The sequence below is a fragment of the Arthrobacter celericrescens genome (assembly GCF_003614925.1).
GTDB lineage: Bacteria > Actinomycetota > Actinomycetes > Actinomycetales > Micrococcaceae > Arthrobacter > Arthrobacter celericrescens.
The window spans coordinates 1-55767 of the sequence record NZ_QYLP01000010.1 but is presented as its reverse complement, the minus strand read 5'-3'; the positions used below and the strand labels follow the sequence as shown (position 1 = coordinate 55767).

The 55767-nt window shown below is 66.7% G+C and carries 57 protein-coding genes, 3 tRNA genes, 1 other RNA gene, 1 pseudogene and 1 riboswitch (1 of these 63 only partly in view); of the genes and pseudogenes, 41 read left to right on the top strand and 21 right to left on the bottom strand.

Features of this window, described 5'->3' with window-relative positions:
* Positions 1–1547, bottom strand: partial view of a phosphomethylpyrimidine synthase ThiC gene (gene thiC / locus D3654_RS00775; protein ID WP_120519634.1) — the 5' portion only. Its footprint begins 265 nt before the window's first position; 1547 of the gene's 1812 nt are visible here — the first part of the coding sequence; the start codon lies at positions 1545–1547; the stop codon falls past the left edge of the window.
* Positions 1543–1650, bottom strand: a riboswitch (TPP riboswitch). (Overlaps the previous gene by 5 nt.)
* 68 nt (positions 1651–1718) lie before the next feature.
* Here thiC and D3654_RS00770 point away from each other — a divergent pair.
* The 18 genes and pseudogenes from D3654_RS00770 (at position 1719) to D3654_RS00690 (ending at position 15270) form a co-directional block, all read left to right on the top strand.
* The gene (locus tag D3654_RS00770; RefSeq protein WP_120519633.1) at positions 1719–2801 is read left to right on the top strand and encodes an amidohydrolase family protein; all 1083 of its coding nucleotides are present in this window, start codon (positions 1719–1721) and stop codon (positions 2799–2801) included.
* A gap of 85 nt (positions 2802–2886) precedes the next feature.
* The gene (locus tag D3654_RS00765; protein ID WP_120519632.1) at positions 2887–3759 is read left to right on the top strand and encodes a VOC family protein; all 873 of its coding nucleotides are present in this window, start codon (positions 2887–2889) and stop codon (positions 3757–3759) included.
* A 114-nt stretch (positions 3760–3873) separates the two neighbouring features.
* Positions 3874–4311, top strand: coding sequence for a hypothetical protein (locus tag D3654_RS00760; protein WP_205571693.1), 438 nt, complete (start codon positions 3874–3876; stop codon positions 4309–4311).
* Positions 4312–4533: 222 nt separating this feature from the next.
* Positions 4534–4956, top strand: coding sequence for a 30S ribosomal protein S16 (rpsP, locus tag D3654_RS00755; protein ID WP_120519630.1), 423 nt, complete (start codon positions 4534–4536; stop codon positions 4954–4956).
* Position 4957: 1 nt separating this feature from the next.
* The gene (locus D3654_RS00750; RefSeq protein WP_120519629.1) at positions 4958–5200 is read left to right on the top strand and encodes an RNA-binding protein; all 243 of its coding nucleotides are present in this window, start codon (positions 4958–4960) and stop codon (positions 5198–5200) included.
* 144 nt (positions 5201–5344) lie between these two features.
* On the top strand, positions 5345–5902 hold the full coding sequence (gene rimM / locus D3654_RS00745; RefSeq protein WP_120519628.1) for a ribosome maturation factor RimM: 558 nt from the start codon (positions 5345–5347) through the stop codon (positions 5900–5902).
* The gene (gene trmD / locus D3654_RS00740; RefSeq protein ID WP_120519627.1) at positions 5899–6714 is read left to right on the top strand and encodes a tRNA (guanosine(37)-N1)-methyltransferase TrmD; all 816 of its coding nucleotides are present in this window, start codon (positions 5899–5901) and stop codon (positions 6712–6714) included. Before rimM ends, trmD begins: the two co-directional genes overlap by 4 nt.
* A 276-nt stretch (positions 6715–6990) precedes the next feature.
* Positions 6991–7344 carry a 50S ribosomal protein L19 gene (rplS, locus tag D3654_RS00735; RefSeq protein ID WP_115788748.1) on the top strand — a complete coding sequence of 118 codons (354 nt, stop codon included), beginning with the start codon at positions 6991–6993 and terminating at the stop codon, positions 7342–7344.
* A 73-nt stretch (positions 7345–7417) separates the two neighbouring features.
* Complete coding sequence (lepB, locus tag D3654_RS00730) at positions 7418–8095, top strand: signal peptidase I (RefSeq protein WP_120519626.1); 678 nt, start codon at positions 7418–7420, stop codon at positions 8093–8095.
* Entirely contained in the window at positions 8096–8857 is a 762-nt protein-coding gene (lepB, locus tag D3654_RS00725) for a signal peptidase I (RefSeq protein WP_120519625.1), read from the top strand.
* A pseudogene (locus D3654_RS20985) lies at positions 8854–9075 on the top strand (ribonuclease HII); the annotation flags it as partial. The gene lepB (D3654_RS00725) and the pseudogene D3654_RS20985, both read left to right, overlap by 4 nt.
* Positions 9056–9748, top strand: a complete 693-nt coding sequence (locus tag D3654_RS00720; protein ID WP_205571696.1) for a ribonuclease HII — start codon at positions 9056–9058, stop codon at positions 9746–9748. The pseudogene D3654_RS20985 and the gene D3654_RS00720, both read left to right, overlap by 20 nt.
* A 68-nt stretch (positions 9749–9816) precedes the next feature.
* Positions 9817–10149, top strand: a complete 333-nt coding sequence (locus tag D3654_RS00715) for a DUF2469 domain-containing protein (RefSeq protein WP_120519623.1) — start codon at positions 9817–9819, stop codon at positions 10147–10149.
* 135 nt (positions 10150–10284) lie between these two features.
* Entirely contained in the window at positions 10285–10641 is a 357-nt protein-coding gene (locus D3654_RS00710; RefSeq protein ID WP_120519622.1) for a YraN family protein, read from the top strand.
* A gap of 1 nt (position 10642) precedes the next feature.
* A complete protein-coding gene (locus tag D3654_RS00705) occupies positions 10643–12184 on the top strand; it encodes a YifB family Mg chelatase-like AAA ATPase (protein ID WP_120519621.1) in 1542 nt (513 codons plus the stop codon).
* A gap of 11 nt (positions 12185–12195) precedes the next feature.
* On the top strand, positions 12196–13425 hold the full coding sequence (dprA, locus tag D3654_RS00700; protein WP_120519620.1) for a DNA-processing protein DprA: 1230 nt from the start codon (positions 12196–12198) through the stop codon (positions 13423–13425).
* Positions 13426–13618: 193 nt separating this feature from the next.
* Positions 13619–14506: a tyrosine recombinase XerC gene (locus D3654_RS00695; RefSeq protein ID WP_120519619.1), complete on the top strand. Its 888-nt coding sequence runs from the start codon at positions 13619–13621 to the stop codon at positions 14504–14506.
* Between the two features lie 260 nt (positions 14507–14766).
* Positions 14767–15270 carry a DUF3145 domain-containing protein gene (locus tag D3654_RS00690; RefSeq protein ID WP_120519618.1) on the top strand — a complete coding sequence of 168 codons (504 nt, stop codon included), beginning with the start codon at positions 14767–14769 and terminating at the stop codon, positions 15268–15270.
* 101 nt (positions 15271–15371) lie between these two features.
* Here D3654_RS00690 and D3654_RS00685 read toward each other — a convergent pair whose 3' ends face one another.
* The 6 genes from D3654_RS00685 to aceE form a co-directional block, all read right to left on the bottom strand.
* Positions 15372–16607 carry a beta-ketoacyl-[acyl-carrier-protein] synthase family protein gene (locus D3654_RS00685; protein ID WP_120519617.1) on the bottom strand — a complete coding sequence of 412 codons (1236 nt, stop codon included), beginning with the start codon at positions 16605–16607 and terminating at the stop codon, positions 15372–15374.
* A gap of 129 nt (positions 16608–16736) precedes the next feature.
* Positions 16737–16982 (bottom strand): acyl carrier protein, encoded by a 246-nt coding sequence (locus D3654_RS00680; RefSeq protein ID WP_120519616.1) that lies wholly within the window; start codon positions 16980–16982, stop codon positions 16737–16739.
* Between the two features lie 106 nt (positions 16983–17088).
* The gene (locus D3654_RS00675; RefSeq protein WP_120519615.1) at positions 17089–18150 is read right to left on the bottom strand and encodes a beta-ketoacyl-ACP synthase III; all 1062 of its coding nucleotides are present in this window, start codon (positions 18148–18150) and stop codon (positions 17089–17091) included.
* Entirely contained in the window at positions 18147–19076 is a 930-nt protein-coding gene (locus tag D3654_RS00670; RefSeq protein WP_205571692.1) for an ACP S-malonyltransferase, read from the bottom strand. Before D3654_RS00670 ends, D3654_RS00675 begins: the two co-directional genes overlap by 4 nt.
* An 88-nt stretch (positions 19077–19164) precedes the next feature.
* Complete coding sequence (locus tag D3654_RS00665) at positions 19165–20409, bottom strand: PucR family transcriptional regulator (RefSeq protein WP_120519613.1); 1245 nt, start codon at positions 20407–20409, stop codon at positions 19165–19167.
* 164 nt (positions 20410–20573) lie between these two features.
* Positions 20574–23324, bottom strand: a complete 2751-nt coding sequence (gene aceE / locus D3654_RS00660) for a pyruvate dehydrogenase (acetyl-transferring), homodimeric type (RefSeq protein WP_120519652.1) — start codon at positions 23322–23324, stop codon at positions 20574–20576.
* Between the two features lie 374 nt (positions 23325–23698).
* Between aceE and D3654_RS00655 the strand changes: the two genes are divergently transcribed.
* The 6 genes from D3654_RS00655 (at position 23699) to D3654_RS00630 (ending at position 28327) form a co-directional block, all read left to right on the top strand.
* A complete protein-coding gene (locus D3654_RS00655) occupies positions 23699–24121 on the top strand; it encodes a DUF3052 domain-containing protein (RefSeq protein WP_120519612.1) in 423 nt (140 codons plus the stop codon).
* Complete coding sequence (locus D3654_RS00650) at positions 24118–24618, top strand: peroxiredoxin (protein WP_245413019.1); 501 nt, start codon at positions 24118–24120, stop codon at positions 24616–24618. Before D3654_RS00655 ends, D3654_RS00650 begins: the two co-directional genes overlap by 4 nt.
* 19 nt (positions 24619–24637) lie before the next feature.
* Positions 24638–25561 (top strand): NAD-dependent protein deacetylase, encoded by a 924-nt coding sequence (locus D3654_RS00645; protein ID WP_120519611.1) that lies wholly within the window; start codon positions 24638–24640, stop codon positions 25559–25561.
* A 115-nt stretch (positions 25562–25676) separates the two neighbouring features.
* Positions 25677–25749, top strand: a tRNA-Val gene (locus D3654_RS00640).
* Positions 25750–26045: 296 nt separating this feature from the next.
* Entirely contained in the window at positions 26046–26843 is a 798-nt protein-coding gene (locus tag D3654_RS00635) for an IclR family transcriptional regulator (protein ID WP_120519610.1), read from the top strand.
* Between the two features lie 134 nt (positions 26844–26977).
* Positions 26978–28327, top strand: a complete 1350-nt coding sequence (locus D3654_RS00630) for an MFS transporter (protein ID WP_120519609.1) — start codon at positions 26978–26980, stop codon at positions 28325–28327.
* A 137-nt stretch (positions 28328–28464) separates the two neighbouring features.
* Here the strand turns inward: D3654_RS00630 and D3654_RS00625 are convergent, their stop codons facing one another.
* Entirely contained in the window at positions 28465–29532 is a 1068-nt protein-coding gene (locus D3654_RS00625; RefSeq protein WP_120519608.1) for an NAD(P)-dependent oxidoreductase, read from the bottom strand.
* Between the two features lie 81 nt (positions 29533–29613).
* Here D3654_RS00625 and D3654_RS00620 point away from each other — a divergent pair, with 81 nt between their 5' ends.
* The 3 genes from D3654_RS00620 to D3654_RS00610 are packed head-to-tail and all read left to right on the top strand — an operon-like array spanning position 29614 to position 32410.
* Entirely contained in the window at positions 29614–30570 is a 957-nt protein-coding gene (locus D3654_RS00620; protein ID WP_120519607.1) for an NAD(P)-dependent oxidoreductase, read from the top strand.
* Positions 30567–31337, top strand: a complete 771-nt coding sequence (locus D3654_RS00615) for an SDR family oxidoreductase (RefSeq protein ID WP_120519606.1) — start codon at positions 30567–30569, stop codon at positions 31335–31337. The genes D3654_RS00620 and D3654_RS00615 overlap by 4 nt, the downstream gene beginning before the upstream one ends.
* Positions 31337–32410 (top strand): L-idonate 5-dehydrogenase, encoded by a 1074-nt coding sequence (locus D3654_RS00610; protein WP_120519605.1) that lies wholly within the window; start codon positions 31337–31339, stop codon positions 32408–32410. The genes D3654_RS00615 and D3654_RS00610 overlap by 1 nt, the downstream gene beginning before the upstream one ends.
* A gap of 21 nt (positions 32411–32431) precedes the next feature.
* Here the strand turns inward: D3654_RS00610 and D3654_RS00605 are convergent, their stop codons facing one another.
* Positions 32432–33160, bottom strand: coding sequence for a FadR/GntR family transcriptional regulator (locus D3654_RS00605; RefSeq protein WP_120519604.1), 729 nt, complete (start codon positions 33158–33160; stop codon positions 32432–32434).
* 217 nt (positions 33161–33377) lie between these two features.
* Between D3654_RS00605 and gndA the strand changes: the two genes are divergently transcribed.
* Both gndA and D3654_RS00595 read left to right on the top strand, forming a co-directional pair.
* Positions 33378–34814, top strand: a complete 1437-nt coding sequence (gndA, locus tag D3654_RS00600) for an NADP-dependent phosphogluconate dehydrogenase (protein ID WP_120519603.1) — start codon at positions 33378–33380, stop codon at positions 34812–34814.
* Positions 34815–34924: 110 nt separating this feature from the next.
* Positions 34925–35758, top strand: coding sequence for an oxidoreductase (locus tag D3654_RS00595; RefSeq protein WP_120519602.1), 834 nt, complete (start codon positions 34925–34927; stop codon positions 35756–35758).
* On the opposite strand, the gene epsC is transcribed toward D3654_RS00595, so the two are convergent.
* The 3 genes from epsC to msrA form a co-directional block, all read right to left on the bottom strand.
* Entirely contained in the window at positions 35755–36339 is a 585-nt protein-coding gene (gene epsC, locus D3654_RS00590; RefSeq protein WP_120519601.1) for a serine O-acetyltransferase EpsC, read from the bottom strand. The two genes, D3654_RS00595 and epsC, sit on opposite strands and share 4 nt — an antisense overlap.
* A gap of 29 nt (positions 36340–36368) precedes the next feature.
* Positions 36369–37304, bottom strand: coding sequence for a cysteine synthase A (gene cysK, locus D3654_RS00585; protein WP_120519600.1), 936 nt, complete (start codon positions 37302–37304; stop codon positions 36369–36371).
* A 66-nt stretch (positions 37305–37370) separates the two neighbouring features.
* On the bottom strand, positions 37371–37895 hold the full coding sequence (msrA, locus tag D3654_RS00580; protein WP_120519599.1) for a peptide-methionine (S)-S-oxide reductase MsrA: 525 nt from the start codon (positions 37893–37895) through the stop codon (positions 37371–37373).
* 87 nt (positions 37896–37982) lie between these two features.
* On the opposite strand from msrA, the gene D3654_RS00575 reads away from it, so the two are divergent.
* Positions 37983–38885, top strand: coding sequence for a Nif3-like dinuclear metal center hexameric protein (locus tag D3654_RS00575; RefSeq protein WP_120519598.1), 903 nt, complete (start codon positions 37983–37985; stop codon positions 38883–38885).
* A gap of 124 nt (positions 38886–39009) precedes the next feature.
* Entirely contained in the window at positions 39010–39747 is a 738-nt protein-coding gene (locus tag D3654_RS00570; RefSeq protein ID WP_120519650.1) for a zinc ribbon domain-containing protein, read from the top strand.
* Between the two features lie 29 nt (positions 39748–39776).
* On the opposite strand, the gene D3654_RS00565 is transcribed toward D3654_RS00570, so the two are convergent.
* Positions 39777–40541 carry a YaaA family protein gene (locus D3654_RS00565; RefSeq protein WP_120519597.1) on the bottom strand — a complete coding sequence of 255 codons (765 nt, stop codon included), beginning with the start codon at positions 40539–40541 and terminating at the stop codon, positions 39777–39779.
* 57 nt (positions 40542–40598) lie between these two features.
* Between D3654_RS00565 and rnpB the strand changes: the two genes are divergently transcribed.
* An RNA gene (gene rnpB, locus D3654_RS00560) (RNase P RNA component class A) lies at positions 40599–40983 on the top strand.
* Positions 40984–41014: 31 nt separating this feature from the next.
* Here rnpB and D3654_RS00555 read toward each other — a convergent pair.
* Together D3654_RS00555 and D3654_RS00550 are read right to left on the bottom strand one after the other, a co-directional pair.
* On the bottom strand, positions 41015–42262 hold the full coding sequence (locus D3654_RS00555) for a TIR domain-containing protein (protein ID WP_120519596.1): 1248 nt from the start codon (positions 42260–42262) through the stop codon (positions 41015–41017).
* A gap of 75 nt (positions 42263–42337) precedes the next feature.
* Positions 42338–43204, bottom strand: coding sequence for a DUF4231 domain-containing protein (locus D3654_RS00550; protein WP_162943579.1), 867 nt, complete (start codon positions 43202–43204; stop codon positions 42338–42340).
* 349 nt (positions 43205–43553) lie between these two features.
* Here D3654_RS00550 and D3654_RS00545 point away from each other — a divergent pair, with 349 nt between their 5' ends.
* The 3 genes from D3654_RS00545 to D3654_RS00535 all read left to right on the top strand — a co-directional run bounded on the left by D3654_RS00545 (position 43554) and on the right by D3654_RS00535 (position 46252).
* The gene (locus D3654_RS00545) at positions 43554–45044 is read left to right on the top strand and encodes a glyceraldehyde-3-phosphate dehydrogenase (protein WP_120519594.1); all 1491 of its coding nucleotides are present in this window, start codon (positions 43554–43556) and stop codon (positions 45042–45044) included.
* 76 nt (positions 45045–45120) lie between these two features.
* Positions 45121–45330 carry a hypothetical protein gene (locus D3654_RS00540; RefSeq protein ID WP_120519649.1) on the top strand — a complete coding sequence of 70 codons (210 nt, stop codon included), beginning with the start codon at positions 45121–45123 and terminating at the stop codon, positions 45328–45330.
* A gap of 127 nt (positions 45331–45457) precedes the next feature.
* A complete protein-coding gene (locus D3654_RS00535) occupies positions 45458–46252 on the top strand; it encodes an HNH endonuclease family protein (protein ID WP_120519593.1) in 795 nt (264 codons plus the stop codon).
* 105 nt (positions 46253–46357) lie between these two features.
* Here D3654_RS00535 and D3654_RS00530 read toward each other — a convergent pair whose 3' ends face one another.
* The 4 genes from D3654_RS00530 to orn all read right to left on the bottom strand — a co-directional run bounded on the left by D3654_RS00530 (position 46358) and on the right by orn (position 48725).
* Positions 46358–47188 carry an acyltransferase domain-containing protein gene (locus D3654_RS00530; RefSeq protein ID WP_245413017.1) on the bottom strand — a complete coding sequence of 277 codons (831 nt, stop codon included), beginning with the start codon at positions 47186–47188 and terminating at the stop codon, positions 46358–46360.
* A 30-nt stretch (positions 47189–47218) separates the two neighbouring features.
* Positions 47219–47791, bottom strand: coding sequence for a peptide deformylase (def, locus tag D3654_RS00525; RefSeq protein WP_205571691.1), 573 nt, complete (start codon positions 47789–47791; stop codon positions 47219–47221).
* A gap of 105 nt (positions 47792–47896) precedes the next feature.
* A tRNA-His gene (locus tag D3654_RS00520) sits at positions 47897–47969 on the bottom strand.
* A gap of 129 nt (positions 47970–48098) precedes the next feature.
* Positions 48099–48725, bottom strand: coding sequence for an oligoribonuclease (gene orn, locus D3654_RS00515; protein ID WP_120519590.1), 627 nt, complete (start codon positions 48723–48725; stop codon positions 48099–48101).
* 152 nt (positions 48726–48877) lie between these two features.
* Between orn and mptB the strand changes: the two genes are divergently transcribed.
* Positions 48878–50431 carry a polyprenol phosphomannose-dependent alpha 1,6 mannosyltransferase MptB gene (gene mptB / locus D3654_RS00510; protein ID WP_205571690.1) on the top strand — a complete coding sequence of 518 codons (1554 nt, stop codon included), beginning with the start codon at positions 48878–48880 and terminating at the stop codon, positions 50429–50431.
* On the opposite strand, the gene D3654_RS00505 is transcribed toward mptB, so the two are convergent.
* Together D3654_RS00505 and D3654_RS00500 are read right to left on the bottom strand one after the other, a co-directional pair.
* Positions 50424–51122 carry a DNA alkylation repair protein gene (locus D3654_RS00505; RefSeq protein WP_120519588.1) on the bottom strand — a complete coding sequence of 233 codons (699 nt, stop codon included), beginning with the start codon at positions 51120–51122 and terminating at the stop codon, positions 50424–50426. The genes mptB and D3654_RS00505 overlap by 8 nt on opposite strands.
* Positions 51123–51148: 26 nt before the next feature.
* On the bottom strand, positions 51149–51754 hold the full coding sequence (locus D3654_RS00500; RefSeq protein ID WP_120519587.1) for a GNAT family N-acetyltransferase: 606 nt from the start codon (positions 51752–51754) through the stop codon (positions 51149–51151).
* A 116-nt stretch (positions 51755–51870) separates the two neighbouring features.
* Between D3654_RS00500 and D3654_RS00495 the strand changes: the two genes are divergently transcribed.
* The 5 genes from D3654_RS00495 (at position 51871) to ettA (ending at position 55727) form a co-directional block, all read left to right on the top strand.
* Positions 51871–52371 (top strand): SRPBCC family protein, encoded by a 501-nt coding sequence (locus D3654_RS00495; protein WP_120519586.1) that lies wholly within the window; start codon positions 51871–51873, stop codon positions 52369–52371.
* Between the two features lie 103 nt (positions 52372–52474).
* Positions 52475–52547, top strand: a tRNA-Arg gene (locus D3654_RS00490).
* Positions 52548–52761: 214 nt separating this feature from the next.
* Complete coding sequence (locus D3654_RS00485) at positions 52762–53343, top strand: single-stranded DNA-binding protein (RefSeq protein WP_120519585.1); 582 nt, start codon at positions 52762–52764, stop codon at positions 53341–53343.
* 378 nt (positions 53344–53721) lie between these two features.
* Complete coding sequence (locus D3654_RS00480; protein ID WP_120519584.1) at positions 53722–53985, top strand: DUF6993 domain-containing protein; 264 nt, start codon at positions 53722–53724, stop codon at positions 53983–53985.
* Positions 53986–54044: 59 nt separating this feature from the next.
* The gene (gene ettA, locus D3654_RS00475) at positions 54045–55727 is read left to right on the top strand and encodes an energy-dependent translational throttle protein EttA (protein WP_120519583.1); all 1683 of its coding nucleotides are present in this window, start codon (positions 54045–54047) and stop codon (positions 55725–55727) included.
* The last annotated feature ends 40 nt before the right edge of the window (positions 55728–55767 follow it).

The following is a 55767-nucleotide window of genomic DNA, read 5'->3' as shown; positions in this document are numbered from 1 at the left end:
GGGTCCAGCGACAGCGCGAACTGGTCCCGCCAGCGGAACTCGAAACGTGCCTTGGACAGGGCGTCGTCACGTTCGTTGGCGCCGGGGTGCCCCTTGGCGAGGTCGGCGGCGTGGGCGGCGATCTTGTAGGTGATCACGCCGGTCTTCACGTCGTCCTTGTTCGGCAGGCCCAGGTGCTCCTTCGGGGTGACGTAGCAGAGCATCGCCGTGCCGTAGCGGGCGATTTCCGTGGCGCCGATGGCCGAGGTGATGTGGTCGTAGCCGGGCGCGACGTCGGTGACCAGCGGGCCGAGGGTGTAGAACGGTGCGCCCTTGCAGAGTTCCTGCTGCCGTTCGACGTTCTCGCGGACCATGTGGAACGGAATGTGGCCGGGCCCCTCGACCATCACCTGCACGTCGTACTCCCAGGCGCGCTGCGTCAGCTCGGCCAGTGTATCCAGTTCGGCGAACTGGGCGGCGTCGTTGGCGTCCGCCGTCGCACCCGGGCGCAGGCCGTCGCCGAGCGAGAACGCGACGTCGTACTTGGCGAAGATCTCGCACAGCTCGTCGAAGTGGGTGTAGAGGAAGTTTTCCTCGTGGTGTGCCAGGCACCAGCCGGCCATGATGGAGCCGCCGCGGGACACGATGCCCGTGACGCGGTTGGCGGTCAGCGGCACGTAGCGCAGCAGCACGCCGGCGTGGATGGTCATGTAGTCCACGCCCTGCTCGCACTGTTCGATCACGGTGTCGCGGAAGATCTCCCACGTCAGGGCGTTGGCTTCGCCGTTGACCTTTTCCAGCGCCTGGTAGATCGGCACGGTGCCGATCGGGACGGGGGAGTTACGGATGATCCACTCGCGGGTGGTGTGGATGTCGTCGCCAGTGGAGAGGTCCATGACCGTGTCCGCACCCCACTGGGTGGCCCACTGCAGCTTGTCGACCTCTTCGGCGATCGAGCTGGTCACGGCCGAGTTGCCGATGTTGGCGTTGATCTTCACCAGGAAGGCCTTGCCGATGATCATCGGCTCGGACTCGGGGTGGTTGATGTTGTTGGGGATGATGGCCCGTCCGGCAGCCACTTCGCTGCGGACCAGTTCCACATCGCAGTTCTCGCGCAGCGCCACGAAGCGCATTTCCGGGGTGATGATGCCCTGCTTGGCGTAGTGCATCTGGGTCACCGTCTTGCCTTCGACGGCGCGGCGCGGCACCGGCTGCGCTCCCTTCCACTCAGCGGAGGCCGCACCGCGGCGCAGGGCCGACTTGCCGTCGTCGAGCAGGTTCCGCTCGCGGCCGCTGTAGGTCTCGGTGTCGCCGCGCTCTTCGATCCAGGCCGCACGGAACGGCTCCAGGCCCACCACCGGATCGCTGCCCGGCCCGGCGGTCCGGTAGACCTGCAGGGGCGCGTTCGCTTCGCCGTTGGGGGAGGGCTCCAGCGCAATTTCCGTGACCGGCACGCGGATGCCGGAACCGGCGTCCTCGATGTAGGCCAGGGAGTGCGACTTCAGCGACTGCGTCACCTCGGCGGAGCCGTTCTGGGCAGGGCTGTGCTGTGCATTTGAGGTACTCAAAGGATTACTCACTTCCTTCGCCGGCATTACCCGGACAGGTTCAACGGTCGCAGGCTGCGCCAGCCTGATCTCAGCCCATGCATGGGCCCCCGTGTGGTCGTAGACGAAGCTACCACAGCCCGCGGCCGGCGCCCCAGTCATCGCCGAACATGTCCCGCGTAGGCTTTTTCCATGCAGAACATCATCGAATTCAGCGGCACCGTGCTGTGTGGTCCTTCGGAAGAACGCCACGGGCTGTGGTCGGTGGACGGCCGCCTCACGTTTGTCCAGCCGGAGCGAATGCCGGACGTGGTCCTGGACGGCTGGGTGCTTCCCGGGTTCGTTGATGCGCATTGCCACATCGGCCTGGGTCCCGGTGGAGCCGTGGACGAGGACACTGCCCGGGCGCAGGCCGCCGCGGACCGCGACGCCGGGACGCTGCTGGTGCGCGACGCCGGCGTCCCGGCAGATACCCGCTGGCTGCAGGGCAGCCCGGACGTGCCCCGGATCATCCGTTCCGGCCGGCATATCGCCCGCAGCCGGCGCTACCTTCCGGGCTTGGCGGTGGAAGTCGAGCCGGAGCATCTCGTGGAAGAGGCCCGGAAGCAGGCCCGGGCCGGCGACGGGTGGGTGAAACTGGTGGGCGATTGGATTGACCGCTCGGCGGGCGACCTCGGGCCCTCGTTTCCCGCAGCGGTGGTCAAGGACGCCGTCGCCGCCGCCCACGACGAAGGGGCCCGCGTCACCGCCCACTGCTTCGCCGAAGACACCATCGATGACATGCTCGACGCCGGCATCGACTGCATCGAGCACGCCACCGGCCTGCTGCCCCGCCACATCCCGCGCCTGGTGGAGCAGGACGTGCCGATCTTGCCCACCTTGGTCAACATCGCCACCTTCCCGCACATCGCCGCGCGGGCCGAAGCAAAGTTCCCCCGCTACGCCGCGCACATGCTCGCACTGTGGGAGCGCCGCTACGAACGGATCGGCGAAGCGCACCACGCCGGTGTCCGGGTTTTCGCGGGAACGGACGCCGGAAGCGTCATCAAACACGGCCGCATCGCCGAGGAAATCCTTGAACTGCACCGCGCCGGACTTCCCGCTGCCGCGGCCCTCGACGCCGCGTGCTGGTCCGCGCGTAAGTGGCTGGGAGCCGAGGCGATCAGCGAAGGCGCCCCGGCCGACGTCGTGCTCTGCACGGAAGATCCGCGTACCGTGCCGGACACCGTCACCCGGCTGCGGCACGTGGTGCTCGGCGGGAAAGTTGTCGGATAGCCCTTGGAATAAATTGAAGCTTCAAGTAATTTAGTAAGAGTAGAAGCGCCGATCGGCGGCGCCGAACACTTTTCCGGGAGTTTCAATGACCGCAGCATCCAGCCAGGACCTGCTTCCTGCCGAACTGACCATGGGCACCGTCATGCTCAAGGTCGGCGACATGAAGCTGATGAGCGACTACTACCAGAGCGCCCTGGGCCTGGACGTCGTGGCCGAGCAGGACGGCGGCCTGTACTACGGGCGCCTTGGAAAGCCCTTGGTGCACCTTGCCCCGGGCGGCGGCCTGCAGATTCCGGGGCGCGGCGAGGCGGGCCTCTTCCACACCGCCCTGCTGTTCGAAGACCGTGCCGCGCTCGCGGCCACCATTGCGACCGCCGCGCAGTACGAGCCGCGCGCCTTCGTCGGAAGTGCGGACCACCTGGTGAGCGAGGCCTTCTACTTCACCGACCCCGAGGGCAACGGCATCGAGCTCTATTACGACAAGCCCCGCGAAGGCTGGGAATGGAACGGCAGCTCCGTGGTCATGGACAGCCTTCCGCTGCCGCCGCAGCGCTACCTCCAGGAACACCTGAGCGAGGAGGCGGTGAGCGGCCAGCGCGCGGCAGGTGCCGGCGTCGGGCATGTCCACCTGCAGGTGGGCGACGTGCAGACCGCGCAGGACTTCTACGTCGACACCCTCGGCTTCGAGCGGACGGCCGGCTGGCACGGCCAGGCGCTCTTCGTCTCCGCCGGGGGCTACCACCACCACATGGCCATGAACGTCTGGAACAGCCGCGGCGCCGGCCCGCGCCGCGACACGCTGGGCCTGGGCGAAGTGGTGATCGAGGTGCCGTCCGGTGACGACGTCGGCGCGCTGGCAGACCGCCTCAAGGTCGCCGGAATCGAATCGCACCACACCGGGCTGGAACTGCGCTTCGAAGATCCGTGGCGCAACCGGCTCCGCGTGGCCGTCCGTTAGGCGGCTCGGTCCGTTAAGCAGCTCTGTCCGTTACGCTGATCGGGACGGCGCGGTTCCGGATTCTTCCGGCCGCCGCCACGCCTGCATTGGAACGGATGAATGAGAGTGTTTTCCATGGGTTTTGCCGAAATTTTTGTTGCCACCCACGATGAAGCGCTCAAGCGGGCGGCTGCCCTCGAAAGCGGCGGCGACGTGGCCGGGGCGGCCGTCCGCATCCCCGGCATCAGCGATTTCGAAGTGGAGCAGCTGGGGGACCTGGCCGGCACCGCCGTGCACGCCGCAGGAGCGGACTACGAGCTGGCCATGGTCGACGTCACCAGCGACGCGCTCCTGGGCGTTCCGGCTGCCATGGTGCGCGCCCTCTCCGAGCTGCTCAGCTACGAAAGCGAAGGCGAGGGCAACGTCCTGGATGACGTCGCCGCAAGCTGGGCCGCACAGGACGACATGCCCTTCGGCGTCGAGGAATCCCGCGGCTACGTCCAGCAGTTGGCGGTGCTGGCCGCCGACGTCGAAAAGTCCGAACGGGCCGGGCTCTACGTCTGGTCCGTCTAGGCAGCTGGGTGGGCGTCTTCCGGCCGGCTCCGGCATGCGCGACACCCCGGACGCTCCGGTTCGAATTCCCGTCCGCCATCTGGCACAATGGACAGGTACTCGATCCGTGCGGCCCCTCTCTCCGTGCGCGCATCCTGTCCTTAGAACCCTCAAGTACGGCCCGCCCCACGGGTGCAGAACGATCGGTTCGCCCTCGTTTCAGAAACAGGAGTGACCACAAAAGTGGCCGTTAAGATTCGCCTCAAGCGCTTCGGTAAGATGCGCGCACCGTACTACCGCATCGTTGTCATGGACGCCCGCGCCAAGCGCGATGGCCGTGCCATCGAAGAAATCGGCAAGTACCACCCCACCGAGGAGCCCTCGTACATCGAGGTTGCTTCCGAGCGTGCCCAGTACTGGCTGTCCGTCGGCGCCCAGCCGACCGAGCAGGTTGCCGCCATCCTGAAGATCACCGGTGACTGGCAGAAGTTCAAGGGCCTGCCGGGCCAGGAAGGCACCCTGAAGACCAAGGCTCCGAAGGAAGCCTTCGTCGCCCCGGAAAAGGGTTCCGTGATCATCCCCGAAGCCATCACCAAGAAGGCCAAGAAGGAAGAGGCCGCTGAGGAAGCCGACGCTCCCGAGGCAGAAGCCACCGAGGCCGAGTAAATTGCTGGCAGAAGCGCTCGAACACCTGGTCCGCGGCATTGTCGACAGCCCTGAGGATGTCAAGGTCAATGCCAGGAACAACCGCCGCGGTGAATCGCTCGAGGTCCGTGTCCACCAGGACGACCTCGGCCGGGTCATCGGCCGCCAGGGACGCACCGCACGTGCACTGCGCACCGTGATTGCGGCTCTGGCCGGTGGCGAGCAGGTCAGGGTCGACGTCGTCGACACCGACCGCCGCCGGTAGACGCGCTCAGCAATAGCTGGACTTGGATCCGGTCCCGCCACCAGATAATGGTGGCGGGGCCGGATTCCTTTTTTCGCTCCCATCAGACTTTTTCGGGCCGCTCGCCGCAGAGGCGCGGCACAGCGTAGGAAATCAGAGGAAACCATGCAGCTTCAGGTGGCCAGGATCGGCAAGCCCCACGGAATCCGCGGCGAGGTGACGGTCCAGGTGCTCACCGACGCGCCGGAGGCCCGCTTCGTTCCCGGCACCGAATTCCTCGTGGAACCGGCCAAGTTCGGCCCGCTGACCATCCGCAGCGCCCGCTGGAACAAGGACATCCTGCTGCTCGGGTTCGAGCAGGTGGACGACCGCAACCGGGCCGAGGAAATCCGCGGGGCCAAGCTGTTCGTCGAAACCGAAGAGCTCGACGACGACGGCGAAGAAGGCTGGTATGAGCACGAACTGGTGGGCCTCGAAGCCCGCGTCGGCAGCCGGGTGGTCGGCAAGGTTACCGCGCTGAACACCATGCCCGCGCAGGACCTCCTGGTCATCAAAGGCACGGACGGCACGGAAATCCTGGTGCCCTTCGTCGAGGAAATCGTGCCGGAAGTCAACCCCGACGGCGGGTACGTGCTGCTGGTCCCGCCGCCCGGCCTGTTCGAGCTCAATAGTGACGACGCTGCGGGTGGCAAGGGCGACGAAGGCGAGGGGGCCCGCGCGTGAGGATCGACGTCGTCAGCATCTTCCCGGACTACCTGGCCCCGCTGGAGCTTTCGCTCATCGGCAAGGCACGCCAGGACGGCCTCCTGGACCTCAACGTCCACGACCTCCGCAGCTTCACCACGGACAAGCACCGCACCGTTGACGACACTCCCTACGGCGGCGGCGCCGGCATGGTCATGAAGCCGGAACCGTGGGCGCAGGCCCTCGAATCCGTGGCCGCAGCTGCCCCCGGGGACCGTCGCCCGGTGCTGGTGGTTCCCTCGCCGGCGGGGGAGCGCTTCACCCAGGCCACCGCCTACGAACTCGCCGAAGAAGAGCAGCTCGTGTTCGCCTGCGGCCGCTACGAAGGCATCGACGAGCGGGTCATCGAATGGGCCGCGGAGCACTTCACCGTCCGCCCCATGAGCCTGGGCGACTACGTGCTCAACGGCGGCGAAGTGGCTGTGCTGGCCATGGTGGAGGCCATCGGAAGGCTGCTGCCCGGCGTCGTCGGCAACCCCGAATCCCTCATCGAGGAATCGCACTCGGACGGGCTCCTCGAATACCCCGTCTACACCAAGCCCTCCAGCTGGCGCGACCGCGACGTTCCGGACATCCTGCTCAGCGGCAACCACGGGAAGATTGCCCGCTGGCGCCGCCACGAACAGTTCCGGCGGACCGCCGCACGCCGTCCGGACCTGCTGGACGCGTTCGACGCCGGCAGCCTGGACCGCGCGGACCGCACCGCATTCGCCGAACTCGGGTACGACGTCGTCGACGGCCGCCTGCGCCGGCGCGGCGGAAACGGCTCCGCGGGCGGCTCGCAGGGCTGACCGCCCAGAATCCGGCCCGGGCTTTCCGTCCGGAAAGCCGCGCGGAAAGACCGTCCGGGAATTGGCCGGGCGCCCGGTGATGTGGCAAAATTGTTCTTTGTGTCTGCTGGGTCCGCACCTGCCACAGGGGGAGCGCAACCAACAGCCGGACACGCGGCACCGCCGATCAGTGGTGGAGCCGCTCTTTTGAACTTCGGCGGCAATTTCCGGACGGTTCCGGGCTTGGCCGCCGTGACCCAAAGTGGATGACCTGTGGCGTCCACCAGGAGTGGATCAATGCATATCCTCGATAGCGTAGATGCAGCATCGCTGCGCAACGATGTTCCCGAGTTCCGCGCCGGTGACACCCTCAAGGTTCACGTGAACATCATCGAAGGCAAGAACTCCCGCGTCCAGGTCTTCCAGGGCTTCGTCCTGGGCCGCCAGGGTGACGGCGTCCGCGAAACCTTCACGGTCCGCAAGGTCTCCTTCGGCGTCGGTGTTGAGCGTACCTTCCCGGTGCACTCCCCGATCATCGAGAAGATCGAGGTCGTCACCAAGGGTGACGTCCGCCGCGCCAAGCTCTACTACATGCGCGAACTGCGCGGTAAGGCTGCGAAGATCAAGGAAAAGCGCGACTTCAACAAGTAAGTCTTCCGACTTACGCAGCGGGTCCTGTGATCGTCCCGGCCGCGCAATCCGCAACGCAACAGGGATACGAATCATGGACCACGCAAAACGCCAGCCCCGGAAACAGGGCTGGCGTTTTGTTTTGCTCGGAGTGGTCCTGGCCGTCGCCATCAGCGGGCTGGTCCGCTCGCTCTGGATCGACGTCTACTTCATTCCCTCCGAATCGATGGAACCGCTCCTCGGCACCGGGGACCGCATCCTCGTCTCACGCACGGACTTCAGCGCCGAGCCCATCCGCCGCGGCGACATCGTGGTCTTCGACGGCCGCGGGACCTTCGCCCCGCTCAACAGCGGCAAGGGCCCGCTGGCGGACGCCGCGGCCGCCGCCGGACATTGGCTGGGACTGACCGGCAGCGAGACCACCTACGTCAAACGCGTCATCGGCATCCCGGGAGACCACATCCGCTGCTGCAGCGCGGACGGCAGGCTCACAGTCAACGGTCAGCCAGTTGCGGAATCCTACCTCTATCCGGGCGACGCGCCGAGCGCGCAGCAGTTCGACGTCGTGGTCCCGGACGGCCGCCTGTGGCTCATGGGCGACCACCGCTCGCGCTCCGCGGATTCCCGCAGCTTGCTGGGCGCTCCCGGCGGCGGACTGGTTCCCGTGGACCGGGTGATCGGCAGACCGGTCCGGATCATCTGGCCACTTGATAGATTGACAGAACTGCCAAGGCCTGCCGTGGCCGAACCAACTTCTAAGAACGGACAGTAGATGCCGGAGAATCCCGAACAGGAAGCCTCGACGCCGGAAGAGGACGGCAAGAAGGGCAATCAGTTCCTGCTCTGGCTCAAGGAGATCGGCACGGTGGTCGGTATCGCCATCGTCCTGTCCTTCCTCATCAAGACCTTCCTGTTCAAGGCGTTCTTCATCCCGTCCGAATCCATGGTGGCAACCCTGGAGAAGGACGACCGGATCTTCGTGAACCTGCTGGTGCCGGAGCCTTTCGCCCTGCAGCGGGGCGACATTGTGGTCTTCAAGGACACCCAGGGCTGGCTCCCGGCCACCCCGAAGGAAGAACCCGGACCCTTCAACTGGCTGCAGGACAGCCTTGCCTTCGTGGGCCTTCTCCCGGACGAAACGGAGCAGCACCTGGTCAAGCGCGTCATCGGCCTGCCCGGCGACCATGTGGTCTGCTGCGATTCCCAAGCCCGGGTCAGTGTCAACGGCACCGTCCTGGCCGAGGACTACCTCAACCCGGCCGATCCGCCCAACGCCAACCCCTTTGATGTGGTCGTTCCGGCTGGGAAAATATGGGTCATGGGCGACAACCGCAACAATTCGGCGGACTCCCGTGAGCACCTTGAAGTCAATGGCGGCTTCATCAACCTGCCCGACGTCGAAGGCAAGGCTGCCGTGATCGCGTGGCCTGTGAGCCGCTGGCAGGTCCTGGACAATCACGCCGACGTCTTCAGGAGCGTTCCGGCGCCGTCCCCCGAAGACACCAGTTCCAGCACTGCGCCCGCGGGCAAATGAGCGCCCGGGCATCCGCCAAGGTGGGCAAGCCAGCTGCCGGCCTCAAGGCCGCGGCAACCAAGGCCGCGCCACTCAAGGGAACCGCTGCCAAGGCTTCTCCGGCCGCCCCGACGCTGGACTTTGAACGGACCTTCCTGGCCCCGGGAGTACGGCTGCTCGCCGGCGTGGACGAAGTGGGCCGCGGCGCGTTCGCCGGCCCTGTCTCGGTGGGGGCCGCCGCNCGCCCCGACGCTGGACTTTGAACGGACCTTCCTGGCCCCGGGAGTACGGCTGCTCGCCGGCGTGGACGAAGTGGGCCGCGGCGCGTTCGCCGGCCCTGTCTCGGTGGGGATCGCCGTCGTCGACCTCCAGGACCAGGACCTGCTCGACGGCGTACGCGACTCCAAGCTGCTCAAGGCCGAAGACCGTGAACGGCTCGAGCCCCTGGTGCGCGGCTGGGCGGTCGCCTCCGCGGTTGGCCACGCCAGCGCCGCAGAGATCGACAGCCTCGGCATCATCGCCGCCCTGAGGCTTGCGGGCAACCGGGCCTGGAGCGACCTCCTGGCCGCCGGAACGCGGCCCGACGTGGTGCTGCTGGACGGCAGCCACGACTGGCTGTCGCTGCCCGCGCAGGTTTCCCTGTTCGATACGGATGCCGAAGACCAGCCGGGCGTGACTGCGTGTGACGCCCCGGTGCACACCCGGGTCAAGGCGGACATGTCCTGCCTCAGCGTCGCAGCAGCCAGCGTCCTGGCCAAGGTGGCACGGGACCGCATGATGATTGAGCTGCACGGCGAATTTCCGGGCTTCGCCTGGAAGGAAAACAAGGGCTACGGCACCTCGGCCCACCGTGAAGCCCTGCGCTCCGCCGGCCCCAGCAGCCACCACCGGAGCAGCTGGAACCTCCTGTAGCACGGCAGGCTGCCAGCACGGCCGGGCCGCTGGCTGTCGCCACCGGTTCGATAGGGCAAGATGGATCTATGAGTGCCGAAGATCTTGAGAACTACGAAACCGACATGGAGCTCCAGCTCTACCGTGAGTACCGCGACGTTGTCGGTTTGTTCAGCTACGTTGTCGAGACCGAACGGCGTTTCTACTTGGCCAACCACGTCGATCTACAGGCCCGCAGCGCCGACGGCGAGGTCTACTTCGACCTGACCCTCCAGGACGCCTGGGTCTGGGATGTCTACCGTTCCGCACGGTTCGTGAAGAACGTCCGCGTCATCACCTTCAAGGACGTCAACGTCGAGGAACTTCCGAAGAACGAACTCTCTTTGCCCAAGGACGGGGACCTCGGCGACCTCGGCAACTGACGCCGTGCCGTAGCCTCTGGTTTCCGGCGCTCCGGCTTCTCCTCCACAGCCCCGATTCCGCCGGGTTACCCACATAGCCCTTCTTGCTGCTGTCCCTGGCTCCGGCGTGCCCGCACGCTGGTAGCGGAGGTGGACATGAAAGAGAAGGACATTCTCGGCAGGCAGGGCGAGACGCTCGCGGCCGGGTATCTGGAGACCCTCGGGATGCGGATCATCGACCGCAACTGGCGCTGCTCCTCGGGAGAGATCGACATCGTCGCCCTCGACGGCGACACCCTGGTGATCGCGGAGGTCAAGACGCGGCGCAGCCTCGATTACGGGCACCCTTTCGAGGCCGTCGGTGCGGCAAAACTCGCCCGCCTGCACCGGCTGGCCTCATCGTGGTCCCACGCACACGAGCTGCGGACCTCGGGCCGGCGCGTGGACGTTGTGGCCGTCATCGACGACGGCATCGGCGCGCCGAGCCTGGAGCACCTCAAGGGCGTGGGCTGACATGGGCGTCGCACGGAGCTACTGCGTCGCCCTGCTTGGCCTCAACGGCTACATCGTCGAAGTCGAGGCGGACATCGGCCAGACCCTGCCGAATTTCCTGATCCTGGGCCTGCCGGACGCCGCCCTCAACGAAGCCCGGGAACGGATCCGCTCCGCCGCGCAGAACTCCGGCATCCCGCTGAGCCGGCGCAAGATCACGGCCAACCTGATCCCGGCGTCGCTGCCCAAACGCGGCTCCGGATTCGACCTCGCGATCTGCATGGCGGTGCTCGGTGCCGCCGGCGACGTCCGCTCCACCGACGGCACCGTGTTCATCGCCGAGCTCGGCCTCGACGGCCGGCTGCGCCCGGTACGCGGCATCCTGCCCGCCGTGATGGCAGCGGTCCAGGCCGGATACCCGGACGTCGTGGTCGCCCAGGCCAACGCAGCGGAGGCCATGCTCGTGCCGGGTGCCCGGGTCCGCGGTTACAAGACCCTTGCCCGGCTGGCCTTCGATTTCGGTGCGGACCCCCAGGACCTCGCCCTCGACTACGACCCGGCGGACGAGCAAGACCCCGACGACGCCGGCACCCTCCCCACGGCCGCGCCCGACCTGTGCGATGTCTCGGGGCAGGGCGACGCCCGCCGTGCGCTGGAGGTCGCCGCCGCCGGGGCGCACCACGTGCTCCTGAGCGGCCCTCCGGGCGCGGGGAAGACGATGCTCGCGGAGCGGCTCCCTGGACTGCTTCCGGACCTTGGGGACCGGGAATCGATGGAGGTCACCGCGATCCATTCGCTGTCGGCCGTGCACATCGAGAAGGTTTCGCTGCTGCGCAGGCCGCCGTTCGAGAACCCGCACCACAGCGCCACCGCCGCGGCAATCATCGGGGGCGGTTCAGGTCTTCCACGGCCCGGAGCGGCATCCCGTGCACACCGTGGCGTGCTCTTCCTGGACGAGGCGCCCGAATACGAACGCCGCGTCCTGGACGCCCTGCGCCAGCCCCTGGAAAGCGGGGAACTCGTGATCCACCGTTCGGCAGGGACGGCCGCTTATCCCGCCCGTTTCCAGCTGGTCCTCGCAGCCAACCCCTGTCCCTGCGGCAAGGCCAGCGGAAAGGGCGTTGACTGCACCTGCACCGCGGTCATGCGCCGGCGCTACTTCGGGCGCTTGTCCGGTCCGCTCCTGGACCGCGTTGATATCCAGCTTCAGGTGGAGCGGGTTTCCCTGGCCGACTTCGGCCAGGCCGGCGGGGAAGAGGACTCGGTCACGGTCGCCCGGCGCGTTGCAGCAGCCCGCTCCCGGCAGCAGGAACGCCTTGGCGGCTTCGGACTGGAGACCAACTCCCAGGTCCCCGGACGCCTGCTGAGGGGCGTGCTGAAACTGCCCCCGGCAACCACACGCATCCTGGACAGTTCCCTCGAACGCGGCGTGCTCACCGCACGGGGCTATGACCGGGTCCTCCGCCTGGCCTGGACGCTGGCCGACCTCGGACACCGGGAACGGCCCGGCCTCGACGACATCGGGCAGGCTCTCGGCCTGCGTCAGGCGGTGGCAGCCGCATGAAAGGACCAGCCATGGCGACAAACGCCACACCAATCCAATCAGGCTCCGCGCCCTCGGAGTCCAATGACGAACGCGTCGCCCGCGCAGCCCTTTCAAGGCTCATGGAACCGCAGGACGCCGCCGGACTGGCCCTCGTACGGCTCGTAGGGGCTGTTGACGGCCTCCGGATCGCCACCGGGCAGCTCACGGCCGGCCCGTCCCTGGAACAGGCAATGACGGCCCTGCTGCTTGAAGGCGGCGGCGCATCGTGGCAAGGCCTTGCCGCCTCCCTGAAACGCTGGGTGCCCCGGGTCCCGGATCTGGCACCCGAACGCGACCTGGCAACGATGCAGCGCCTCGGCGGCCGGCTCATCATCCCCGGGGACCCGTTGTGGCCGGAACAGCTCGCAGACCTCGGACTTCACGAACCGCTGTGCCTCTGGTGGCGCGGACACGAGCTCGAATTCCCGCCCGCCCGCCGCACGATTGCCCTTGTTGGTTCCCGGGACAGCACCGCCTACGGCGGAGCTATCGCCGGCGAATTCGCCTACGGGCTCGGCCAGCGCGGCTACACGGTCGTCTCCGGCGGCGCCTACGGCATTGACGCCCACGCGCACCGGGGCGCGCTCGCGGGCGGCAGCAGCGAGGTCCCCACCATCGCTGTCATGGCCGGGGGTGTGGACCGCTACTACCCTTCAGGAAACGAGGAACTCCTCCGCGCCGTCGCCAACCAAGGAGCGGTCATCGCGGAAGTTCCTCCGGGCTCGGCCCCCACCCGGTACCGCTTCCTGCAGCGAAACAGGCTCATCGCAGCACTCGCGGCCGTCACGGTCATCGTCGAAGCCCGGTGGCGTTCCGGTGCCCTCAACACAGCCCACCACGCAGAATCCATCGGCCGGGTAGTGGCAGCCGTTCCGGGGTCGATCCACAGTGCCAATTCGGCCGGATGCCATCGGCTCCTTCGTGAAGGCGGCGCCGTGTGTGTCACCGATGTGGGCGAGATTGCCGAACTTGCCGGTGGAAGCGGCGAGGACTTGCCGGGGGAGAAGGAAACCCCAGCATCCGAACATGACGGACTCACCCTGGAAGACCTGGTGCTGCTGGATGCCTTGCCGCTGCGCACCACGACCTCAGTGGAGAAGCTCGCGATCGTGGCGGGGCTGGGCCAGGAGGCGGTCCGGGCCGGGCTCGGCCGGCTCGGCTTGCTGGGCCTGGCGGTCTCCGAACGCGGCGGCTGGAAACGGGCGCGGAAGGATGCATGAACCCGACGAACGGGTGACAGACGGATGGGACGTGGCGGTGCCGCGTGACGCGGGCTTCTGCTGGCAAAGTTGAAGGGTGGACAAAGCAGCAAATCCGGAGCAGCCGGGCGGTGCGCACGCCGCCCCCGGACCGGCCGGCGATAGCGACCCCGGCCGCCAGGCTCCGCCAATACCACCTGCCCTTGTTGAAGCGATGGCCGGGTTCCGCCGCTACCTCGACGGTGAACGGGCCCGCTCGGCGCACACTGTCCGCGCCTACCTGGCCGATCTCGAAAGTCTGTTCGCCTTCGCGGCCGGCGAAGGTGTCCGGACGCCGGCCGAGCTGGAGCTCGGTACTCTGCGCCGCTGGCTCGGCGGCCAAAGCGAGGCAGGACGCTCCAGGGCGACCCTGGCCCGCCATGCCGCGACCGTCCGGACCTTCACCTCCTGGGCGCTCCGGGAGGAAATGATCGACGCCGATCCCGCCGTGCGCCTGCAGGCACCCAAACGGGAACAGTCCCTTCCCGGCGTCCTCCAGCGGGGGCAACTCGGCCGCATCTTTGACCGGCTCGCCGACGCCGCGGCCGGCGGGGGCCCGGTCCCGCTGCGGGATCGGGCCCTGGTGGAACTGCTGTACGCCACAGGGATCCGCGTCGGTGAACTCGCCGGTCTGGACGTCGACGACCTCGACGCCGACCGCCGCACCCTCCGGGTTCTCGGCAAAGGCAACAAGGAACGGACGGTTCCCTACGGGCTGCCCGCAGCGCTCGCCGTCGACGATTGGCTGCGCCGCGGCCGGCCGAAGCTTGCCACCGAACACAGCGGCCCGGCCCTCTTCCTCGGGGCACGGGGAGGACGCATCGACCAGCGGCAGGCCCGCAGGGTGGTCAAGGAACTGCTGGACGGGCTCGGTGACACCTCGGCCACGGGTCCGCACGCCCTGCGCCACTCGGCGGCCACCCACCTGCTCGACGGTGGCGCGGACCTGCGGGCCGTCCAGGAAATCCTGGGCCACAGCAGCCTGGCCACCACCCAGATATACACCCACGTTTCCGTCGAGCGGCTCCGGGCAAGCTACCGCCAGGCCCATCCGCGCGCATGAAATACGGCCATTCCATAAACGCGGAAAACCGCGCTGGCGCAAAAGCTGTGCATACGGCAAAATGAAAGCAATGTCCCGGAAGTTTCAAGCACTGCTTGAAACTTGGAATTGATGGGGCGGCAATTTCATAGTCCGGCAATTACAGTTTCATAATCTGGGAAATGCAGTCCCGCAGGATCACCGAATACCCGGTCACCGGCGCGGCAACCATCCAGGCAGAGGTCGTTGGGGAAGACGTACCTACAGCTATGGAGGATGGAATGTCTGTTGCAATGACCCGTGGTGTGTTGTTCGTGCACTCGGCCCCTACGGCACTGTGCCCGCATGTGGAGTGGGCCATCGGATCGGTCGTGGACAAGCGCACCGATCTTGACTGGACCCCTCAACCTGCCGCGCCCGGAATGTTCCGGGCCGAGTTGTCGTGGGTCGGCGCCCCCGGAACCGGCGCCCAACTGGCTTCGACGCTCCGCGGCTGGGCCCACCTGCGCTACGAGGTGACGGAGGAACCCAGCCAGGGTGTTGACGGCGCCCGCTGGTCCCACACCCCCGAGCTCGGTATCTTCCATGCGGTCACGGACGTGCACGGAAACATCATGGTCAGCGAGGACCGCATCCGCTACGCCTACGAGTCCGGCGCCGGCGATCCCGCCGCCGTGTACCACGAGCTCTCCCTGGCCCTTGGTGAGGCGTGGGACGAGGAACTCGAGCCGTTCCGCCACGCCGCCGAGGGCGCGCCCGTGCGCTGGCTGCACCAGGTGGGCTGAACGGGCCTGCCGAGCCTTGAACCGGCACCACATCCATAGCAAATGAGGAGGGCCCCGCCTGTGGCGGGGCCCTCCTCATGTACCGGCCAGAATAGCGGCGGCTAGACGCTCCGGACGGCGATGACGGCATTGTGGCCGCCAAAGCCGAAGGAGTTGCTCAGGGCCACGATGTCGCCGGCAGGCAGGGTGCGGGCGGAGGTGACGACGTCGAGCGGGATCTCCGGGTCCTGGTTCTCCAGGTTGATGGTCAGCGGAGCCTGGCGTTCGTAGACGGCCAGGACCGTCAGCACGGCTTCCACGGCGCCGGAGGCGCCCAGGAGGTGACCCATCTGGGACTTCGTGGCGGAGACCGCCACGTTGTCGACGTGGCTTCCGAGAGCGGCGCGGAGCGCGGTGTACTCGGGCTTGTCACCGACCGGAGTGGAGGTGGCGTGGGCGTTGACGTGCACCACGTCTGCAGCCTGGATCCGGCCGTCGAACATGGCGGCCTTCAGGGCGCGGGTGGCACCCAGGCCCTCGGGGTCCGGGGCGGTGATGTGGTAGGCGTCGGCCGTGACCGAGGTGCCGGCCAGCTCACCGTAGATGCGGGCGCCGCGGGCGAGGGCGTGTTCCTCGGCCTCCAGCACCAGGGCGCCGGCGCCTTCACCCATCACGAAGCCGTCGCGGTCGAGGTCGTAGGGGCGGGACGCGTGCTCGGGGTCGTCGTTGCGGCGGGAGAGGGCCTGCATCGAGGAGAACGCAGCAAGCGGCATCGGGTGGATGGCAGCTTCGGCGCCGCCGCACATCACGACGTCGGCCTTGCCGGAGCGGATCAGGTCCAGTCCCAGGTGCAGGGCTTCGGTACCGGAAGCACAGGCGGAGACCGGCGTGTGTGCACCGGCGCGGGCGCCGAGGTCGAGGCTGACGGCGGCGGCGACGCCGTTGGGCATGAGCATCGGCACGGTCATCGGCAGGACGCGGCGGGGGCCCTTTTCCTTCAGGGTGTCCCAGGCGTCGAGCAGGGTCCAGACGCCGCCGATGCCGGTTGCGAAGGCGACAGCCAGGCGGTCGTGGTCGATATCCGTGATGCCCGCGTCGGCCCAGGCTTCACGGGCGGCGATGACGCCGAACTGGGTGGACGGGTCCATGCGCTTGGCCTCGACGCGGGTCAGCACATCCAGGGCCGGAGTCGAGCACCGGGCAGCAAAGTGGACGGGGAGGTCGTATTTGGCCACCCACTCGTCCTCGAGCGTGTGGGCCCCGGAGACCCCTTTAAGCGCGTTCTTCCACATCGTGGGAACGTCGCCACCGATGGGAGTGGTGGCCCCCAGACCGGTAATGACTACTTTGCGTGCCATGCGATCACTCTCTGTCGGATATCAGCCTGCGCGACTGCGGTTCCTCGCAGGGCAGGAAAACTTGGGTAATGCGGCTGTGCCGGGCACGGGATGGCAGTGCACCCGGGCCCGGCACAACTGGAGACAGGACTAGGCCTGTGCGCCTGCGATGAAGTTGACGGCGTCGCCGACGGTCTTCAGGTTCTTGACCTCTTCGTCCGGGATGCGCACGCCGAACTTCTCTTCGGCGTTGACCACGATGGTCATCATGGAGATGGAGTCGATGTCCAGGTCCTCGGTGAAGGACTTGTCCAGCTCGACGGCGTCTGCGGCCAGGCCGGTCTCTTCGTTGACGATTTCAGCCAGGCCGGCCAGGATTTCTTCGTTGCTAGCCATTGTTGGCTCCTTTTCTTGTTGTGCCGGCTATGCCGGAAACGGGGCAAACCGCGGATACGGCTTGGTTGTCAAGGTCATGATCGATTGCATGCCTGCCGCAGTCAGGTTACGGCAGGACCACCACCTGGGCGCCGAAGACGAGGCCGGCACCGAAGCCGATCTGCAGGGAAAGTCCGCCGCTGAGCTGCGGGTTCTCCTGCAGGAGCCGGTGCGTTGCCAGCGGGATCGAGGCCGCGGAGGTGTTGCCCGATTCGGCGATGTCGCGGGCGACAACCACGGTTTCGGGGAGCTTGAGCTTCTTGACCATCTCGTCGATGATCCGCATGTTCGCCTGGTGCGGCACGAACGCCGCAAGGTCCGAGGCTTCGATGCCGGCGGCGTCGAGGGCCTGCTGGGCCACCTTCGCCATCTCCCAGACAGCCCAGCGGAACACGGTCTGCCCGTCCTGGCGCAGCGTGGGCCAGATGTCCTGGGTCGCCGAGATGAGGGCGAGGTCGTCCGTCTCGTCCGAGTGCCGTGCGGACTCGCCGAGCTTGCGGACCTCGTCAAGGGAGTGGGTCATGCCGATGGCGTTCCACTTGCTGCCGTCCGAACCCCAGATCGACTGGCCGATGCCCGGCGCGTCGGAAGGCCCGACGATGACAGCGCCGGCGCCGTCGCCGAGCAGGAAGGAGATGGTGCGTTCGTGGTTGTCGATGACGTCCGAGAGCTTTTCGGCGCCGACCACCAGGACGTAGTCCGCGGCGCCGGAACGGACCAGGGCGTCGCCCTGGGCCACGCCGTAGCAGTAGCCGGCGCAGGCGGCGGAAATATCGAAGGCGGCGGCCGGGGTCGCGCCGAGCCGGTCGGTCAGCGCGGCAGCGGCCGACGGGGTGGCGTAGGGGTGCGTCACGGTGGAGACGATCACGGCGCCCAGCTGGGAGGCCTCGATGCCTGCCTGCGCGAGGGCTTCGCGGGCTGCGCCTTCGGCCATGTCGATCACGCTGACACCCTCGGGGGCCCGGTGCCGGGTGACGATGCCGGTGCGCTGGCGGATCCACTCGTCGGAGGAATCGATCCACTGGCAGACGTCGTCGTTGGTGACGATGACTTCAGGCCGGTAGGCGCCGATGCCGAGGATCCGGGAGAACTCCTTGGCCGGTGCCTGCTTCAGTGTGGGGGCGCTCATGCGCTGGCCTCCAGTTCGGCGAAGAGGGCCAGTGCCGCGGACAGGTCCTCCGGGGTCTTCACGGCAACGGTCTTGACGCCGGGCATCCCGCGCTTGGCCAAGCCAGCGAGGGTGCCTGCCGGGGCCAGTTCGATCAGGCCGGTGACGCCGCGCTGCACCAGGTTTTCCATGCAGAGGTCCCAGCGGACCGGGCGGGACACCTGGGCGATCAGGCTGCCGACGGCGGCATCGCCGTCGGTGACCTCGCCGCCGTCGAAGTTCGACAGGAGCGGGACGGAAGGAGCCTGCGGCTTCAGGGACGGGCGCAGCGCTTCGAGGGCGTCCACGGCGGGTGCCATGTGGGCCGTGTGGAAGGCGCCCGCCACCTTGAGCGGGATGACCCGTGCCTTGGCCGGCGGGTTGTCAGCGAGGGCCTGGAGCTGCTCGAACGTGCCGGCGGCGACGGTCTGGCCCGCGCCGTTGACGTTGGCCGGTGCCGCACCGGACGCCTCGATGGCCGCCAGGACCTCTGCCGGGTCGCCGCCGACGACGGCGCTCATGCCGGTGGGGGTGACGGCGGCGGCGGCTGCCATGTTGTTGGCGCGTTCGCGCACGAACGTCATGGCGTCGCTTTCGCTGAGCACCCCGGCGAGGGCGGACGCGGTGATCTCGCCGACCGAGTGCCCGGCCAGAACCACCGGCAGGGTGCTGAGTTCGACGTCGAACAAGGACTTCGCGGCGACCAGCCCGGCGGCGACGATCAGGGGCTGCGCGACGGCAGTGTCCTTGATGGTCTCCTCATCGGAGGTGGTGCCGTGGGCCTTGAGGTCGATTCCGGCAATCTCGCTCAGGGCAGCCAGATGTCCTTCCACGGAAGGCAGCTCCAGCCACGGGGCCAGGAATCCAGGGGTTTGCGAGCCCTGTCCAGGGCAGACGATTGCAAGCACGTAACCAGCTTTCCAAATTGCCGCGTGATCCAACGGTGTTTTCGTACACCAAGCTCACTGGGACGGTTTGTAGGAAGTCTACAACGACTCAGTTGCCGTTCCGGGAACCATGACGCTCCGGCGACGCCTTCGGCGGGGCCGAAAGGCGGCCCACCACGAGGGCTGTCTGGAGTACGAACGCCTCCCGCGGAAGCAACGGATCCCAGCCTGTCACGTCGCAGACGCGCTTGAGCCGGTACCGCACGGTGTTGGCATGGACGAACAGTTCGCGGGCCGTCGCTTCCAGGGAATGGCCCAGCTCAAGGTAGGTTCCGAGCGTCTCGACCAGTCCGTTGGAGGCGGCGATGAGCGGACGGTAGATGTTCTTGATGAGTGAGCGGCGGGCGGCGTCGTCCCCGGACACCACGCGTTCGGGCAGGAGATCGTCGGCGGCGACGGGCCGCGGGGCCGAGGGCCAGGCGCGCGCGGCGGTGAGGCCGGCGAAGGCGGCCTGCGCCGAACTGCTCGCTTCCAGCAGCGAACCGGCCTCGGGGCCGTACACAACGGGACCCGGGGCGAACAGTTCGCTCAGTTTCAGGTAGGCGGTGTCGCGGTCCTGGACCCCGCCGAGGATCAGGATCAGCCTGTCGCCCTGGATGCCCACCAGGGCGTCCTCGGCGAAGCGGCCGGCGGTGCGGCGCAGTTCGCTGACGTAGCTCGCGCTGGGTTCGGAAGGCGAATTGCCGACCATCACGGTGAACCGTTCCTGGGCTTTCCAGCCCAGCGCGGCGATCCGGGAACGCAGGGCGTCGGTGTTCTCGCCGCGCAGGATCGCGTCGACGATCAGGGCCTCGAGGCGGGTGTCCCAGGAACCGCGGGATTCCGCGGCGCGGGCGTAGACGTCGGCGGCAGCGAAGGCCACCTCGCGCGAGTATCGCAGCACCGCTTCCCGCAGTGACGGCTGGTCGGGTTCGGGCGCGATCACCGGGACCTGGTTCTCCACCACCTCCACCACGATCCGGATCAGCTGCAGCGCCTTCTGCAGGCTGATCGATCGGGTGAGTTCGGTGGGGGCGTTGCCGAACACGTCGGTGAGGATCCAGGAAGGAGAGCTCGGACGTTCGTACCAGGTGACGAACGCCGCGATGCCGTTCTGGGCCACCAGGCCCAGCGCCGAGCGTTCATCGGCGCTTAGCCGCGTGTACCACGGAAGGGATTTTTCCAGCTGGCGCATGGTAGTGGTGGACAGCTGGCCGACATTCGCGCGGAGCCGTTTGAGGGTTTCGGCTTTCTCGGGGGAGACCGCACGCGAGGGCGCCTTGCGTTTCGCGGAGGTGGGGGTGGGCTCTGCCATTCTTTGAGCATAAGGCCCGCGCCGCACAAGCTCCATTTGTGCGAAGGCTACAAGCCGGTGCCACCGCTTCCGTTGCTTGCGGCCGCCTCCGCGCGGGAAACCCCTTAAACGCCGACGGCGGCCCCGCCTTCCGGTGGGGCCGCCGTCTGGGTGTTGCCGGTCGCTTAGCTGTCGCCGCCGGCGCCGCCGGTGGTTCCTGCGTTGACGTCGAGCAGGCGGTACTTCTCGATTGCCAGGCCGGGGGCCGAGGGGTCGACCTTGCCCTGCTGCGCCAGCAGCTGGAGGGTCTTGGCGACGATCGAGTGGGTGTCGTTCTTGAAGAAGCGACGTGCCGCGGCACGGGTGTCGGAGAAACCGAAGCCGTCTGCACCCAGGGCCGCGAAGTCGTTCGGGATGAACTGGCGGATCTGGTCCGGAACAGCCTTCATGTAGTCCGAAACGGCAACCACGGGGCCCTCGGCGCCGGCAAGCTGCTGGGCGACGAACGGTACGTGGGCGGCTTCGCCCGGGTTCAGGAAGGCCTGCTCCTCGGCGGCAAGGCCGTCGCGGCGCAGTTCGTTCCAGGAGGTGACGGACCAGACGTCGGCTGCCACGTTCCATTCCTCGTCAAGGATGCGCTGGGCTTCCAGGGCCCACGGCACCGAGACGCCGGAGGCGAGGATCTGGGCCTTCGGGCGTTCCGCGGACCCGTTGGTGGCGGCGGCGAGCCGGTAGATGCCCTTGAGGAGGCCGTTGACATCGAGGTCTTCGGGCTCGGCCGGCTGGACGATCGGCTCGTTGTACACGGTCAGGTAGTACATGAGGTTGCGGTCGGCCGAGTCGGGGCCGTACATCCGCTCCAGGCCGTCACGGATGATGTGTCCGATTTCGTAACCGTAGGCGGGGTCGTAGGTGACCACGGCCGGGTTGGTGGAGGCCAGGAGGGGGGAGTGGCCGTCGGCGTGCTGCAGGCCTTCACCGGTCAGGGTGGTGCGTCCTGCGGTGGCGCCGACGATGAAGCCGCGGGTCATCTGGTCCGCCGCTGCCCAGAAGGAGTCGCCCGTGCGCTGGAAGCCGAACATCGAGTAGAACACGTAGATCGGAACCAGGGGTTCGCCGTGGGTGGCGTAGGAGGTTCCGGCCGCGGTGAACGCTGCGACGGCACCGGCCTCGTTGATGCCCGGGTGGATCAGCTGGCCGGCCGGGGACTCCTTGTACGCAAGCACAAGGTCGCGGTCCACGGACAGGTAGTTCTGGCCCTTCGGGTTGTAGATCTTCGCCGTCGGGAAGAACGCGTCCATGCCAAAGGTGCGGGATTCGTCCGGGACAACCGGGACAAAGCGCGCGCCGAAGTTCTTGTCGCGCATGAGGTCCTTGAGCAGGCGTACGAAGGCCATGGTGGTGGCTGCCTGCTGCTTGCCCGAACCGCGCTTGGCGACCTCGTAGGACTTGTCCTCCGGAAGCGTCACCTCGGTGTGCTTGGAACGGCGCTCCGGGAGGAAGCCGCCCAATTCCGCGCGGCGCTCCATGAGGTACTTGATCTCCGGCGCGTCCATGCCCGGGTGGTAATACGGCGGACGGTACGGGTCGGCTTCAAGCTGCTCGTCCGTGATCGGGATGCGCAGGTAGTCGCGGAAGGCCTTCAGGTCCTCCAGCGTCAGCTTCTTCATCTGGTGGGTCGCGTTGCGGCCCTCGAAGTGCGGCCCCAGGCCGTAGCCCTTGACGGTCTTGGCAAGGATGACGGTCGGCTTGCCCTTGAACTCGGTGGCAGCCTTGTAGGCGGCGTAGACCTTGCGGTAGTCATGGCCGCCGCGCTTGAGCTGCCAGATCTGCTCGTCCGAGAAGTCGGCAACCATGTCCTTGGTGGCCGGGGTCTTGCCGAAGAAGTGCTCGCGCACGAATCCGCCGGACTCTGCCTTGTAGGTCTGGTAGTCGCCGTCGAGGGTCTCGTTCATGATGTTCACGAGGGAACCGTCGGAGTCCTTGGCGAGCAGGTCGTCCCACTCGCGGCCCCAGACCACCTTGATGACGTTCCAGCCGGCACCGCGGAAGAACGCCTCGAGTTCCTGCATGATCTTGCCGTTGCCGCGGACGGGTCCGTCGAGGCGCTGCAGGTTGCAGTTGATGACGAAGTTCAGGTTGTCCAGGTTTTCGTTGGCGGCGAGCTGGAGCAAGCCGCGCGATTCGGGCTCGTCCATTTCACCGTCGCCGAGGAAGGCCCAGACCTGCTGCTCGGAGGTGTCCTTGATGCCCCGGCCCTGCAGGTAGCGGTTGGCCTGGGCCTGGTAGATGGCATTCATCGGGCCGATGCCCATGGAGACCGTGGGGAATTCCCAGAAGGCCGGCATCAGGCGCGGGTGCGGGTAGGAGGACAGCGCGTGGCCCTCCTTGGACTTCTCCTGGCGGAAACCGTCAAGGTCTTCTTCGCCGAGGCGTCCTTCCATGAAGGCGCGGGCGTACATGCCGGGGGAAGCGTGTCCCTGGAAGAACACCTGGTCGCCGCCGGACGGGTGGTCCTTGCCGCGGAAGAAGTGGTTGAAGCCCACTTCGTACAAAGTAGCGGCGCCGGCGTACGTGGAAATGTGTCCGCCCACGCCGATGTCGGAGCGCTGTGCGCGGTGCACCATCACTGCTGCATTCCAACGCATGTACGCCCGGTAGCGGCGCTCGAATTCTTCGTTGCCCGGGAACTTCGCTTCCTGGTCCGCCGGGATGGTGTTTACATAGTCCGTCGTCGTGACCATGGGCACGCCCACGGACTGCGCGCCGGCACGCTGCAACAGGCTGCGCATGATGTATTGCGCGCGTTCGGTTCCCTGCTCCTTGATCAAGGTGTCCAGGGACTCAATCCATTCCGCGGTCTCTTCCGGATCACGATCAGGCAGCTGGGCAGTCAACCCGCTGAGGATGTGTGAGGTCTCTTCTCCTGCAGCCACGTCCAACCTCTCTTTTGGCGCAAGCAGCGGCGCCTCAAGTCCGGCAGGGTAACTGCCCGTCATGAACGCGTCGTGTGCGACATCTCGGTTACAACAGCCCGGTCAGGTATGCCGGGCAGGTTCTCTAGAGCAACGGCTGCGCATTTACGGGGCGGTTGCCCTGCAGCCGATGTGCTTACTGGCCACTGTAGCTTTGTCGATGCTGGGATGCGTAGCCGCGCAGGCCGTTTAAGCGTGATGTGACTGAGGATTCGCCGTGCTTTTGCCGCAGTGGCGGTGACACGTAATCGGGTTCATCGGGCGATAATGGCTTGAAGCAGGCACCCAAAGGGTGTTGGCTGGTAGTAATCGAAATCACTTCAGAGGAGGAAAACGTGAGCGAGGCCGACGCCGCCACATCGGTAAATGTGGCGGAAAGATTGGGTTTCAAGGACGGGGATCTGATTCAAGAGTTCGGTTACGACGATGATGTCGACTTCGACTTGCGTGACGATATTGAGGAGCTGACCGGCTCCGAACTCCTCGACGAGGACGACCACGAGGTCGTCGATGCCGTGATCTTCTGGTGGCGTGACGGCGACGGCGATCTCGTCGATGCCTTGGTGGATTCCCAGACCACTCTCAGCGAGGGCGGCGTGGTGTGGGTCCTGACCCCCAAGTCCGGCCGTCCCAGCCACGTTTCCCCGTCTGAAATCCAGGACGCCGCTCCCACGGCGGGCCTCCACTGCACCACGTCCGCTGGTGTGTCCAAGGACTGGAGCGCCACCCGCCTCGTCGCCCGGAAGAAGAACAAGTGACGCACTCCCGGGCCGGCCGGGCGGACGTGCTGCAGGGCGTTCCGGCGGTCGGTGAGGAAGCCCCCGACTTTGAGCTTGTCAACCAGTACGGCGAACCGGTCCGCCTCTCCACCCTCCGGGGACGCAACGTCGCCGTCGTTTTCTACCCCTTCGCGTTCTCCGGGATCTGCACCGGCGAACTCTGCGAGATCCGGGACAACCTCGCCGTTTTCGAGGACGCCAACGCCACGGTCCTGGGCGTTTCGGTGGACAGCAAGTTCGCCCAGCGCGCCTACGCGGAGAAGGAAGGCTACAGCTTCGACCTGCTCGCCGATTTCTGGCCGCACGGCGAGGTCGCCCGGACATATGGAGTGTTCGACGACGCCACAGGCATGGCCTTGCGCGGCACCTTCATCATCGATGCGGCAGGCATCATCCGCTACGTCGTGGTGAATCCGCGCGGTCAGGCCCGGGACCTGGCCGAATACCGGGCGGCACTCGCCGGTCTCGGCGCCTGAAAGTCCGTGGCCTGAAGCCATGGACGCACGCCGCCCCGGGATCGGGACAACCGGCCTGGCCAGCCTGGCACCGGCCGGGACGGCTCCGCTGGCGGCGGAGGACGTCCCGGCGATGCGGCAGGCCTCCGGCCTCCTTGGCGGGAAACACCTGGCCGTGCTCACCGGTGCGGGCCTGAGCACGGATTCGGGCATTCCGGATTACCGTGGCCCGGGTGCTGCGCCCCGCAAGCCGATGACCTACCAGGAGTTCGTCGGCAGCGCCGACAACCGCCGTCGCTATTGGGCGCGCAACCACATCGGCTGGTCCAAACTCCGGCATGCCGATCCGAATGCCGGGCATTTCGCCGTCGCCCGCTTGGAAGGGCGCGGCCTCCTGAGCGGGCTGATCACGCAGAACGTCGACCGGCTGCACGAAGACGCCGGCAGCCGTAACGTGGTGGACCTCCACGGCCGCTACGACCGGGTGGTTTGCCTCGACGGCGGCCACGGCTTCAGCAGGAAGCTGCTGAGCGGAATCCTTGAGGAAATCAATCCTGGATTCCTCGAAGCCGCCGAAGCCACGGGCGTCATCGAGATGGCGCCCGACGCCGACGCCGTCGTGGAAGATCCGGAGCTGATCCGTGGTTTCGTGGTGGCCAGGTGCCCGGTGTGCGGCGGCGTGCTGAAACCGGACTTCGTCTATTTCGGCGAGAACGTGCCCAAGGAGCGGGTGGAACGCGCCTATGCCATGGTCGATGACGCCGGGGCCTTGCTGGTGGCCGGCTCGTCGCTGACCGTCATGAGCGGGCTGCGCTTTGTCCGCCACGCCGCGAAGGCGGGCAAGCCGGTGGTGATCATCAACCGGGGCGCCACCCGCGGAGACGGCCTTGCCGACCTGAAGATCGACGCCGGGGTCAGCGCCGCCTTGTCCTGGCTCGCTGAGGAGCTGCCTGAGCTGCTCTGAAGCAGCACACCGTTGCCCGCCTCAGGGCGGCGCGGCGATTCGCTTTCCGGCGGCCGGATCGGGTAGAGTCTATGTTCGTTGCTCCGGCCGGGAATCCCGGCGGAACCACGTTTTTGGGTCTTTAGCTCAGCTGGTAGAGCGCCACGTTTACACCGTGGATGTCATCGGTTCGATCCCGGTAGGACCCACCGACGAAGCCCGTCATTCACGCCGCGAGGCAGGAATGGCGGGCTTCTTTTATGCCCGCGAATCGCGCGCCGAAGAGTCCGGAAACTGGAAGAGCTCTCCACCGCGACTATTGGGGGATGCCGCGGTGGAGAGCTCGAAAATGAATATACAGTGAATTCCCTGTGTTGGGAAGCGTCCTGTTTCCCGCCACTCCGGAGCGCATTTACTGCGAAGCCACTATGATGGGACTTGTTCACTGGACTGAACAGGGTCTTCCGGGCCTTTCATTCCGGACCAGCCACCGTCAAGGAGAGTCATGGCCGATTCCCGCGCTTCCCGTTCCACTGAGAGCCCCGGGGGTTCCTCGCCGGCTCCCGCGGTGACCCGGGCGGCCGCTGTGCTGGATGCCTTGGCCGCTGCGCCGTCGGGCCGGCTGACCCTGAGTGACCTGGCACGCGAACTGGGCATCCCGAAGTCGTCCACCTCAAACCTCCTGCTTGCCCTTGAAGAAGCGCGCCTGATCACGCGCGAGGGCGCTGACTTCTCGCTCGGCCGCAAGCTCGTGGAGCTGGGCGCCGCCTACCTGAGCCGGCTCGATGAGGTCCAGGAGTTCTACAAGTACTGCGAGCAGGCACCGACGCTCTCCGGCGAGACGGTCCGCATCGCGATGCGCGACGGCGACCATGTCATCTACCTGGCCCGTTACGAAGGCCACCCGGCTGTCCGCCTCACCTCCAACATCGGCGACAAGATGCCGCTGTCCCTGTGCGCCGTCGGCAAGGCCCTCCTGGCCCAGCTCCACGACCACGACATTGAGGCGATGTTCCCGGACGAACTCGAACTCCCGGTCATGACCGCCAAGTCCCTGCGTTCGGCGGCCGAGCTCAAGGCCCAGGTGGCCGAAATCCGCCGCCGCGGCTTCGCCTTCGAAGACGAGGAATCCACCCTGGGCGTGGTTTGCCTGGCGGTGCCCGTGCCGACCCACGGGGCACACGGGCCGAGTCTGGGGCTCTCCGTCACGTCCCTTAAAGCGACGTATTCGGAAGAACAGGGCGACCTGATGGTCAAGGAACTCAAGGAGCTCGCGCACTCCCTGGGCAACCCGATGGGCTGATCGGGAAATAAATCTGATTATACCTCTTGAACATTGTTCAGCTTGTTGTACGCTGTTCAATATAGTGATTCTGGCCACCGTGCCGATGCTATGCCCAGGCCAACGGGGGCCTGGATGTTCCTAAGGGAGTGCTAGTGACAATTCGTACTAAGACCGTGGTTGCCGGTCCGGACGACGCGGTCGTCGATCCGGGCCAGTTGCGGAAAGCCACGCTTGCCAGTTCCGTCGGCTCCGCCCTGGAGTACTACGATTTCTACATCTACGGCCTGGCTTCGGCCTTGATCTTCGGGCCGTTGTTCTTCAAGCCGCTGGGCGACACGGGCGCCCTGATCGCGTCGTTCGCCACCTACGGCGTCGGCTTCGCAGCCCGGCCGTTCGGCGGCATCATCTTCGGCTACATTGGCGACCGCTTCGGCCGCAAGATGGTCCTGCTGCTGACCATCGGCATGATGGGCCTTGCCAGCTTCGCCATCGGCTTGCTGCCCACCTTCGAGCAGGCCGGCATGCTCGGCGCGGTCCTGCTGGTCACTCTCCGTATCGTCCAAGGTCTCGGCGCCGGCGCCGAGCAGGCCGGCGCAACGACCCTGATCTCGGAAGTCGCCCCGCGCCGCCGTCGTGGTTTCTTCGCCGCACTGCCGTTCGTCGGCATCCAGCTGGGCACCCTGCTCGGCGCCGGCACCTTTGCCCTGATCGCCCTCGCGGACAAGTCCGTGCTGGAAGGGTGGCTGTGGCGCGTGCCGTTCCTGGCAAGCTTCATCCTGATCCTGGTGGCCGTCTTTATCCGCCTCAAGCTCAAGGAGACCCCTGTTTTCCAGGAGCTGGAGGCGCACAAGAACGTGGTCAAGAACCCGGTGGGCGAACTGTGGAAGCACTCCAAGAAGAACGTGCTGGTGGGCATCGGCCTGCGCATGGGCGAAAACGGAAACTCCTCGATCTATTCGGCGCTCCTTATCGCCTTCCTCTCCGCCAAGGAAGGCATCTTCCCGGGCGACAAGTTCATCGGCCCGGTGGGCCTGCTGATCGCCGCCGGCTTCGCCGCCGTCATGGTTGTCACCTTCGGCGCCCTCTCGGACCGTTTCGGCCGCGTGCCGGTCTACCGCTACGGCGCCCTGTTCCAGGCGGTCATCGCGCTGCCCGCGTTCTACCTGGTGACCCTCGGCAACCCGACGCTCGTCTGGGTGGTCATGGTGGTGGGCATCGCCCTCGGCGTGCAGTCCATGCTGGGCCCGCAGTGCCCGCTGCTTCCCGAGCTCTTCGGCGCCCGCTACCGCTTCACCGGCGTCGCCCTGAGCCGCGAGATCTCCGCCGTCATCGCCGGCGGCCTGGTGCCCCTGGTCGGTGCCGCGCTGCTCGCAGCGACCGGCTTCTCGTGGCTGGTCCTGGCGGTCTACTCCCTGGTCCTGGCGCTGATCTCCTTCGCCGCCAGCTTCTTCACGCCGGAGACGGCAGGCCGCGACCTGCTCGCCCTGGAGGACGCCAGCTAGGCGTCCAGTAGCAAGAACGTCGAAGCGGCGGCTCCCTCCGCGGAGCCGCCGCTTCGCTGCGTATGAAGGATCAGGGCAACAGAACGGCCCCGGCGGAAATCCGCCGGGGCCGTTCTGTGTGGAGCCGTGGAGCCGGTTTAGTAGAAGTGCACCGTGTCCACGAGGTGCGGCATTTCGCCGCCCTCAAGGAAGATCCGCAGGTTGCTGCAGAAGCGTTCGGCGATCAGCCGGTTCTCGGCGGCGCTGAGGGCCGAGGTGTGCGGCGAGACCATCACCTTCGGGTGGTTCCAAAGCGGGCTGTCCTGGGGGAGGGGCTCCACCGCGAAGACGTCCAGGCAGGCGTAGGAGACCTGTCCGTTCTCCAGCGCCTCCAGCAGGGCGTCTTCGTCCACGACAGTGCCGCGCCCCACGTTCACGAACACCGTGCCCGGCTTCATGGCCGCGAAGGCCTCGCGGTTGAAGAGCCGCTCGGTGTACGGCGTGCCCGGGAGGGTGTTGACGACGGCGTCGGCGGTGGCGAGCAGCCCGGCAAGGCCGTCGTTCGTGGCGACTTCCTCGATGCCGTCGATCGCTTCGACGTTCCGCTTGGTCCCGCTGACCCGCATGCCGAGGGCCCGGGCGACGCGCGCGGTCTCCATGCCGATTTCACCGAGGCCCGTGATGACCAGCGTGGAACCGTTCACCAGCTTGGTGGGAATCCGGAGCTCCGGCCAGACCTTGGCTGCCTGGTCCTGTGCGAGCTCGGCGCTGCGCTTGAAGCCGTTGAGGATGCCGAGCGCGGCGAATTCGGCCAGCGGCAGGGCGTGCACACCGGCGGAGGTGGTGACCTTGAACTTGTCCAGGGTGGCGGTGTCGAGGCCCGAGGCCTTCACGGCTCCGCCGGCGCCGGCTGCCATGGCGTGGATCCACTGCAGCCGCGGGTTGCTCTGCGCGATGCGGGCCAGGCCTGCCGGGTTCTCGTTGGGGAAACCGTAGAGGATCTGTGCCTGGTTGAGCATCTCCCAGTAGCGCTCTTCCTGTTCAGGCGTGCGCTTGAAGGCCGGGTCTCCGGAGTGGTCGGCCGGGAAGCGTTCCGGCGGCAGCAGCTCCGGATCGTAGAGAACCGTGATGGCCGGATCGATGGCGCGGATACGCTCCACATGCTCAGCTTCGAGCGGGACGGCGATCGCGATGGTGAGTTCATCAGTCGTCATGCTGTTCATCATACTGAATTGAGGCTAGGATATTGAACAGTTTTTACGGAGAATTGCAGCTGAGACGACACAACGAAGTGAGGTACGCACAGGATGAGCGCCGGAAAAGCAGGCTTCGTCGGCCTGGGACTGATGGGCTTCCCCATGGCCGCCAGCCTCCTCGCCGCCGGGTGGGAGGTGACAGGCTGGAACCGCTCGGAGGCCGCCGTTAGCCGATTGGTCGCCCTTGGTGGGCAAGGCGCCGCGTCGGTGGTGGACCTGCGCGACCAGCCCGTGATCGTCTTCATGCTCCCGGACCTGCGGTACATCATCGATGCCGCGGCTCCCTTGCTTGAATCCTGGCGCGCAGCACCTCCCGCCGCAGGGACCGCCGTCGTCGTCATGAGCAGCGTCTCCCCGACGGCGGTGCGCGGCTTCGGCGCGCTTGTGCACGACGCGAGTGCCGGCAACGCCGTGGTGGTCGATGCCCCGGTCAGCGGCGGCACCACCGGTGCCGAAAATAGCACCCTCGCCATCATGGTGGGCGCATCCGCAGAAGACTTCGAACGCCTGCTGCCCCTGTTCAGCGCGATGGGCACCACGGTCCGCCGCATGGGCACGCTCGGCGCCGGTTCGCTTGCCAAGGCGTGCAACCAGCTGATCGTCGGAACCACGACGGCGGCCCTCGCCGAAGCCGCCGAACTCGCCGAACGCTCCGGCATGGACGCCGCAGCCCTCTTCGAGGTGCTCTCCGGCGGCCTCGCCGGAAGCCGGGTCCTGGACATTGTCGGACCCCGCCTCGCCGCCAAGGATTACGAACCCACCGGTCCGGCCAAGTTCATGCACAAGGACCTGAACTTCGTCCTCGAAAGCGCCGCTGCCTCCGGTTCCGCCGTTCCCATGGCCTCGGCCGGCATCGGGCTCTACCGCGAACTGATCGACCAGGGCCTCGGCGACCAGGACCTTGCCGTCGTCCGCCAGGCCATCTCAAATCTCAGCGACTCCCACGCGACCCTCACCACACAAGCAATCACCACACAAGCCACCACCACAAAAGAAGGACAGCAATGAGTGGACTCTTCGACCTCACCGGGCGCGTAGCCCTGGTGACGGGCTCCAGCCGCGGAATCGGCAACGCCCTGGCCCGCGGCCTGGCGGACGCCGGCGCCACGGTGGTGCTCAACGGCATCAACCCGGACCGCCTCAAGGCCGCTGAGGCCGCCCTCGCCGCGGACTTCGCCCCCGGACGCATCCACAGCTGCGCCTTCGACGTCACCAGCGACGTCGAAGCTGCGCGCGGTGTTGCCTGGGTTGAGGAAAACGTGGGCCCGCTGGACATCCTGGTCAACAACGCCGGCATCCAGCACCGCGTCCCGATGCTTGAGCTCGACGTCAAGGACTGGGAGCGTGTCCTCACCACCGACCTGACCAGTGCGTTCCTGGTGGGCCGCGAAGCCGCCCGGCACATGGTTCCCCGCGGCCGCGGCAAGATCATCAACATCTGCTCGGTGCAGACCGATCTCGCCCGTCCCACGATCGCCCCCTACGTGGCGGCCAAGGGCGGCCTGCGGAACCTGACCCGTGCCATGACCGCCGAATGGGCGGCCTCGGGCCTGCAGATCAACGGCATCGCCCCGGGTTACATCCACACGGAAATGACCCAGAACCTGGTGGACGATCCCGACTTCAACTCCTGGATCCTGGGCCGCACCCCGGCGCACCGCTGGGGGACCGTGGCCGACCTCGCCGGTCCGGCCGTGTGGCTGGCCTCCGACGCGTCCAACTTCGTCAACGGCCAGACGATCTTCGTCGACGGCGGAATGACGGTGGTGGTCTGATGTCCGGCTTCGAACTTCCGGGTTTCCAGTTGCCCGAGTCCGGCCTCGCCGTGGTTGCCCACGCTGCCGGGGATCTCCGCATTGAAGACGTTCCCCTGAAGGCGCCGGCGGCGGACGAGACCGTCGTCGAAATCGCCTACGGCGGCATCTGCGGCTCCGACCTGCACTACTGGCTGCATGGCGCGGCCGGTGAATCCATCCTCAAGGCCCCCATGGTCCTGGGCCACGAAATCGTCGGAACTGTGGTGCGGCAGGCCGCCGACGGCAGCGGACCCGCCGCCGGAACGCCCGTCGCCGTGCACCCCGCGACGCCGGGCCCCGGCGAGGCGAAGTATCCCGAGGACCGGCCCAACCTGTCCCCGGGCTGCACCTACCTCGGCAGCGCGGCCCGCTTCCCGCACACCGACGGCGCGTTCAGCCGTTACGCCACCCTTCCTTCGCGCATGCTGCGCGCACTTCCGGAAACCCTGTCGCTGCGTACCGCTGCCCTGGTGGAACCGGCCAGTGTGGCCTGGCATGCCGTCGCCCGGGCCGGGGATGTCGCGGGCAAGACGGCGATGGTGATCGGCAGCGGTCCGATCGGTGCCTTGGCCGTCGCCGTGCTCAAGCGGGCCGGCGCCGCCAGGATCGTAGCCGTCGACATGCATGACAAGCCGCTGGAAATCGCCCGAGCAGTGGGCGCCGACGAGGTACTCAAGGGAGACGACGACGAGGCGATCGCCGCCGTGGAGGCCGACGTCGTGATCGAGTCCTCGGGCAGCCACTTCGGGCTGGCGTCGGCGATCAAGGGCGCGGTGCGCGGCGGCAAGGTGGTCATGGTGGGCCTGCTGCCCACCGGGCCCCAGCCAGTCTTCATCTCCCTGGCCATCACCCGCGAACTGGAACTCCTGGGCTCCTTCCGCTTCAACGACGAAATCGACGAAGTCATCGCGGCGCTGGCCGACGGCTCGCTGCAGGTGGACCCGGTGGTGACGCACGAATACACCCTGGACCGCGGCCTGGAAGCCTTCGAGGTCGCGAAGAACTCGGCACAGTCCGGGAAGGTCCTGCTGGACTTCGCCCCCGCTTCGTAAGGGGAGCCTCCCGGGAGAGGGCTACCGCCGCTCCACCGGGACGAACACCCGCGGCTGGTCTTCCCAGCTGGGCGAAAGGTCCGCGATGGTCTCGCGCATAATGCTCGAGGCCGCCTCGCGGGCCTTTTCGCCGTCCCCGTCCGCGATGGCCTGCGCGACATCCATGTGCCACTGCAGGGCGACCTCCTCCGGGTGGGTGGGCATTAGGCCGTGGACGGTGCGTCCGGTGAGGGTTTCGGTGACCTGGCCGATCAGGTTCGCGAACATTTCGTTGCCCGAGCCGGAGAGGACCAGGGCGTGGAAACGGATGTCCAGCTCCAGGAAGGTGGGCATGTCCCCGGCGTGTCCGGCGTCGCGCATGGCCAGTGAGATGTCCACCAGTTCGCTGCGGAGCTTCTCCGGCGCGTTCTGGGCGGCGAGCTCTGCGGCGGCAGGTTCGACGGCGGAACGCAGCTCGGCGAGCGAGCGCAGCTGCGCCCCGCGGCCTTCGCCGGCGAGGCGCCAGCGGATGACGAGGGGATCGAAAGGGTTCCAACGGTGTGCGGGAAGGACACGGATGCCCACGCGCTTGATCGTTTCCACCAGCCCGAGCGACTGGAGCACGCGGACCGCTTCCCGGACCACCGAACGGGAGACCTTGAGTTCCTCTTCAAGCTGTTCGGCCAGCATGACGTGGCCGGTGGGAAGGACCCCACCGACAATCCTGGCGCCCAGATGCTCAACGGCGCGGTGGTGGAGACTCGTTGACATAGAGGTAAGCATAGTGGCGGCCGCAGGGGCGCCTTTGTTACTTCCTCGGGAGGCGGCCCGGGCGCCTGCACCATACACTCTTTTGTGACGCGGACGTTTCCGGATCCTCTGCAAAAACTTTCGCGATGGCCGTCAAATACGTATGGTTTATTTCAGCGACTGCGCTAGAAAACGTTTCCTGCGTCCCGGGCAGGACTCACGACGAATTGGAGTTTTGATGTCAGCACACATCGGTGTCACCGGCCTTGCGGTGATGGGCGCCAATCTGGCCCGCAATCTGGCCCGCAACGGCTTCACCGTTGCCCTCCACAACCGCTCCGTCGAAAAGACCGACGCACTCCTTGCAAAGCACGGCTCCGAAGGCGACTTCGTCCGCACCGAGACCCTGCAGGAACTCGTCGACTCCCTCGAGAAGCCGCGCCGCGTCCTCATCATGGTGAAGGCCGGCAAGCCGGTGGACGCCGTCATCGACCAGCTCGTGCCGCTGCTTGAAGAGGACGACATCGTCATCGACGCCGGCAACTCCCACTACGAGGACACGCGCCGCCGCGAGGCTGCCCTGTCCGAAAAGGGCCTGCACTTCGTGGGCGTCGGCGTGTCCGGCGGTGAGGAAGGCGCCCTCAACGGCCCGTCCATCATGCCCGGCGGTTCCAAGGAGTCCTACAAGGCCCTCGGCCCGCTGCTGGAAAAGATCTCCGCCAAGGTCGACGGCGAGCCCTGCTGCGCCTGGGTCGGCACCGACGGCGCAGGCCACTTCGTCAAGATGGTCCACAACGGCATCGAGTACGCCGACATGCAGGTCATCGGCGAAGCCTTCGACCTCCTGCGCTCCGGTGCAGGCATCGAGCCGGCCGAACAGTCCAAGATCTTCGCTGAATGGAACACCGGTGAGCTGTCCTCCTTCCTGATCGAAATCTCCGCCGAGGTCCTCGGCCACGTCGACGCCAAGACCGGCAAGCCGTTCGTCGACGTCGTCGTGGACGCCGCAGGCCAGAAGGGCACCGGCCGCTGGACGGTTATTTCCGCCCTCGAACTGGGTTCCCCGGTCTCCGGCATCGCCGAATCCGTCTTCGCCCGTGCGCTCTCTTCCCAGAGCGAACAGCGCAAGCTGGGCCAGGAACTGCTCGCCGGCGAGGAAGCCGCCGTCGAAATCCCCGCGACCTTCGTCGAGGACGTCCGCCAGGCACTGTACGCCTCCAAGCTGGTTTCCTACGCGCAGGGCATGGACATGCTCACCTCGTCCGCGAAGGAATACGGCTGGGACCTGAAGCTCGACGAGATCGCCTCCCTGTGGCGTGCCGGCTGCATCATCCGCGCCGAACTGCTCAAGGACATCACCAAGGCCTACGCCGCCGACGAGAAGCCCGCCAACCTGCTGTTCGCCCCGGCCTTCACCAAGGCCATCGCCGAGGCCCTTCCGGCCTGGCGCCGCGTGGTCGCCACGGCCGTGCAGCTGGGCATCCCGGTTCCGGTCTTCTCGTCTTCCCTGGCCTACTACGACGGCCTGCGCCGCAAGCGCGTCGCAGCCGCCCTGATCCAGGGCCAGCGTGACCTCTTCGGTGCGCACACCTACGGCCGCGTCGACGCCGAGGGCACCTTCCACACCCTGTGGGGCGAGGACAAGTCCGAGGTCGAAGCCGTGGACACCCACTAGCAGCTTCCCTGACAAAGGCCGGCCGTTCCCCGATACTGGGGAAGGCCGGCCTTTGCCGTGCCGCCACGCTGCCGCCGGGGGCCCGCCGCGGCCCGATCAGGGGAGCTTCCATGACGCCAGGAACCGTGTTCGTGACCGGTGCATCCACGGGAATCGGTCACGAGGCCGCCATCCTCCTGGCCCGGAGCGGTTTCACGGTCTACGCAGGCGCCCGCCGGACGGACAAGATGGAACCGCTCAAGGCCCATGGCATCCGGGTCCTCGCCCTCGACGTCACGGATGACGCCTCCATGACAGCAGCGGTCTCGGAAGTGGAGGCGGCGCACGGCCGGGTGGACGTCCTGGTCAACAACGCCGGCTACGGTTCCTACGACTCGCTCGAGGAAGTCCCGCTGGAGGAAGGCCGGCGCCAGTTCGAGGTCAACGTCTTCGGCATGGCCCGGATGACGCAACTAGTGGTCCCGGGCATGCGTAAGGCCGGGGCCGGCAGGATCATCAACGTCTCCTCCATCGGCGGCCGGATCTATGAACCACTCGGTTCCTGGTACCACGCCACGAAGTTCGCCGTCGAGGGGCTGAGCGATTCGCTGCGCCTCGAACTCGCGCCGCACGGCATCTCGGTGTCGATCATCCAACCCTCCGGCACGGTGTCGGAATGGGGCCGGATCGCAGGGGAGTACCTCCTGGCCGCTTCCGGGCAGGGGCCCTATGCCGGCCAGGCCCGCATGATGGCTGCCGCGTTGGCGAGCACGGAAGGTACCGCATTGGCCTCCCCGCCGCGGGCGGCTGCCCGCGCGATCCTCCGCGCGGCACGGTCCGGAAAACCGAAAACCCGCTACCCGGCGGGCCGGGGAGCGGGTTCGATTCTGGCGCTCAGGCGGATCCTGCCGGACCGCGCCTTCGATGCCCTGCTGAGGGGCATCTACGGCAGGTTTCCGGCTTAGATCCGATACTCGATGTAGTACTCGGCCGGATCCACCGCGGGCTTGGTTTCGGACTTGGCATCGCGGTGCCGCCAAGTGGCCGGGATGCCCGTGATGATCGACTCCGGCGGCGCGTCCTTCACGACGACGGCGTTCGCGCCCACAGCGCTGTCCGCGCCGATCGTGATGGGGCCCAGGACCTTCGCGCCCGCGCCGATGGTCACCCGGTCACCGATGGTGGGGTGCCGCTTGACCTTCGCGAGGGAGCGTCCGCCGAGCGTCACGCCGTGGTAGATCATGACGTCTTCGCCGATCTCCGCGGTCTCGCCGATCACTACGCCCATGCCGTGGTCTATGAAGAACCTGCGCCCGATGGTGGCACCGGGATGGATCTCGATGCCGGTCAGGAAACGTGCCAGCTGCGAAATCAGCCGGGCCGGGAAACGGGTGGCCGGGTTCTGCCACAGCTTGTGCGTCAGCCGGTGCGCCCAGATGGCATGCAGCCCGGAGTATGCAAAAAAGTTCTCGAAAGAGCCTCGGGCCGCCGGGTCGTGGGACCGGGCGGCCTCGAGGTCTTCCTTGAGTCTTGCGAAAAAGCTCACAAAGACCTTTCTACAGGAAGGGTGGTGGATCAGCCGCGGATGTCGTCAAAGAGGACAGTGGAGATGTAACGCTCGCCGAAGTCGGGAACAATCGCGACGATCAGCTTGCCCTTGTTCTCCGGGCGCTTGGCCAGCTCCAGGGCGCCCCAGACAGCCGCGCCGGCGGAGATACCGCCGAGGATGCCTTCCTGGGTGCCGAGCGAGCGGGCCGTCGCGACGGCGTCCTCGAGGGAGGCGTCAAGGACCTCGTCGTACACGTTGGTGTCCAGCACCTCCGGGACGAAGTTGGCGCCCAGGCCCTGGATCTTGTGCGGACCGGGGGTGCCGCCGTTGAGGATGGGGGAGTCCTTGGGTTCGACGGCCACGATCTGGACTTCCGGCTTGCGTTCCTTCAGGACCTGGCCGACGCCGGTGATGGTGCCGCCGGTGCCCACGCCGCCCACGAAGATGTCGATCTTGCCGTCGGTGTCGGCCCAGATCTCCTCGGCCGTGGTGTTGCGGTGGATCTCGGGGTTGGCTTCGTTGGCGAACTGCTGGGCCCAGATGGAGTTCTCGGTGTTGGCCACGATTTCCTGGGCCTTCTCCACGGCGCCGCGCATGCCCTCGGAACCCGGGGTCAGCACGATTTCGGCGCCGTAGGCACGCAGCATGACGCGGCGCTCGGTGGACATGGTCTCGGGCATGGTCAGGATGACCTTGTAGCCGCGGGCCGCACCGACGAGGGCCAGGGCGATGCCGGTGTTGCCGGAGGTGCCCTCGACGATCGTGCCGCCGGGCTTCAGTGCACCGGACTTCTCCGCGGCGTCGATGATGGCGACACCGATGCGGTCCTTGACGCTGTTGGCGGGGTTGTAGAACTCCAGCTTCACCGCCACCGTGGCCTCGAGGTCCTTGCTGAGCCGGTTGAGGCGGACCAGGGGGGTTCCGCCGATCAGCTGGGTGACGTCGTCGTAGATCCGTGCCATGTATTCATGCCTGTTCTCTGAAGAGGGAAATGCTGTGGCCAGCCTAACCAGCGTTACGAGGGCCTGCTACGCACGGAGCCACGAAGAGTAATATTTCCGGGCCTTGGCGAGCTTCGGATTGATGATCACCTGGCAGTAGCCCTGTTCGGGGAACTTGGCGTAGTAGTTCTGGTGGATCGCCTCGGCTTCATGGAACTCGGGAAGCCTGCTGACCTCCGTGACGATTTCCTTGGACCACAGGGGCTGGTTGCGCGCGATCGCCTTTTCGAACAGGTCCTTCTCCTCCTGCGTCTCGTAGAACATCACCGAACGGTACTGGGTGCCGACGTCATAGCCCTGGCGGTTCAGGGTGGTCGGGTCATGGAGCGCAAAGAACATGTCCAGGATGATTTCCTCCGGAATCACGTTTTCGTCGAAGGTCACCGCCACGACTTCGGCGTGGCCCGTGATTCCGGAACAGACCTCGTAGTAGCCGGGGTTCCGGACATGTCCGCCCGCATAGCCCGAAACCACCGATGAGACGCCCTGGGTCTTCTGGTAGACGGCATCCAGGCACCAGAAGCAGCCGCCGCCAAGTACGAAAGTTTTCATGCCCTGTTCAATGGCCGGAGGCCGCGGAAGATTCCCGCAGGAGCCTTACGGAAGTGTGACGGCGCTGGATGCGCAAGAATATTGCCCATGGAAGCTGTGAACACCGCTGTGGCAGAAGAGGTTGTGGCCGACAAGGAATCCGACGGCGGCCCGGGAACCCCGACCCTGGGCGAACTGCTGCTGGCTGTCGAGGAGCTCTGGCCCGAATCCCTGGCCGAGAACTGGGACGAAGTGGGTCTGGTGGCCGGGCGCCCCGAGGCCCCGGTGGGCAAGGTGATGCTGGCCGTGGACCCCACTCTGGAAACCATCGAGGAAGCCATCGACTGGGGTGCGCAGCTGCTGGTCACGCACCATCCGCTCCTGCTCAAGGGGGTCAACTCCGTTGCCGCCACCACTGCCAAGGGCCTGGCCGTCCACCGGCTGATCGAGTCCGGCACCGCGTTGCTGACGGTGCACACGAACGGTGATTCCGCCGTCGGGGGTGTTTCCGACGTGCTCGCCGACGCCTTCGGATTGGACAACGTGGTTCCGCTGACCCCGGCGGCGCAGGGCCTGCCCGAGGAAGGGATCGGCCGCGTGGGGGAACTTCCCGAGTTGATGACGCTCGGCGACTTCGCCGCCCGCGTCTTCGAAGTCCTTCCGGCCGTTGCCGGCGGCGTCAGGGTGTCCGGAGAGCGGGACGCACTCATCCGCCGGGTCGCCGTCTGCGGCGGTGCCGGTGACAGCCTGTTCGACGCCGTCCGCGCCAGCCAGGCGGATGTCTACGTGACGGCCGACCTCCGCCACCACCCGGCGTCGGAAGCGCGGGAATCAGCCGTCAACGGCCGCCCGTACCTGATCGACGTTTCGCATTTCGCCAGCGAATGGCTGTGGCTCCCGGCCGCCGCCGAAGCCCTCGGCAACGTGCTCGCCGACCAGGGGTACGACGTCGAGATCCGCGTGGCGAGCACCAACAGCGACCCCTGGGACTTCATCCTTACCCCGGGCTGAGTCCGGCGCACCCGCGGACGATGGCGGGGACGGCAGGCGGGATTGGCGCTAGAGTCGGGTGAAGGACGGGCGCCAGGCCCGGCCGGATCCCGAAGGGATGCGGCACAATCAAGCGGAGGTGGACGTGGCCAAGGCAGCCCCGGCAGAACAAATGAAGTTGCTCGACCTGCAGGCACTGGACGCCAAACTCAAAGGCCTCGCCAAGCGCCGCGGCATCCTTGAAAACGATCCCCGCATCACCGACCTCCGGGACGCCCTGGCTGTTGCGAACGGCGAACTCGGCACGGCGAAGCTCGCAGTGCACGATGCCGAAGCCGAGCTGCGGCGCTCCGAAGCCGACGTGGAGCAGGTCGCAGGCCGCATCGAACGCGATGAAGCCAGGCTCAACAGCGGCACTGGCCTCTCCAAGGACCTCGTGGCACTCCAAAGCGACATCGCGTCCCTGAACCGGCGCCGCTCCGACCTGGAGGACGTGGAACTGGAAATCCTCGAACGCTTGGACGGGCTTCGCGAAAAGCAGGCAGCCCAGCAGCAGATCGTGGATGACATCCAGGGTTCCTTCGCCGGGATCCGGGCCGAACTGGATGCCGCGATCGCCGAGGTGGCCGCCGAAGAGGACGGCGTCCGCGCCGAACGGAACACCTTCGCAGCCGGCGTGGACGCCAGCGCCCTGGACATCTATGAGAAGACGCTGGCCAAGCGCGGGGTCGGTGCGGCCCGCTTGTTCCACGGCAGGTCCGAAGGCTCGGGGATGACCCTGAGCCCCGGAGACCTCGCCGAGGTCAAGGCCGCCGCCGAGGACGATATCGTCTTCTGCCCCGACTCCGGCTGCATCCTGGTCCGCTCCGCGGAATGGAACTGACTCCTGCCGCCTAGCCTGACTGGCCGCCGCTAGCCCTGCAGGATGATATTCAGGGCGTGTGCCTTGCGCGCGGTGCCCTCCACTAGTTCGACGCTCCAGCTTTCCTGGGTCGCCTTGAGCAACTGCTCGGGGGTTGCCGGAGCCTTGCCCCGCCGGGTGAGCAGGTGGCGTGCCAGCTCCCCGCGTGTGTGCTTGGCGAAGTGGCTGACCACGGTGCGCTTGCCGTTTGCCTCCGTGAAGACGTTCACCGTGACGGTCTGCGCCGGTGGGGGAGTCCAGGCCGCGGCATAGGTGCTCGAGCGGCAGTCCACCAGCAGCTGCCCTTCCGCCCTCCCGGCGAGTGCCTCCGTGAGCTGCGGCTTCCAGAAGGAAGCCAGCCGCCCGACGTCGGGCAGTGCGGTTCCCATCGACAGCCGGTAGGCGGGCACCCGGTCGCCGAAGCCGAGCGCGCCCCAGAGGGCGGAGATGACCAGGACCGATTCGGCGGCCTTGCGGCGCTGCGCCGGAGTCAGTGACTTGTAGCCGAGCGCGTCGTAGAGGACGCCCGAGTACAGTTCGTACGCCGGGGCCGCCGGTTCGGCGTGCAGCCGGGTGTTGCGTTCGACGTCGTCCCGCAGCGAGGCGCCGACACCCAGCAGGGCGAGGGCGTCCTCGTGCGCACTGACCAGGCCAAGGGCGTCGAGTACTTTGGCCCGGTAGCTGTTGAGCCCGGGGAAGCTCAGCGCCTCCCAGTCGACGGCGGGGCCCTTGGCCGCGGGAGTCTTACCTTCGGAGGGTGGGAGGAGAATCAGCACCCGTCGATATTACCGGGGTCCGGAGCCCGTCCCGGCGCCGGTAGACTGTACTGCGGACGGGGCAGCCAGGCGGCCGCGCGCCACGCAAGTGGCTCGAGGAACGTCCGGGCTCCACAGGGCAGGGTGGTGGGTAACGCCCACTCGGGGTAACCCGCAGGCCAGTGCCACAGAAAACAGACCGCCGCCTCCGTGCATTTGCACGGAACGCAGGTAAGGGTGAAACGGTGGTGTAAGAGACCACCAGCTTCCCGGGTGACCGGGAAGGCTAGGTAAACCCCACCCGGAGCAAGGCCAGACAGGACACGTTCGAGGGCTGCCCGCCCGAGTGTCCGGGTAGGCCGCTGGAGGGCGCCGGCAACGGCGTTCGTAGATGGATGGTCGCCTCTTCCCGGCCGGCAACGGCCCGGAATGACAGAACCCGGCGTATCGGCTGCCCCGTCCCACGCACCCTTTTCGGTGCCCTTAGCGCGCGACTAGTAGTAGTAACTCGTCTGCAGGGAGCTCGCGAAGGATACGAACCAGAAGAAACCGCCGACCCCGATGCCGATCCAGCCCCAAAGCTGGGCCTTTTTGGACGCGTCGAGTGCGCCCGCGGGGTTCCCTGTGTTCCAGCGTCCCGGAACCTGGGTTGAAAAGTAGAGTGCCACTGCTCCGAGCGGGATGAACAACACCAGGGCGATGATGGACAGCGCCAATCGTTGTGGCGGTGCCGGTTGCTGCACGAACCGGAAGTCTTGGGGCAGCTGACGGAAGCTTTGCTGTTGTTGCGGCATCGGTGCACCCGCGTAAGCAGGGTTCGTTTGCGCCTGCGGAAAGACGCCAGGATTCACGGGTTGCGGATTTCCCGCGAACGGCTCGGCCTGCCGGTTGGGATGCGGAACATTCCGGGCTGCCGCGGGCGCTGCCTGTGGCGTCGGGGAGTGGCCCCCGGCCGCTAAGATCGGCTCCGGCGCCTTCTGCGCTTCAGGGGCTTTCTGCGGCGCCGGAACTGGCTCGGAATCCGCGGCCACGGCAATTGGATGGCTGGCCCGGGAGCGGAGGTCATCGTCCTGCCGGACCCGCTCGATATCCTTGGCCACTTGGTGGAGGAGATCGCGACGGCCCTCCAACACCCCGAGGAGTTCGGCGGCAGCGTCATGTTCCCGGGGTCGCTCCAGGGAGGCCCTGAGTTTCGCGAGGATGGAGAACTGCTCATCGGCGCTGAGGGCTTCCCGCCGCAGGTCAGCGGCCAGATCACCCAGATAGGACACGGGAACCGCCGGCGGGTCGGGGAGCGGCTCTGGCAGCGCGGCGTCCGTCGGAACGGAGAAGAGTGCATTGGCGAGCTGGGCGCCGGTGAGGGGAGTCCGGTTCGTATAGTCGATGAACTGCAGCGTCGCGATGTCCGGCGGAAGCAAGTCTGAACGGACGGGTTTGACGACGAGCGGTATCAATGGCTTTCGGAGCCTGCGCGCGTAGTCCCGCTCACGGGTTGCCGCCTCGGAGTCGATCAGGCTGGGGGACACCACCAGGATCATCGCGTCGCATGTACGGATCTGCTCGAGGATGACGTCCCACCACGCCTGGCCGCCGTCCAGGTTGCTGTCCACCCACGCCTCGTGGTGCAGGGCCGAAATGCCTGCCCGGATGTCGTTGAGTGCGTCCTGGTCCTCACGGGCGTAGGAGATGAAAACGCGCCTGCCGGAGCGGCCGGGCGAAGGTGAAGCTGCTGTTCCGCTCATGGGATCCTGGTCTCGCCTGAACGAATAAATACAATGATTGGTGAAATCAAGGATACGCGTCCGGGGTGGGCGTTGCTAGCCCCCGCGGGAAGCAAGCCACATGGTGTGCTCGCGGCTGATCGCGTCCTCGGCGTCGGAAACGGCAGATCCCCAGGACGCCTCATCGGCATCCTGCAGCAGCGACTCCTGCAGAGCGAGTTCACGGGTTGTCAGGCTGTAGGCGGCGGCCAGTTGGGCGTGCTGCTTAAGGGCCAGCCAGGCCGCGCTGGCACCGATGACGGAGCCCAGCACGCCACCCAGGTCGATCTCAGAGACTCCGGCGAATTTCAGGGTGGCCAATGCCACGGCCACGATCTCGGCCGAGACCAGCACCGTCCGCCACACCTCGGCCCGGCGCTTGTTCGCGGCGGCCTTGGCTGCGTACCACTGGCGCTGGGCGAGCGTCCGCTGCCTGAGGTAGGCAGCCTTCCGCTCCTCGAAGCTGCTGTTCCGCAGCGCCGTCATGGAGCCCGTGACCAGCGGGCTGTCCGTGGCAATGGCCACCCGGTCGCCGCCCTTCTGGGTCAACAGCTCGGCCCGGTCCCGCAGTATCCTGCGCGCTTCCGCATCGCTAAGGTCCGTCCCGAACGGTGCCCCGTGGACGGAGTAGCACCAAGCCATCGTTTTCATGGATTCGGCGAGGGCCCGCCCCGAGTACCAGTCACGCTCCGGCTGGACATAGGAGAGGATGAGTTCACAGATGAGTGCCATCAGGAAGGCTGCGAGCACCACGAGCGAGGAGAGGCCGAAGTTCCCGACGGCCAGGGGGATGGCGGCTCCCACCGCGCCGGCAATGGTGCTGCCCAGGCGCAAGCGGTTCAGGAACAGGTACTTCCGCTGGCCCTTCAACGACGCAGAGTCGGCATCCTTGAAGTAGCCCGGCAGTTCGAGGACTTCACTCACGACAGTACTTCCGTTCGCCCCGCGGAACCGGCGCACCGGCAACCGATGATTGGATTGTAGGACCCGCCGTAGGCCGCGGCCAGAGTCGCGGCCGGAGTCTCATCGTGCGCATGTGAGTGATTTCACTGTTCCGGGCGCCCCGGGGCATGCTTCCCAGACCCTAGAATGGATGGTGAACGTTGAAGTTCCCCGCCGGTACTGCGTTCGCAGCCCGGCGGTTTTTCTTTGCGATCGTTCGTGGCGTCCGGGGCGGACCGAAGCCCCAGTGATGCCAGTGCCGCAGGATTACTCCGGGCGGCCGCCATCTGCGCACGAGGACGTGCGCGGTTGACCCTAGGAAGGTAGTTCTGTGACCCAGTCGTCTGATTCTTGTCTTGATTCGTGGATGGGCCGCGAGGCGCTCGCCGAAGCCATGATCCCGGTGATCGGCCGTTTGTACCGTGAAAACAATGTGGTGACCAGCATTCACGGACGCAGCCTCATCAACAAGTCCTCCATGAACATCCTGAAGGCGCACCGCTTCGCCCGCCGGATGAGCAACGCAGAGCTCCCGCTGGAAGAAACCGCACCCCTGCTCGATGCCCTCGCCGGACTTGAACTCGGCGCGGCCGCCATCGACATCGCCCTGCTCAACGAGAAGTTCAAGGCACAGGCTCCCGGAACCTCCCTGGAGGGTTTCCTCCGTGAGGAACTGGCCGAGATCGTCGGCCGACGCGGCGCCGATGACCGCACCAGTACCGACGTCGTCCTTTACGGCTTCGGCCGCATCGGCCGCCTCCTCGCCCGCCTCCTCATCGAGAAGGCGGGCGGCGGACACGGCCTGCGCCTGCGCGCCATTGTGGTCCGCAAGGGCGCCGAGAACGACCTCGCCAAGCGCGCCAGCCTGCTCCGCCGCGACTCCGTGCACGGCTCCTTCGAAGGCACCATCCGCGTGGATGAGGAAGCCAACACCATCACCGCCAACGGCGTGCAGATCCAGGTGATCTACTCGGACAACCCCTCCACGGTGGACTACACCGCCTACGGCATCAAGGACGCCCTCGTGGTGGACAACACCGGCCGGTGGCGCGACGCCGAAGGCCTGTCCCAGCACCTGCAGAGCAAGGGCGTGGCCCGCGTGCTTCTCACGGCGCCGGGCAAGGGCGAGCTGAAGAACATCGTCCACGGCATCAACCACCGCGACATCCAGGACAGCGACACGATCGTCACCGCCGCGTCTTGCACCACCAACGCCATCACCCCGGTGCTGAAGGCCCTCAACGACAAGTTCGGTGTCATCCACGGGCACGTCGAAACCGTGCACTCCTTCACCAACGACCAGAACCTGATCGACAACTTCCACAAGGGCGACCGCCGTGGACGTTCGGCGGCCCTGAACATGGTCATCACCGAAACCGGTGCGGCGAAGGCAGTGGCCAAGGCCCTTCCGGAACTGCAGGGCAAGCTGACCGGCAACGCCATCCGCGTCCCCACCCCGGATGTCTCCATGGCCATCCTGAACCTCAACCTTGAGACGGGCACCACCAAGGATGAGGTCAACAACTACCTGCGCGAAATGTCCCTGCACTCTTCGCTGCGCAAGCAGATCGACTACATCGATTCGCCCGAGGTTGTCTCCACCGACTTCGTCGGCTCCCGTCGTGCAGGCATCGTCGACGGCCTGGCCACCATCGCCAACGACAAGAACCTCGTGGTCTACGTCTGGTACGACAACGAGTTCGGCTACAGCTGCCAGGTGGTCCGTGTCATGGAGGAAATGGCCGGCGTGAACCCGCCGTTCTTCCCGGCACAGGAAGCACCCGCCGCGGCCGAGCCTGCTTTGGAAGCGGCCACCGTCTGATCCTGTTTTCAGGAAGCTTCGGCTTTCCCGGCCGGTTCTCTGGAATCGGCCGGGAAAGCTGAGCAGAATGGTCCCCATGGAACGCGAAGAGATCCTGGACCACGACACCACGCTTGAGCACGCACTCGACGTAGCCCGGGCAAACCAGAAAGAAGCCAAAAGGCTGCTCGACGCCGCCCGCGCCGCCCACGCTGCCGGGGACGTCACCGCGGAGCGCGTGGCGCAGCTTGAATCACTGTTGGCAGTAGCCGACGAAGACCTCAAACGGGTCGCCCGGGAGCAATAGCTCCCATTTTTGCTTTGCCGGCCAGCGCGGCTTGTGTGTTCTCCTCCACACTGTGGATGGCACCAAAAATGTCTGCCGCCTGGCCTAGGCTCAAGGGGATTGAAGCCACAGTGAAAGGACCCTTCCCTTGAGTACCACCTGGACCGCCTTCCGGCGTGCCCGACGCCGATCCCGCCAAGCCTGGGCCGTGCTGGCCTTCGTCGTGGCAGCCGCCGTGGGCGGCGTTGCATGGTTCTTCGGCAACGGTCAGTTCGCCGTGGCGGAAGGTCCGGGTGGCGGGCCCGCCGCGGCGCCCGTGGCGGACTACAGCTGGATGAAGCCCGTCGCACCGGTGGCCCCCGTTCCGCATGGTACGGCAGCAGAAGCGCTTGAGACCCTTCCCGTCAAAGGCCGCGCAGCCAAGGACGACTATGACCGCTCGCAATTCGGCCAAGCCTGGTTGGACGCCGACCACAACGGCTGCGATACCCGGAACGACATCCTCCGTCGGGACCTGAGCTCCCTGCGGTTCAGCGACGGCTCCAAATGCAAGGTGGCCGGCGGTGGCCTCGCCGAACCGTACGTCGGCAAAGCGATTGAATTCCGGCGCGGCTCCGAAAGCAGCAAGGCCGTCCAGATCGACCATGTGGTGGCCCTGGGCGACGCCTGGCAGAAGGGGGCCAAGCAGCTCACCCCGAAACAGCGCAGCACCTTTGCCAACGATCCGCTGAACTTGATAGCCGTCGACGGTCCCGCCAACGTGAAGAAGGGAGCCGGCGACGCCGCCACCTGGCTTCCGGCGAACAAGAACTTCCGCTGCCACTATGTCGCACGCCAGATTTCGGTCAAGGCGGCCTACCGTCTCTGGGTCACCGCCGCCGAAAAGGATGCCATGAAGCGTGTGCTCGCCACCTGCCCGGGACAGCAGACCATCCGGCCCTGACGGGGCCCGTCCGGGCGGCGTGGCCTGGGTCGGCCCGGCCAGCCGGGCGGCATTGCCCTGGTCGGGCCTTGGCCGGTCACGCCCGGCGCAAAGCCGGCGTGCCGGTCAGGGTGCTGCAGGGAGCTCGAGGTGACCGTGCCCGAGCTGCCAGGTGCCGCCGTCGTCGATCCGCTCAAGGACGACCCGCTGCAGGGAAGTGTCCCGGGGCAATTGCGCCAGGTTCTCCATGTCCCTGGTGCGGAAGGTGAAGTAGACGGCGTCGCTGGCGGCGTCCGAACACCGGTCCACGGTGAAGCGACGGGCAAATGATGCGATGTTGCTCTCGGGGAGCCGTTCGGCAAGATACGGGTCCAGCATCCAGGAGTCGCAGGTGGCCAGCCGGACCGGCTTGTCCGCAAAGTGGCGGTCCAGGAAGCTTCGCGCCTGGGCCAGGCTTTCGTCCACGACGGCGGGGGAGAGGCCGCCGTCCTCGGGAATGTGTACGCCGACGAGCCATTCGCCTTCAAGCACCGGTGATGCCCCGCCGCTGCTGCGCACCAAGTGGTACTGCAGGCGGCCCAGCCGGAACATGTTTCCGGCCATGTGCAGCGTGAGCCAGCCCCACGTGTCGAGGCCGAAATGCCCGTGGACGCGGCGGTTGATGCGCAGGTTCAAGCCGACGTCGGCCAGGATCGCTGCCGAAAGCCCGGCCGGGATGCCGAGCGAGCGGTGGTACGAGGCGGCGGCGGGCGCGAAGCGCAGGAGCGCCTCGATCCAGTCGCGCTCGGTGCAGCCGTCAGCGGAGGCCGGCCCGGAGGGGAAGGTGCCAAGCCGCCCCTCGAAGGCCGACAGGGCCGAGAGGACTGCGGCGCTTGGGGGCGTGGAGAGGAGGGCCGCGCATTCCCGCGCGTCGTCGTCCCGGATGTCCAGGAGGTCAAACAAAGCTGTGTTGTCCACGGCCAAGGTCCGATCGCTCGATGACAGGGGTCAGTGCCCGAAGGGATCCGGGTCGACGCCGGGCATCCAGGTCAGGCCCGGGACTCCCCAGCCGTGCTTCTTGGCCTGCTTCATGGCCTTCTTGGAATAGCGGTCCACGAGGCGGTTTACGTAGAGCTTCCCGTCAAGGTGGTCGAATTCGTGCTGCATCACCCGGGCGAACCAGCCGGTGGCCACGAAGTCGACGGGCTTGCCGTCGCCGTCGAAGCCCTGCACCCGGGCCCACTCGGCGCGCTGCAGCGGGTAGCTCTCACCGGGGAAGGACAGGCACCCCTCGATATGCTCCTCCGGATCCGGCAGCGCACCGGACACCTTGGAGAGGGTCAGGACCGGATTGACCACGACGCCTTCGTCCGGCGCGTCGTCGTCATTGGCGTATTTGAAGATGAAGATCCGCTTGCCGACGCCCACCTGGGGTGCGGCAAGGCCTACGCCGTTCGCCGCCTCATTGGTTTCGACCATGTCCGCGATCAAGGTCCGCAGCTCATCGTCGAAGGCTTCAACTTCAGTGGCCCGGCGGTGCAGTACGGGTTCGCCCCAGATGGTGATGGGCAGGACGGTCATGGCGGTTGGTTCCTTGCTGAGCGACGGTAGCGGGAAAAAGCAAAGGCCGCACTGGAAAACCAGTGCGGCCTTTGGCTGACCGGTACCAACTACCAGCCTTATGCGGGTGAGCGACGGGGGTTGAACCCGCGACCTCCTGGACCACAACCAGGCGCTCTGCCAACTGAGCTACGCCCACCATGCGCCTTGTGAGCAGCGGAATGACCCGCCACCTGCGAAGGCAACGACAAAAACTATACCCCGAGTTTCGTGGCCGCAACGCCACTTTTTGCCGTTTCGGAGAAAATTCCGGGAAAGGTAACGCAGATCACACCGTAGTGCTGTTCCCGACGCTTCCCGAAATACGCTTGGAGACCTTCTGGGCCGTGGCTGTGTCCGGGCCGGGCGCGGGGACGAAGACGGCTTCGCGGTAGTAGCGCAGCTCGTCGATCGAATCCTTGATGTCGCCCAGGGCGCGGTGGCCGCCGTGCTTGGCGGGCGCCTGGAAGTAGGCCCGTGGGAACCAGCGGCGGGAGAGTTCCTTGATGGTGCTGACATCGATCACCCGGTAATGGAGGTGCTCGATGACGTTGGGCATGTCCCGGACGAGGAACGTGCGGTCCGTTCCGACCGAGTTCCCGCCCAGCGGAGCCTTCTTCGGGTCCGGAACCCACGCCTCGATGTACTCCAGGATGAGTGCTTCGGCCTCCGCCATCGTCTTGCCGTGGGGCAGTTCATCAAGAAGCTTGGACCGGGTATGCATGTCCCGGACAAAGTCGTTCATCTGCTCAAGCGCGGCATCTTCGGGCTTGATGACAACATCCACGCCCTCGCCCAGGATATTCAGCTCGGAGTCGGTGACCAGGGCGGCCACTTCGATCAGTGCGTCCTTTTCGAGATCCAGGCCGGTCATTTCGCAGTCGATCCAGACGATGCGTTCATTAGTAATAGGCACCCGCCCAGACTACAGTTCAGCCGCCCGATGCCGCTCCGATGATACGATTTCGAGCACGGCAGAGGCTGGTTTTCCGCCCTGCTTATTCCCTGTTTGGACTGCCCGGGGGCAGGTCCGGAACCTGCTCGGCAAACGATTGGATATTTCTGACAATGACGGCGCCTGTACCTGCCGCCAGCAAGGACGACGGGACGCCGTCGGCCGCAGGAACGTTGGCGGAAGTGGACAATCCCCGCTCTCCCCTGATTGCCGGCTTCATTGGATCGATGTTCCTGGTCATCGGATCCCTGGGGGTGGGGTGGCTTGCCCCCGTGTCCGAGCTGCGCCGCCTGCCGCTGTTCATCTGGATGCGCACGGAGGCGGCAGGCGTTGCACTGTCCATCGTGCTGCTCTCGGTCGGCGGCATGCTCCTGGTGCGGGCGTGGCTCCGCCTGGGCCAGCGCGTGCGGGTCTGGGGCCAGGATGCGCGGAAGGCGACGCTTCAGGCGATTGTCGCCTGGGGCCTGCCGATGATGTTCACCGTCCCGCTCTTCAGCCGCGACGTGTACGCCTACATCGGGCAGGGCAGGCTGATGGTCGAAGGCATCAATCCCTACGAGAACGGCATCTCGGCCCTGCCCAACTACTTCCAGCTGGGCGCGGACAAGATGTGGACCGAAGCCCCCGTGCCGTACGGCCAGGTGTTCCTCTGGATCGAGCAGTTCGTGGTGTGGGTGACCAATGTCCAGCCCGAAGCCAGCATCATGCTGTTCCGCTTGGCGGCCGCCGTCGGGATCGTACTGTGCGTCATCTACGTCCCCAAGCTCGCCGAATTGCACGGCGTCAACCCGCATCGCGCCCTCTGGCTTTCCGCCGCGAATCCGCTCTTCCTCACGAACTTCATCGCGAGCGTCCACAACGACGCCCTCATGATCGGCCTGGCCCTCGCCGGGCTCTACTACTGCGCCACCCGCCGGGTGATCCTGGGCATCGTGCTGGTCACCCTCTCCATTTCGGTCAAGCCGATCACTGTGGTGTTCCTGCCCTTCATCGGCCTCATGTGGGCGGGCAAGGGGGCCAGCTGGCCGCGCAAGTTCCTCTTCTGGGCGCTGACTGCCGGCCTGTCTCTGGCGCTCCTCTACGCCCTGGGCGCCGTCAACGGCTTCGGCTTCGGCTGGATCAAGGGACTCTCGGCGCCGGGCAGCGTGTGGATCTGGTACGCCCCGGTGGGGCTGCTCGGCCTGATCGTCGCCTCGATAGTGAACGTCTTCGGCCTTGACGGTTGGGGCCTTGCGAAATGGGTGTACGACGCCGGCAAGATCCTAGCGGTGGGCATCGTCGCCTGGCAGGTCTTCCGCGGCAGCCATGACCGGGTCATGCGGCGCCTGACCCTTGCGTTCGCGGCGATCGTCCTGCTGGCGCCCATGATCCAGTCCTGGTACGTCGTGTGGCTGATCCCGCTGTTCGCGGTGACCGGCATCCGCAACGACTGGCAGGTGAAAACCCTGTACTTCGTGGTCTCCTTCTTCATGGTCTACGCGATCTCCGACCAGCTGGAGGTCTTCCCGTACCTCCAGAGCGGGGACGTGGGCCTGGCCTTGGTGCTCGCCCGGAACGCGGCTGCCATCATCGCCCTGCTGTTCGCCCTCTACCTGATCTTCCTCGACCCGCGCACCAAGCACCTCTTCAGCCGCAGGGACCAGCCGCTCACCAACACCGTCATCTAGCGCCGGTGCCCGCCGGCAGGCGGCGCACGGCTTCACGGTAGGACAGGGAGCTCAGCCGCTCCTTGTGTTCGGCAACGAACCCCGCCACCCACCCGGGATCGCTCTTGCTGTACTCGCGCAAGGCCCACCCGATCGCCTTCCGGATGAAGAACTCCCCGTCGCCCAGATTGGGCAGGATCACGGCGGCCAGCAGCGTCCGGTTGGTCCGGGCTTTGGCTCCCAGCTGGGAGGTGATCGCCGCGCGCCTGACCCACATGTCGCCGTCGGCCGCCCAATGCAGCACCAGCTCCGCCATGGCGTCCGGATGCGCAAGCAGCAGGTCCCGGATCCGTGGCGAAACGCCGTCCACCAGGTCCCACCAGGCGCCGCTGCGGATGAACTCTTCGTACACCGGGATCATTTGCAGGTCGGCAGCAACCAGGCGCGCAGCAGTGAGATCGATCGCCGCATAGCGCTCCTCGCGGACGCCCGCCTCGCGCCATAGCCGGAGCACGGCGTCGCGCAGCTCTGTTTCCGTAGCGAACGGAGACGCCTTCGCGGCGGCCTTCACGATCCTGCGGACTTCGGGAACCGGCACGCCGAGCGACGGCATGTCCGACTTCATGTACGCCTGGGCCGAGCGGGCGCGTTCCGGATCGCCAGCGGCTTCCAGCGATGCCCGGATGCCCGCGATGAGTTCCTGCGTGTGCATGGCACCACTGTAGGCCGGGGCGGATACTACTCGGGGGCCGCCGCACCCGGGCGCAGCAGCCGCATGACGGCCCTTCCCGGAACCGACGTGGGGATCGCCTCGAAGCCCGCGCGGGCGAAGACGGAAACCGTCCCGTGGTAGAGGTCCGAAGACCCGGCCTTTGGCCGCAGGGACGGATCCACCGGGTAGCCTTCGATGATGCGGGCGCCGTTGGCGAAGGCGTGTCCGACGGCGGCGGCCAGGAGATCACTTGCGATCCCGCCGCGCCGGTGCCCTGGAGCGACGACGAAACAGCTGACAGACCAAACGTCGTCGCCGTCGGCGGCCGCTGCGCCGGCCGAACGCAGGATCTGCGACCGCTCGATCCGGGGGTAGCAGTGCCGGGGTTCAACGGCGCACCATCCCACGGGGACGCCATCCTTGAGCGCGATGACGCCGGGCTCCGGGCCGGCGTCGAACGCCGACTTCAATTGCTCGCGGAGGCCCTCCGCGGGAGTGTCGTTCCAGGCCTTGCCGGGGATCGAAAACCACCGGCACCAGCAGCGGCCGGGTTCTCCCTTGCCGCTGAAGAGTTCGTCCACGTCGGCCCACTGTGCGGGGCGGGTCAGGATTTCGGCGGAGTTCTGCTCCATGCCACGGAGTCTAACCCGGGGTTCCGGACGGAGGCAGCCCTTGACTTTGTCCGCTCCGGCAACGGATGCTCCGATCAAAGCCAGCCACGGAAGAGACAGCATTGGAGCCAAGCACCATGACCACGAATGATCCGGGCACGCAGGGCCTGCAGTTCGTCTACGCCACCTACATCAAGGCCACGCCGGAGCAACTGTGGCAGGCCCTGACCGATCCGTCCTTCACGGAGCGCTATTGGGGTGTTGCCCTCAGATCGGATTGGAAGCAAGGCTCCGCAATCACCTGGGAAGTGGCAGGCGTGACGATTGCGGACCCCGAGCAGGTTGTCCTGGCCGCGGACGAACCCCGCAGGCTCGCGTTCACCTGGCATACGATCACTCCGGAATTCGGGGCGGCGGTGGGCGCCCCGGGCGACGAGTTCGCGGCGATGGCGGCCGAAGGACGTTCCAGGGTGGCCTTCGAGATTGAACCGCTCACGGACATGGCCAAGCTCACCGTGACGCATTCGGGGTTCGAAGAAGGCAGTGCCGTCCTGGCCGGTGTCACCGACGGCTGGCCGGGAGTCGTTGCGAGCCTCAAGACGCTCTTGGAAACGGGCGAACCGCTGGTCTTTTCCTAGGATCGTCATGCCCTGGCCGTCACCCTCCAGGGCGGCGGGCAGCCGGAGTCCTTGCGCAGGGTAAACTCGTGGTGTCGCCGCCGGGATGGACCGGCAGGCGCCCGCCTCGGTAGCTCAGAGGATAGAGCAGGAGCCTTCTAATCTCTTGGTCGGGGGTTCGATTCCCTCCCGGGGCGCTTTTGTGATGCGACGGACATCCAAAACACCCCCGGTCTACGGACCGGGGGTGTTTTTGTAAGTCCGTTGCGTGGGTCCAGAGCCGGCACTGCTCCTCCACAGCCGGATTTTCGCCGGGGTATCCACATACGGGCAGCGGGACCTGCCGGCGGCGTTGCGCCGGCGTGATGCTGGGAGGGCCGGACAGGCAACCCAACCACGTTAGGACGCACCATGAACGACATCATCACTGTCCGCGGCTTCGTTGCCTCGGAGGTCAAGAGTTCCACCACACCAGGCGGTATCGCCACCGCCTCCTTCAGGATCGGGTCGACGGAGCGGCGCTTCGACCGCGCCAACAACGTATGGATCGACGGAAACACCAACTGGTTCACCGTACAGAGTTTCAGGCATCTGGCGGGGCATATGGGCTGCAGCATCAAGAAGGGCCAGCGCGTCATCGTCCTCGGTAAACTCCGGCTCCGCCAATGGGAACGTGAGGGCCGCATCTACCACGTGGCGGAAATCGACGCCGAGTCCGTGGGGCATGACCTCATGTGGGGTTCCGCGAACTTCACCCGGATGGCAAGCAACTCCACTCCGCAGCAGGCATCGGCACAGGCCGGTCAGGGCACGGCGGAGGATGCTCCGTGGCCGGAAGGCAGCGGTGACGCCGAGGCGCCCCTTCCGGACGGCGACGGCGAGGGTGACGGCGGGGACCCCGGTTCCCGGCTGGAGATCCTTGGGGAAGACGACGGCGGCGATCCCACTCTCGTGGACACCGCGACCGGGGAACTTCTGGACACGTCCGCGTGAGGCGGCCCGGGGCCGTAACCGTCCGGCTGGCCTCCCGGCGCCGGTTGATGCGTCCGGGAGGCGGCCGGATCCGCGTGGCAGAATGGCCAGGTGAAACACGGCGGGACGTACACGAGCGCGATCGCACGACGGCGTCGTAGCGGGCCGGTGCCACGTGCTGTTGCGCTGTCTTCCGCGACGCTGTTCTCCGCGGTGGTGCTCCTTGCGGTGTCAGCCTGCGCAGCGCCGGCCTCGGGTCCGGCCGCCGAATCCGGCGGTGCACCAGCGAGTGGCGCCTCGGCGAACGCCGGCTCTGTGACCGGCGCGCCGGTGAGCGGCACATCTGGAAGGACACGTCCGTCGTCGCAACCGGAACCGGGGACGAAACGGCTGCTGCGGATGATGGAAGACACGCTGCGGGGCGCGGGTCCCGAGCCAGGGCAGGAAACCTTGCGGTCCCGGCTCGTCGCTGCGGGCGTTGCGTCCAAAGCCGTGGAGGTGTCTGCGAGCAGGACCCCGACGGGCCTGGAGGTGGACGCTGTTGAAGCAGCAGTCAGCTCCGGCACGGAATGCGTCGTCGGCGAAGTCCGCGACGGCCGCGTCACGGTGACCGTGCTGCCTCTGCTGGCTGACGGCAGATGCTTTGCCGGGGACACCCGTTAGGCCCGCTGCGCATTGCTCCGAATGTGAGATCTGCCTTGCCACCCATTAGATTTAAGGGCATGGCGGAATTCATTTACACGATGACCAAGGCCCGCAAGGCTGTTGGCGACAAACTTATCCTGGACGATGTCAGCATGTCGTTCTTCCCCGGCGCGAAGATCGGCGTCGTCGGCCCGAACGGTGCCGGTAAGTCCACAATCCTGAAGATCATGGCGGGGCTCGACACCCCGTCCAACGGCGAGGCCCGTCTTAGCCCCGGCTACTCCGTGGGCATCCTCCTGCAGGAGCCGCCCCTGAACGAGGAAAAGACAGTCCTGGGCAACGTCCAGGAAGGTGTCGGCGAGATCTACGGCAAGATCCAGCGCTTCAATGAAATCTCTGAAGAGATGGCCAACCCGGACGCGGACTACGACACCCTGCTCGACGAGATGGGCAAGCTCCAGGAAGCCATCGACGCCGCCGACGCATGGGACATCGACTCCCAGCTGGAGCAGGCCATGGACGCGCTGCGCTGCCCGCCGGGCGACGCCGATGTCACAGTGCTCTCCGGTGGTGAGCGCCGCCGCGTGGCCCTCTGCAAGCTGCTGCTGCAGAAGCCTGACCTGCTGCTGCTCGACGAACCGACCAACCACCTCGACGCCGAAAGCGTGCTCTGGCTCGAACAGCACCTTTCCAGCTACCCGGGCGCCGTGCTGGCCATCACCCACGACCGTTACTTCCTCGACCACGTCGCGGAATGGATCTGTGAAGTGGACCGCGGCCGCCTGTACCCGTACGAGGGCAACTACTCCACCTACCTCGAGAAGAAGCGCGCCCGCCTGGAGATCCAGGGCAAGAAGGACGCCAAGCAGGCCAAGCGCCTGAGCGAGGAACTCGAGTGGGTCCGCTCGAACGCCAAGGGCCGCCAGACCAAGTCCAAGGCACGTCTGGCCCGCTACGAAGAGATGGCCGCCGAGGCGGAGCGCACCAGGAAGCTCGACTTCGAGGAAATCCAGATCCCGCCGGGACCGCGCCTGGGCAGCCTGGTCATCGAAGCCACCGACCTCAAGAAGGGCTTCGAGGACCGCGTCCTGATCGAGGACCTCTCCTTCTCCCTGCCCCGCAACGGCATCGTCGGCGTCATCGGCCCCAACGGCGTCGGCAAGTCCACACTCTTCAAGACGATCGTCGGCATCGAACCGCTGGACGGCGGCAACCTGAAGATCGGTGAGTCCGTCAAGATCTCCTACGTGGACCAGTCCCGCGGCGGCATCGACCCCAATAAGACCCTGTGGGAGGTCGTGTCCGACGGCCTGGACCACATCCAGGTCGGCCAGGTGGAAATGCCTTCGCGTGCCTACGTTTCGGCGTTCGGCTTCAAGGGCCCGGACCAGCAGAAGAAGGCCGGCGTGCTCTCCGGCGGTGAGCGCAACCGCCTGAATCTCGCACTGACCCTCAAGCAGGGCGGCAACCTGCTGCTCCTTGACGAACCCACCAACGACCTCGACGTCGAAACCCTGAGCAGCCTGGAAAACGCGCTGCTCGACTTCCCGGGCTGCGCCGTGGTGGTCTCCCACGACCGTTGGTTCCTGGACCGAGTGGCGACCCACATCCTCGCCTACGAAGGTGACGACGAGAACCCCTCCAAGTGGTACTGGTTCGAAGGCAACTTCGAGTCCTACGAGGAGAACAAGGTCGAACGGCTCGGACCCGACGCCGCCAAGCCGCACCGGGTCACCCACCGCAAGCTGACCCGCGACTAACAGCGCCAGACACACGGAAGGCCGGCCCCGCACGGGGCCG

What these genes read in the sequence shown, in the direction of transcription:
- D3654_RS00770 (WP_120519633.1), top strand. Translation starts at nt 1,719, where the DNA reads ATGCAGAACATCATCGAATTCAGCGGCACCGTGCTGTGTGGTCCTTCG.
- D3654_RS00765 (WP_120519632.1), top strand. Translation starts at nt 2,887, where the DNA reads ATGACCGCAGCATCCAGCCAGGACCTGCTTCCTGCCGAACTGACCATG.
- D3654_RS00760 (WP_205571693.1), top strand. Translation starts at nt 3,874, where the DNA reads ATGGGTTTTGCCGAAATTTTTGTTGCCACCCACGATGAAGCGCTCAAG.
- rimM (WP_120519628.1), top strand. Translation starts at nt 5,345, where the DNA reads ATGCAGCTTCAGGTGGCCAGGATCGGCAAGCCCCACGGAATCCGCGGC.
- rplS (WP_115788748.1), top strand. Translation starts at nt 6,991, where the DNA reads ATGCATATCCTCGATAGCGTAGATGCAGCATCGCTGCGCAACGATGTT.
- lepB (WP_120519626.1), top strand. Translation starts at nt 7,418, where the DNA reads ATGGACCACGCAAAACGCCAGCCCCGGAAACAGGGCTGGCGTTTTGTT.
- lepB (WP_120519625.1), top strand. Translation starts at nt 8,096, where the DNA reads ATGCCGGAGAATCCCGAACAGGAAGCCTCGACGCCGGAAGAGGACGGC.
- D3654_RS00715 (WP_120519623.1), top strand. Translation starts at nt 9,817, where the DNA reads ATGAGTGCCGAAGATCTTGAGAACTACGAAACCGACATGGAGCTCCAG.
- D3654_RS00710 (WP_120519622.1), top strand. Translation starts at nt 10,285, where the DNA reads ATGAAAGAGAAGGACATTCTCGGCAGGCAGGGCGAGACGCTCGCGGCC.
- D3654_RS00705 (WP_120519621.1), top strand. Translation starts at nt 10,643, where the DNA reads ATGGGCGTCGCACGGAGCTACTGCGTCGCCCTGCTTGGCCTCAACGGC.
- dprA (WP_120519620.1), top strand. Translation starts at nt 12,196, where the DNA reads ATGGCGACAAACGCCACACCAATCCAATCAGGCTCCGCGCCCTCGGAG.
- D3654_RS00695 (WP_120519619.1), top strand. Translation starts at nt 13,619, where the DNA reads ATGGCCGGGTTCCGCCGCTACCTCGACGGTGAACGGGCCCGCTCGGCG.
- D3654_RS00690 (WP_120519618.1), top strand. Translation starts at nt 14,767, where the DNA reads ATGTCTGTTGCAATGACCCGTGGTGTGTTGTTCGTGCACTCGGCCCCT.
- D3654_RS00685 (WP_120519617.1), bottom strand. Translation starts at nt 16,607, where the DNA reads ATGGCACGCAAAGTAGTCATTACCGGTCTGGGGGCCACCACTCCCATC.
- D3654_RS00680 (WP_120519616.1), bottom strand. Translation starts at nt 16,982, where the DNA reads ATGGCTAGCAACGAAGAAATCCTGGCCGGCCTGGCTGAAATCGTCAAC.
- D3654_RS00675 (WP_120519615.1), bottom strand. Translation starts at nt 18,150, where the DNA reads ATGAGCGCCCCCACACTGAAGCAGGCACCGGCCAAGGAGTTCTCCCGG.
- D3654_RS00665 (WP_120519613.1), bottom strand. Translation starts at nt 20,409, where the DNA reads ATGGCAGAGCCCACCCCCACCTCCGCGAAACGCAAGGCGCCCTCGCGT.
- D3654_RS00645 (WP_120519611.1), top strand. Translation starts at nt 24,638, where the DNA reads ATGGACGCACGCCGCCCCGGGATCGGGACAACCGGCCTGGCCAGCCTG.
- D3654_RS00635 (WP_120519610.1), top strand. Translation starts at nt 26,046, where the DNA reads ATGGCCGATTCCCGCGCTTCCCGTTCCACTGAGAGCCCCGGGGGTTCC.
- D3654_RS00625 (WP_120519608.1), bottom strand. Translation starts at nt 29,532, where the DNA reads ATGATGAACAGCATGACGACTGATGAACTCACCATCGCGATCGCCGTC.
- D3654_RS00620 (WP_120519607.1), top strand. Translation starts at nt 29,614, where the DNA reads ATGAGCGCCGGAAAAGCAGGCTTCGTCGGCCTGGGACTGATGGGCTTC.
- D3654_RS00615 (WP_120519606.1), top strand. Translation starts at nt 30,567, where the DNA reads ATGAGTGGACTCTTCGACCTCACCGGGCGCGTAGCCCTGGTGACGGGC.
- D3654_RS00610 (WP_120519605.1), top strand. Translation starts at nt 31,337, where the DNA reads ATGTCCGGCTTCGAACTTCCGGGTTTCCAGTTGCCCGAGTCCGGCCTC.
- D3654_RS00605 (WP_120519604.1), bottom strand. Translation starts at nt 33,160, where the DNA reads ATGTCAACGAGTCTCCACCACCGCGCCGTTGAGCATCTGGGCGCCAGG.
- gndA (WP_120519603.1), top strand. Translation starts at nt 33,378, where the DNA reads ATGTCAGCACACATCGGTGTCACCGGCCTTGCGGTGATGGGCGCCAAT.
- D3654_RS00595 (WP_120519602.1), top strand. Translation starts at nt 34,925, where the DNA reads ATGACGCCAGGAACCGTGTTCGTGACCGGTGCATCCACGGGAATCGGT.
- cysK (WP_120519600.1), bottom strand. Translation starts at nt 37,304, where the DNA reads ATGGCACGGATCTACGACGACGTCACCCAGCTGATCGGCGGAACCCCC.
- msrA (WP_120519599.1), bottom strand. Translation starts at nt 37,895, where the DNA reads ATGAAAACTTTCGTACTTGGCGGCGGCTGCTTCTGGTGCCTGGATGCC.
- D3654_RS00575 (WP_120519598.1), top strand. Translation starts at nt 37,983, where the DNA reads ATGGAAGCTGTGAACACCGCTGTGGCAGAAGAGGTTGTGGCCGACAAG.
- D3654_RS00555 (WP_120519596.1), bottom strand. Translation starts at nt 42,262, where the DNA reads ATGAGCGGAACAGCAGCTTCACCTTCGCCCGGCCGCTCCGGCAGGCGC.
- D3654_RS00540 (WP_120519649.1), top strand. Translation starts at nt 45,121, where the DNA reads ATGGAACGCGAAGAGATCCTGGACCACGACACCACGCTTGAGCACGCA.
- def (WP_205571691.1), bottom strand. Translation starts at nt 47,791, where the DNA reads ATGACCGTCCTGCCCATCACCATCTGGGGCGAACCCGTACTGCACCGC.
- mptB (WP_205571690.1), top strand. Translation starts at nt 48,878, where the DNA reads ATGACGGCGCCTGTACCTGCCGCCAGCAAGGACGACGGGACGCCGTCG.
- D3654_RS00505 (WP_120519588.1), bottom strand. Translation starts at nt 51,122, where the DNA reads ATGCACACGCAGGAACTCATCGCGGGCATCCGGGCATCGCTGGAAGCC.
- D3654_RS00500 (WP_120519587.1), bottom strand. Translation starts at nt 51,754, where the DNA reads ATGGAGCAGAACTCCGCCGAAATCCTGACCCGCCCCGCACAGTGGGCC.
- D3654_RS00495 (WP_120519586.1), top strand. Translation starts at nt 51,871, where the DNA reads ATGACCACGAATGATCCGGGCACGCAGGGCCTGCAGTTCGTCTACGCC.
- D3654_RS00485 (WP_120519585.1), top strand. Translation starts at nt 52,762, where the DNA reads ATGAACGACATCATCACTGTCCGCGGCTTCGTTGCCTCGGAGGTCAAG.
- D3654_RS00480 (WP_120519584.1), top strand. Translation starts at nt 53,722, where the DNA reads ATGATGGAAGACACGCTGCGGGGCGCGGGTCCCGAGCCAGGGCAGGAA.
- ettA (WP_120519583.1), top strand. Translation starts at nt 54,045, where the DNA reads ATGGCGGAATTCATTTACACGATGACCAAGGCCCGCAAGGCTGTTGGC.